Genomic DNA, 57671 nt, shown 5'->3' with positions numbered 1-57671 from the left:
AAGCTTATGTAGGCTTTTTGCAAGGAATAGGCGGTGAATAGTAGACCCATGACGAATGTAAACGAGCATTATCCGGCCAAGGGCCGCGTTATTATACATTTAGATATGAATGCTTTTTATTGCTCGGTGCATGAGGCCGAGGAGCCGGAGAAATACGCGAACAGGCCGACGGCGGTGTCTGGAAGCGTTGAGCAGCGCAAGGGAATTCTGGTCACATGCTCATATACGGCGCGAAGCAAAGGAATTAAGACGGGAATGACAGTAAGACAGGCACTACAACTTTGTCCGGAGCTTATACTAATAAAACCGGACTTTTCTTTATATCGGAAATACTCGCATGGCTTTATGGCCATCGCTAGACAATTCACCCCGCTCGTGGAAGCCGTATCTATTGATGAATGCTACATGGATATTACGGGCTCCAAAATGTTCGGCTCGCCGCTTGAAATTGCGGAAACGCTTCAGAAGAGAATCCTGTCGGAATGGTCGCTGCCATGCTCCATAGGGCTTGCGCCGAATAAATTGCTTGCGAAGATGGCGTCCGATATGAAGAAGCCGAATGGACTTACCGTGCTGCGGATCCGCGACGTGAAAAATGTCCTTTGGGATAAATCCTGCGACACGCTGTTCGGCATCGGCAAGAAAACAGCCGACAAGCTTACGAAGCTGAACATTCGGACGATCGGCCAACTTGCTGCAAGCGACGAAATGATGCTGAACAAGCATTTTGGCGTCGTTGGATCTTCGATGAAATCCGCTGCGCATGGGCTTGACCACTCTGAAGTAAATCCCAACCGGGAACGGAACAAATCAATTGGACATACTACAACGCTGCCGAGCGACCTTACTGCCCGCGAGGACGTGTATCGTGTGCTGCTCAACCTGGCAGACCAAACGGGGCGGAGGCTGCGCAGGCAAAAGATGGTCGCGACAACCGTACAGCTTACGATTCGCAAACCGGATATGACAACGATAGCCCGATCCCATACGATGGCTGCCCCAACGCAAACATCCGAAGATTTCTACAAAGAGGCATGCAGGCTATTTGACAAGCATTGGATGCTTGGAGATCCGATTCGGCTGCTTGGCATTACGCTCCAAAACCTGTCGCTGCTTGATGATTCGGCGCTGCAGCTTGATCTGTTCAGCTACGAACAGCAGCCCCGCAAAGAGGCGCTCACGAAGGCGATGGATACGCTTCGCGATAAATATGGAGAGGACGCCGTATTAACCGCGGGGATGCTTGGAGATGACCCTTCAACCTTAATTAGGAATAAACGAATTCGCGGTACATCCTTGCAAAAGGATGATAGTTTGTTATATATTGATGAATGAAGCTTGACTGATCAGAGACGAGATTATTCCGTATATATTTATTTTGGGAGGGAATTTCCATGGGTAAGTTTACTTGGGTTGAGAAGGATACGTGCATCGCTTGTGGAGCTTGCGGAGCTACTGCACCTGACATTTATGATTATGATGACGAAGGTCTTGCAGAGGTTATTTATAAAGCAGATGGTAATACAGGAAACACTGAGATTCCAGAGGATATGTTTGACGATTTGCAGGATGCGGCTGACGGCTGTCCTACGGATTCAATTAAAATCGCAGATGTGCCTTTCAACTACTAGGCATGATCCAATAAAAAAGCTCTTTTTCGCTTTAAAAGCGAAGGAGAGCTTTTTTTATTTTTGCAGCATCCATCATCCCGCGGGGATACAATCAAGCAGTCATTCTGCCGATATAGTGGATATGCCACATGTTGGGAGGATGGGGGATGGACTCTCCAGAAGACATATTCTATTTGAAGCAATTTGTAAAGCAGCACCCCGATAACCAAATGGGGTGGTATTTGCTTGGCAAGCAGTATCTGGCATCTGGCAAAGAAGGGAAGGCGAATTATTGTTTCCTGCAAGCTGGGGAAGTATATGATGCTTTCGAGCATGAAAGTCATCCGTTATCGGAAAGCCAGCTGCTGCTCGTCAAGGAATGGGGCCAACGCCAGCGAAAGAAAAGACGCCTTCGTAAAACGGGCACATTAACAGCATTGCTTCTGCTGCTCGCAGTGCTGGCTCCGGCAAACGGTGCACAGTTTATTCCTAATCCTTCTGAGCCTGTCGTAGCTGTAGATGGCAGCAGGCAGCCTGTAGGCGTAGTATTCATTCCCCGAAAAGAACGGAATCCGATAGGCAGCGCTTGGAACAGCTTGGTTGCCGCTGGCAAGGAGGCGCCGCAGCTTACGTATGCCGCAAGATTGGAGGAAGATACAGGCTGGCGGCATTGGAAAGGCAATACAAGGCTGCTGATGGCCGTGGAGAAGGAAGAGATAAACGGCAAGCTGGATGTCGATATGCTGGACAGTCTTACCTGCTCCTGCGAACCTACTGATGCTTCGGCCGCCGAAGCGGAATATTCGGAATGGCAGGAGAGGCAGGAGACGCACTGGACGCTTGCAAGCGCGGTCTTCCATTATGAGCGTAAGTATAAGAAATGGCCGCAGCGGCTTGATGACCTTATTCAGCCGTATCCAAACAACGTAATCTCTGGAGAACGAGAAGGAATGAGAGCTATGTTCCCTGAAATTCTTAAGAAGCTCAAAGCCGCGAAGTCAAGCGGCGGAAGCGGGAATTTGCCAGCGTCCACCGAAACGGGCAGCGAGCCAGCTCAAACAGAGAAGCCTAACGCGCAGTCAATTGTCGGGAGCAATGGCATTCTCGATAAGCAATGGAGTGCGCCGCTTTCAATCGTAGTGGATAAATCTACTCACCGGCTTGCAGTCGTACAGGGTGATATAATCGTTCGCAGCTATAAGGTAGGACTTGGCGGCGAGGAAACACCGGAAGGCAGCTTCTATATTAGCGAGAAGGTGCGGAATCCGAACGGGCGTGATGATGGGGATTTCGGGAGTCGAGGCATGACATTATCAGGAACGCTGTATGCGATCCACGGGACAGATGAACCTGACAGCATCGGAAAAGACGAATCGCTTGGCTGTGTCCGTATGGGCAAGGAGGACGTTGAGGAGCTGTTCGATATGGTACCGCTCGGAACGATCGTGCAAATAAAAAACGGGACGCTTCCAAACAAGCTGCAGCAGCCGAAGGAACGCTTCGAGCTGGTGCCAAGTCAGAATGAAACCAATCCCGCGAAAGTTTATAAATGGTTGACGTAAGAGGCTTACGAAGTGAAAACGAGAAGCAGAGCTACGGCAATGATAACAACGCCAACGATTGAGCCAATCCAAACAAGCGCTTTTTTGTTTACCTCATCCTTTGGCTTTGCTTTCATTGTTGCAGGTTTTCTTTTGGGTGAACTCATCGACAATCAACCTCTCTATTTCGGAATAATAATGAATATGTTCTCATTGTAATCGTTTTCTAGACAAGCCGCAATATAACAGACGCTTGCACCTTGTGTGCAGGCTCTTTTCTTTTTGCTGCAAAAAAGATAAACTGTCATGTAGAACATACAACTGAGATCGGAGTGGGTAAGTTGCTTTATTCTTCAATTTTAAAACCGATTTTTTTTCAAATGGACCCGGAGAAGGCCCATCATCTCGTCATCGATGGTTTGGCAGCCGGTGGAACAGTGCCTGGCTTGAATGGCATTATGCATGCGATGTATGGCGTAGCAGAGTCGCCTGAGCTTGCAACTGAGCTATTCGGACTTCGTTTCCCACATCCCGTGGGGCTAGCTGCCGGGTTAGATAAAAACGGCAAAGCCGTTGACGGCTTCTCCAGCGTTGGCTTCGGCTTTGCAGAGGTAGGAACGGTAACACCGAAGGGACAAGCTGGCAACGAGCAGCCCCGTTTATTTCGCCTTCCTTCTGATGAAGCGCTTATCAACCGAATGGGATTCAATAATGAAGGTACGGCCGCAATGGCGGCAAAGCTGTCCAAACGCAAAATAAACCGTATTCCAATCGCGGTCAACATCGGTAAAAACAAAATGACCCCGAATGAACTCGCTCATGAGGATTACCAAACCTGCATTCGGGACTTGTATACATATGGAGACTTCTTTGTCGTGAATATCAGCTCGCCTAATACGCCTGATTTGCGGGATTTGCAGCATGGAGAAGAGCTGAGAAATTTACTCAACGCCGTAAAAAAGGAAATAAACACACAAGCGGCGAAAATAGGAGCAAAAGCCAAGCCGGTGCTTGTCAAAATTGCACCTGATATGACGAACGAGCAGCTGGAGCTCACTGTAGCTACCATAATGGAAAGCGGCGTATCGGGTATTATAGCGACGAATACGACCTTATCCCGGACAGGGCTGCAGCATCCTTCCGCGAAGGAAGCGGGCGGCCTTAGCGGGAAGCCGCTTCGCGAGCGCTCAACAGAAGTGATTCGCGCCGTGTACCGCCAGACTGGCGGTCAGCTGCCGATCATCGGCTCAGGCGGCATTTTTACAGCGCAAGACGCATACGATAAAATCCGCGCCGGAGCTTCGCTGGTTGAGATCTATACGGCTTTGATCTACAAAGGGCCTGGCGTTCTCCGTGAATTGACGAACGGATTGAAGGAATGTTTACGCAAGGATGGCTACCGCAATATTGCCGAAGCAGTTGGAGCAGATCACGTTTAAGAACAGGAGGCGGCCGGATGGACGGTAGAGACTGGAATCTTTTTTTACAGCCTTATGAACAAGCGGTTGAAGAACTTAAAGTAAAGTTTAAGACGATGCGGGTTGAATTGAAGATAAGGGAAGCATATGCGCCTATAGAATTTGTCACCGGCCGGGTAAAGCGAATTTCGAGCATATTGGAGAAAGCGAAGCGGTTGAATGTTCCTTCTGACCAGCTGGACACAGGCATTGAGGATATAGCCGGCATTCGCATCATGTGCCAATTCGTAGATGATATCCATCGGGTTGCAGGCTTGATCCGCACGCGAAAGGATCTTACGCTTGTATACGAGAAGGACTACATTACTAACTTCAAAGACAGCGGCTACCGGAGCTATCATATGATCGTAGAATATCCGGTACAGACCGCGCTTGGCTATAAGATTGTCTTAGCGGAGATTCAAATTCGCACACTTGCGATGAACTTCTGGGCAACCATAGAGCACTCCTTAAATTATAAGTTTAAAGAGAGCCTGCCGGAGGATGTTAGGGATCGGCTTAAAAAAGCAGCGGAGGCCGCAGCGCAGCTGGACACTGAAATGACCAGCATACGCAAAGAAATACTCGATGCGCAGACAGAGTTCGAAGAGCAGTCCAATGTCGTCTCCAAAGTGCTCAACGGCATTCAGGACTTGTATTTCTATCACCGCGTCCGTGAAGCTGCGCAGTTCCAGATGAAATTCAACGAGAAGTTCGAGAAAGAAGATTACCACGAGCTGAACCAGCTGTCCCTTGATATTCAAGCAGCGATTGGCAAAGCAAAGAAGGGCAATCAGAGCTAATTGAATGTCAAAGGGGCTGTCCGGCAGGGTTAACGTAACCTGCTGGACAGCCCCTTCGTGCATCTTAGGCCGCAATCGGCAAAACTACTCGACAGATTTCTTAGGCTTGTACATGCCATCTATCGTTTCGCGAATTTCTTCGGCAGTTTTGCCTTGCTTGCTTAAAGCGATAACTTCTTCCATTTCTTTCTTGCATATGCCGCAGCTCGTGCTATGGTTGGTCCACGTGACGCTGCCTTCATCAGCGGGATGCTCTGCCACATAGCAGCGCAGGAGCGAATCATGCGGATTATCCACCTCAACGCCTTCCGCGCATCCGCAGTAGCAGGAAATACCGCTCATAATGTGAGCATGGTCATGAACGGCCTTGTACAGCTCGCTCGTATGGGGCGTATAATCGGATAGAAAAGCCGGCAGCTCGTCATAGGATGACGTCGTCTGCCAGGTTTCCGATCCATGCTGATGCTCAGCGCCTGCCTTGTCGTCATCCGCGAGGCCGCATGCAGTGAGCAGGGTTATAAATGCGAAAGCGAGCAATAAAGCATACAAGATGCCTCGAACGCGGGAGTGTTGGTGCTCCTGCGCGATCTGTTCATCCGTTAAGCGCTGACGCTTCATCAATTGGCTTCAGCTCCTGAATGTTTATTGAAGAAGGCTCTGAAATCATCTATGCTGTAACCGGTTGTGCCTTCCTCGGCGAGTCCGCCCTCGAGCTTGTCAACTTGAACGCCGTCTTTAAAATAGGCCAGCGTTGGCGTATATTCAACCTGGTACTTGTTAAAGTATGAAGGGAATTCTCTTAGATTGAATTGCGGTAAATCAATGCCAAGCTCATTGACAAGCGGCATGAGCTGCGGTGTTGTTTTTTGGCAATGAGGGCAATCGGAGGCGAATAGGTACACAAAGAAATCTTCCTTGTCGGCAACCTTCTTATCCAACACAGCCGGCAATATGATATTCTGGTAGTTAGGATCGTCAAGCTGCTTGCGTGTTGCAGGGTTGAGCTCAGACACCTTTTTGTCGTATAATGCGTTAACCTTGCCGCTGTTATTGAGGATGAAGATAAAGCCGAATAATAGGACGATGATTCCGATATACACATAGATCATTTTGACTTTTTGCTTCTTTTTCATGGGTGCGACTACCTCCGAAACGGATTTATATTGGACGAGCCTACGAATAGGGCATGTCCTTACTTTAATATATTATATAACAAAGCCACTATAGTATGTAAGAGGATGGGCAACGAAGAAAATTGGCAGGGGGAATACAGCATGATCGGCAATCTGCCGCGTAATTTCACGGAAAAGATGGAAAAGATACTTGGAGAAGAATATGACAAATTTATGTCATCCTACGACGCTCCAAGAGTATATGGGCTGAGAATCAATCGGCTAAAGCTCGATGTGAAGCAATGGAGGGAAATTTCTCCGATGAGTGAGGGTACCCGCCAGATCCCTTGGGCTGAGGATGGCCTCTATTATGCTGAAGGCGAACGCCCCGGCAAGCATCCTCACTATCATGCAGGGCTCTATTATATTCAGGAACCAAGCGCAATGGCGCCGGTTGAGCTGCTTGATGTGCAGCGGGGGCATCGCGTGCTCGATTTATGCGCGGCGCCTGGAGGCAAGTCGACTCAAATCGCAGGCAAGCTGCAAGGTTCCGGGGTACTGGTGACGAATGACAACGCCCGAGAAAGAACGAAGGCTTTGGCGAAAAATATCGAGCTCGCAGGGGTTCGGAATGCCGTTGTGCTGAATGAGGAGCCAGAAGCGATTGCAGCTGTTTTTACGGAATGGTTTGACCGAATTCTCGTAGATGCCCCTTGCTCAGGCGAAGGCATGTTTCGAAAAGACGAGTCCATGATTGGGGAATGGGAGAAGCATTCGATTCAGCGATGTACAATTATGCAGCATGATATTCTGGAGCATGCCGCAGCGATGCTCGCGCCTGGAGGCAGAATGGTCTATTCGACCTGTACCTTCTCTCCGGAGGAAAACGAGCAGCAGATAGCCCGTTTTCTGCTGGAGCATCCCGATTTTACAATTATTGCTGTTCCCCATATCGATGGATGGGAAGCAGGCAGAGCCGACTTAGCTGGAGATGTCGGAGCTCTAGGCGAAGAGCGATTGCTAAGCATTAAAGGAACGGTTAGGCTATGGCCGCATCGCCTTGAAGGAGAAGGACATTACGTGGCTGTGCTTGGCCGAAGTGGAATAAGGGAAGAAGCATCAGGCGCAGCAATCGCAGCTGCAGCAAGACCGCTCGCAAACGGCGCGGCTAAGGCTGCAAACGCTAAACGTGATGCGCTAAGCGCTGGAGTAAAGCACCGCGAGAAGAAGCTGGATGCCAGAGAAGAGCGGCGCGCAGCTAAGCGTCAGACGAGGAATGATTGGTTAAACGTGGGGACCGAGCGGAACAAGCCGAAACGAACAGTCGCACAGGGGCGCGAAGGTGAAGCTGCACAAATACAAGAAGCTAGCCCAGTTGAGCTATGGTACCAATTTGCAGAGCAATTCGCAGTTAACGCCTTAAGCTGGCCAGGAGTGCCTGTTGCATTCGGATCGCGTGTTTATCTGCAGCCTGCCGAGCTGCCTGCCTTGGACGGTTTGCGTGTCGTTAGGGCAGGTTGGTATGTCGGAGAAGCAGCCAGAGGCCGGTTCGAGCCGTCGCATCCGCTTGCCATGGGGTTAACGCAGGAGGAAGCTGTACGTTCAGTGAACTGGAGCGCTAGCGACGAACAGACGCTTCGTTTTCTTAAAGGAGAAACCTTGTTTGTGGGTGAGGCGGACATGAAGGTGCAAGCAGGTGCCGGTACCAAAGGCTATGTACTGATTTGTGCAGATGGGTTCCCGATCGGATGGGGCAAATATGCCGGAGGCATGATCAAAAACGAGCTGCCGGCTGGATGGAGATGGATGTAGAATGGGCAATCGAATACGGGTAGACAAGCTTCTAGCGCATATGGGCCTTGGTACGCGCAGTGAAATTAAAAGAGCGGTTAAGCTGGGTATGGTGGCTGTAGACGGCCGAATAGTCAAGGACAGCGGTCTTATAGTAGATCCTGATGCTGCAGAGGTAACGTACGACGGTACGCCTGTGATATACAGGGATGTCGTGTATTTCATGCTTAATAAGCCGCAAGGGGTTATATCTGCTACGGAGGATGGTCGCGAACGAACGGTGATTGACTTGCTGGAGCCTCAGGACCGTCTGCGTGATCCATTTCCTGTCGGCAGGCTGGATAAGGATACCGTTGGCTTACTGCTGCTGACTAATGACGGGCAATTGGCGCATGAGCTGCTGTCTCCGCGCAAGCATGTCGAGAAAACGTATGAGGCACTTGTGCTAGGTGAAGTCGGCGAGGATGACAAGCAAGCATTCAATGCAGGCGTAACGCTTGATGACGGCTATGAAACAATGCCTGCCAAGCTGCGGATTGACCGCTATGAGCAGCGGGAGGATGGCATGTATTCTGAAATTTCACTTACGATAATGGAAGGCAAGTTTCACCAAGTGAAACGAATGTTTGAAGCCGTTGGCAAGCAGGTCGTTTATTTGAAAAGAGTATCCATGGGACCGCTTCTATTGGATGATTCTCTTCCAGAAGGCTCTTATCGTGAGCTGACCGAAGAGGAAGTGGATTTGCTGCGATCTCATAAGCGATCAGTGCAGTGATTATTTTTTAAATAAGGTTACAATTGTACAATATAGAGAGCTAATTGAAGGATAGATTGGAATGGGAGTGGGAGAATGAGCTTGCAATATGATTTAATCGCTTTGGATGTAGATGGAACACTGCTAAGAGATGACCATGTGTTAACGGAGGTTATAAAGGAATCGGTTCAGGAGGCTGCAGGGAAGGGTGCTCAGATCGTACTGTGTACGGGCAGGGGACCATCTGGTGCGATTCCGATACTTAAGGAGCTTGGCCTAAACGGGACGGTTATTACCCATAATGGAGCTGCAACGATCAACGCTGACGACCAAACCATTGTACACCAGTTCGACATGGTGCCGGAGCACTTGCTCTGCTATGTCGCTTATTGCAGAGATAACGGCATCCATTTTGATTTGAACACAGCGTTTGAAATGATGGTTGAAAGCATGACTCCCGATGCAGAGGTCATGTACGGACATTATCAAGCAAGACCGACCGTGCAGGACTTCCGGCTTGGCTTACCGATAGGGCTCGTGAAATTTACGATATTCGGCTCGAAGGAGAAGATGGATGCCGTACAGGCGGAATGGGCCGAGTGGCCGAAGGTGCTGCACTTTATCCGAAGCGGGGATTTCTTTATTGACGTCCATCATTCGGAAGCGAGTAAAGGACGAGCATTGCAGCAGCTTGCTGAAATTAGAGGGATCGATCGCAGTCGCATTCTGGCCATAGGCAATTATTATAATGATATTACGATGCTTGAATTTGCAGGCATGGGCATTGCGATGGGAAACTCTCCTGATGAGGTAAAACGCGCTGCGGACGCAGTTACCTATTCCAATAGTGAAGACGGAGTAGCCAAGGCGCTTCGTGAATATGCGTGGTGCTGACTGGAAAAAACCGCCCGAGGCTGCAGCCTCGGGCGGTTTTTGATTAATATATAAGCATTTATATGATTTCACATATAAATGTGCTTATATATATCCGCGAAACGACTGCTTTTGCCACAGAGGACGGAGACAGCCGTTTACGCTTGTAGTCGGGTGATAACGCTTAGTAGAGGACAGATTTAGATATGATTACCAGAAGAATGAACAATACCAAAATTACGCCTAAAGACGTAAACCCTCCATGTACACCGGACATGCCAATTCCTCCTATTTAATGAATTTCCGACTCCGAGCAGTTATTTCTAGGTTAGTTTTCTCGTCATTCGGTATACCGTATCATATGTAAATTACCCCAGAACGATTGGACATTTGTCTCGGGTGCCCGACATTTGGGCATTTGCCCCACGGGTTCGCCAAGCCATTCAATACGGGTATCTCGGGGATAAATATAGGGGAAAGCAGCTGCCTATGCATGAGAGAAAAGTCCGTCAAAGAAAAAGACCGATTCCAAAAACGGAATCGATCTACTTTGTTCATCCGACTAGCGATTGCGCCCGCCGCGCGGCTTATTCGTGGAGCTGCCGCCACGCGAGCTGCTGCGTCCTCCAGAAGGAGCACTGCTGCGTCCGCCAGCTGAAGCATTGCCGCGGCTTCCGCCACGCCCGCCCGTTTGTGCTTTGCCGCGAGGCGCATTGCGCTCATTGGTAGCTTTCATATCTTTGCGTGTTGCTTCCCACGGACTATCTACTGAGGCCGCTGGGCGGCCTGCTGCATGCTCAGCGCCGCGCGGTGCGCCAAAACCGCCGCTGCGTGCGCCTCCTCGGGAGGAGCTTCCACGGTTCTCTGAGCGCTGGCTGCTGCCGCGGTTAGATGAACGTTCGCCGGATTGTGCAGAGGCGCTGCGTCCGCCTGCGCGCTCGGAGCTGGCGTTATCGAAACGTTCTCCGCGGCGTGCTGCCCAGCCAGTTGTTTCGTTGGTCTGCTCAGAAGCTTCGCTGCGAACCTCTGCCGTTCTGCCCGTACGTTTGCCAGAAGCCGCTGCAGGACGGAAAGTCTCGCGCCCGCCTCTGCGCCCGCCAGGCTTCGCGCCACGATCCGATGGGCCTGAACGGTCACGTCCGCGACGCCCACCTTCGGCCTTGCTAACGCCGCCTCCGCGTGTGCCGCCTTTGCCAGCAGCGCTGCGGCCTCTTTCCGGCCGATCGCTGCTGCTTTGAGCGCGGACCGAGGTCTCGTTGCCTTCGCCGTCAATGGCGCGGCGAGTAAGCTTGGCGTTGATGCTCTGCTCGATAAGCAGCAGATGGTTCTTATCATATGGCGTTGCTAAAGTAATGGCTGCTCCTTCTTGTCCTGCGCGGCCTGTTCTGCCGATACGATGAATGTAGAGCTCACCATCCTGAGGTACGTCATAGTTGTAAACATGAGTTACGCCTTCAACGTCTAAGCCTCGTGCCGCGACATCCGTCGCAACGAGTACCTGCAAGCGGGCATCTCTGAACCGTTTCATGACCTGCTCGCGCTTCGCCTGAGTGAGATCGCCGTGCAGCTCATCGGATTCAATACCAAGCTCCTGCAGCTCTTTGTTCAACTTCTTGGCGCGAACCTTCGTCCGGCAGAAAATGACGGCAAGATACGGCTGATGGCGCTCAAGCAAATGAACCAGTGCCTGCTGCTTGCTTCTGTCCGTCGTCTCATAGACGATTTGGGTAATGCTGTCCAAGGTGACATTCGTGCTGCGTACGCGAATATCAACAGGAGATTTCATGTAGTCTGCTGCCAGCTTGCGGATCGCATCCGGCATGGTTGCGGAAAAGAGCATCGTTTGACGCGCTTTCGGCGTTTGGGTAATAATACTTTCAACGTCTGGCAGGAAGCCCATGTGGAGCATTTGGTCTGCTTCATCCAATACGAGCATTTGCAGCTTGCCGAGGCTTACGGTCTCGCGTTTCATATGGTCGATAAGTCGACCAGGCGTAGCGACCACGATATGCGGCGAACGTTGAAGCTTGCGAATTTGGGCGTCGACATCCTGTCCGCCGTAAGCAGCGAGGACGCTAACGCCAACGGCAGGCACGAGTTTTTTGAGCTCGCTCGTTATTTGAATGGCAAGCTCCCTTGTCGGTGTTAGAATGAGGGCTTGCACCTGTTCTTTTTCTATATTAATCCGTTGCAAAATAGGCAACGCAAACGCAATTGTTTTGCCAGTGCCCGTTTGTGCTTGTGCGATGACGTCCTGCCCGTTGAGCAGCAGCGGAATCGCTTGCTTTTGAACCGGTGTCGGCTCGGTAATTCCATCTTGTTGAAGCAAATCGCTCAGCTTGGGAATAATACCCAAAGCGTTAAATGCGTTAGACATTAATACATTTCCTCTTTTCGTAAACATCGTTTGATGTTAAGTATAACAGTTGTCTATATAATGTGCATCTTTACTTTGCATATGCTATGCTATAAGCCAACATTAAGAGCAGCAGAGGAATGGTAACGATGAATGGTACAGAACGCGCAGCGATAAAACCGGGCTTGCAGGTCGATATTGTTTTGAAGCAGGATCAGCGAACAGGGAAGCTTACTCGCGGCATCGTGAAAGATATTTTAACGAATGCACCAAAGCACCCGCATGGCATTAAAGTGAGGCTGGCCGACGGCCAAGTAGGCCGGGTAAAAAACATTATGCCTTAAAGGCAGCTATCTGCATTGTAGGCAAGTGAATAGCAGCAGGGAGCGAATGGATATGGCATTCGGCATTAAGCGAAGCGAGATCGAGACATGGAAAGCAGCTGTATCAAGAGGAGAAGTCGCATTTCTAACTCATTATTGGCTGGATCCAAGATTTCCGGGGATGAAGACGGTGACTAAGGTAGGCTGCTCCGATCTGGAGAAGCTTGCAAGCTGGTGTCGTGCCAATGGATTGAATCCTAAATATATTCATGCTCGTGAGCAGTATCCGCATTTTGATTTGATGGGTGCGAAGCAGCTGGAAATATTGCGAAGCGCCAATCAGCGAGAGCAATTAGAGCGATTCGGGATGGTTGACGGTTAGTTGTGAATAGATTGGCCAGCTGCTCAGCGAGCAGCTCTTTTTTTTGTCTGCACTTACATTAGTTTTCTAGCGAACCTACTTGGCTTATATTATGATGAATAAAAAGAATGCTCATTCGCAATATTGGAGGAGAGTAGAAATGTCTGCAGAAAAAGAACAGCTGCTGTCTGCTTTTGGCAGGTGGACTACCTTTATTGCCGATCTGGGAAAATATGACGAGCGCTGTTGGAACCAGAGCGTGGCGAGCGGCAAATGGTCAGTCCGTGAGGTTGTAGCCCATATTTTGAAATGGGATGAGTACTTTTACAATGCTGCTATCTCCAAGATTGAAGAGGGGATTCCGCTTGCCATTCAGCATTTGGATTACGACCAATTCAATGATGCGGCAAAGGAGTATGGATTAAGCACGCCGGTATCCGAGCTCGTATCCGAAGCCATCGCTAACCGTCAAAGGATAATACTTACGATTGCTGCTTTCTCGGAAGAGCAATATGGCGGAGACTATATGGATGTCGATGGGCAGCCGTTTGAAACGGTACAGTACTTGAAAGATTTCATATGGCATGACAACCATCACGTTGAACCGATCAAAAGGCTTTTGCAGCTTCGAATCGAAGAAATGAGCCTGAACGGCTGGCCTGCGCTTCAAACGGTGATGTATGACGGCTGGCTCATGCGTTTCGCAGCTGGATATACGAAGAGGTCCAACTCGGTTCAAGCCTTGTATGGGCAAACGTATATGCTGGACACGAAGATTAGCGAATGCGAGCGGCGATACTCGATGCAGAATCTAAATACGGTATTTAAAGTTACTCCGTTCGTACAGCCTGCCAATCTCGACGAGGTGCTTGCAGCCCGAGGGTATGAGCGAATGGATCAGACGGTTATCAAAACGGTGCATATAGCAGATGTCAAAGAACCATCGCATGTTGATGTATGGCTTGAGAGTGAGCCAACGGAAAGCTGGTTGGATGCCTTAATGGTTTTTAGCGGCTTATCCGACAAGCAGAGGGCTATCACCCATAACATGCTTAAGCAGTCTCCGCTTATAAAATGTTTTGCTTCGCTTCAGGTGAACGGCATACCGGTTGCGGCGGGCTATGCAGCCATTGAGGATGGCTGGGTTGGGTTGTACGATATTGTCACAGATGTCAACGAACGAAGCAAAGGCTACGGCGAGCAGCTTGTGCTGCACCTGCTTCACTGGGGCCGGGAGCAGGGCGCAACGGAGAGCTATCTCATGGTCGTCAAAAATAACGAAGCGGCTAATCGGCTATATGACAAGATTGGCTACATATCGCAGTATGAATACTGGTACAGGGTGAAGCAATCTGCCCCGCTTTGAAATTCATCAATAGTGAATGCAGCGAGGACCACAAATATCCAATCCGATACCGAAACGGACTTGGAGCCGTTCGTCAAGCTTACTCCAAACGTAGACGGCGTAATCCCGGGTCAGGCGATTGAGCTGCAAGTGTCACTTGAGAATGACACGACAGCTGCCGGCGTCGATTTTACGCTTCCATACGATCCGGCACGATTCACTTACATCGGTTACACCAAAAATAATGCCCAGCAGGCGGTCACTGTCTCGAACGACGATACAGCCGGCAAGCTGCGGCTGCTGGCCGCACGTACGGGGTCGGGAACGTTATCTGTAGGTGCACCATTCCTGACAACGATATTTTAGGCTAAGGCAGATGTGTCTTCGGGGGAAACGAACTTCGAAGCATCGGCGGTTACGGCTTCGGATTTTGCATTTTTAACTTGTATATGAGCATCCGAATGATAGAGAGCTTGTAGGAACCACCCCAAATAAATAAGCAAGCAGATATCGTGGTCTGCACGACAGCCGCTTGCTTGGAAAAATTGCATGATTACCGGTAATTCGGCAGCAAATATTGATTGGCATCCAGCATTTCGTCGACCAGCGCTTTGATATTGTCGATAGGCAGCTCTGCTCCTGTGTGCGGGTCCAGCAGTGCCGCATGGTAAATATGCTCGCGTTTGCGTGTAACCGCCGCTTCAATCGTGAGCAGTTGCATATTAATGTTCGTACGGTTAAGCGCCGCGAGCTGCGGCGGAAGCGCGCCGAAGCGGGTAGGCGTGACGCCTTCGCTGTCTACGATGCAGGATACCTCTACGCAAGCCTCCTCCGGCAGATTCGATATAAGACCGCCAGTATTGAGTACATTGCCTGCGATTTTGAATGGAATGTTCGTCTCCATCGCTTCCATGATATAAGAGGCGTATTCATGCGTGCGCCTGTGGGTCACGGAAGCATTGTTGACAAGTCCATTCATCGCCTGTTCCCAATAAAGCTTATTGCTATCTCCCCAGCCTTTGTAATTTTCAGTTGGAATATTGTATTTCTCCAGAAGTTCCGGGTAGGCGTTCTTGATGAAATAAGGGACATATTCGGCTCCGTGCATGCTGGACTCGGTTACATAATAGCCGAAGGTGTTCATGATCTCGTACCGAACCATGTCATCATGCGGCCCTATACGAGCTGCTGCCCGTCGTTTGATCTCCGGATACAGATCTTCGCCGCTGCGCGTAATGTCGAGCAGCCAGGCTTGGTGGTTAATGCCGGCAATGCGCCAGCGTACATCCTCGGCGCTCATGCCCAGACCCTCCAGCAGCTCCTTCGCGCAAACCTGCACGCTGTGGCACAAGCCTACAGCTTTGACGCCGGTTTCTCGCAAAATAGCACCAGTCAGAATAGCCATCGGGTTCGTATAGTTCAGGAACCAAGCATCGGGGCAAAGCTCCTCCATATCCCTTGCAAACTCCAGCATGACGTCGATCGTCCGAAGACCCCGGAATAAGCCGCCCATGCCCAGTGTATCGGCATAGGTTTGTTTGAGCCCATACTTGCGCGGCATTTCGTGATCACTGCGAATGACGGGCTCGAAAGCTCCGACGGAAATCGCATTGATGACGTAGTCTGCGCCTTTAAGCGCTTCCCGGCGGTCAGCATAAGCCTTGATGGTAGCTTTGCCGCCAAGATTCTGATTTAAGTTGACCAGCATCTTCTCCGATTCCTTCAAGCGCTCCAAATCAATATCATGCAATGCGATGTGCGCATCGGCAAGCGCTGGCGTCAGTATGCAATCGCCAAGAACGTTTTTGACGAAAATGGTGCTTCCTGCACCGATAAATGCGATTTTTGCCATAGTTTCTCTTTACTCCTCTGTTGGTAGATGAAATGGATAAAGTTCGCAGTTAACCTTTAACGCTGCCCATTACGATGCCCTCCGCAAAATATTTTTGCAGGAATGGATAGACGAACAGGACGGGGAGTACGGCTACAAACACTTGAGCCGCTTTGGACGTACGATCGGATACCTCTGCCCATTTCAATATGTCCTGGGCCGCCATAAGCGACAAATCCCGATTGACGATTACGGTCTGAAGATAGCTTTGCAGCGGGTAGTTGTCAGGCCTGTTCATTAGAATCAACCCGTCGAACCACGAATTCCAGTGTGTCACAATGCAGAATAATGTCAGCGTAGCGACTGCTGGAGCGGAAAGGGGGACTGCGATCTGCCACAATGCCTGCCACCTGCTGGCCCCGTCGATCTGAGCAGCCTGATCAATTTCATCGGGCAGCGATTTGAAGAAGTTGAGCAACAGAATGACGTTGAAGATGGGTACAGCGCCAGGCAAAATCATGGCCCAGAATGTGTCGATAATGCCGGTCATCTTAATGGTCATATACCAGGGAATCAGGCCTCCGCTGAACAGCATCGTGACGACGAAATACCAGGCGTAAGCGTTGCGGAAGCGGAATTCATGGCTTCGCTTGGACAAAGGGTAGGCAATCAAGATGGTCAGCAGCATGTTAAGCGGAACGCCAACGGCCACCCGGCCCAAGGAAATCAGGAAGGCTCGACCGAACTCGGGCTTGCTGAGCACAAAGGAATAAGATTTAAGATTGAAGTCGACGGGCCAGAGGCTTACTTTCCCCGCGCTTACGGCAGCGCTGGAGCTGAATGAGATAGCCAGCACATTCAGCAAGGGGAAGAGGCAGGCAATGGCTACGGCGGTTAAGAACAAATAGTTGAACGCGAGAAACGTCCGTCTGCTTATCGAAGCGTGTTTTTTCATGGTCAACCCACTTTTCCTAAAAAATCCGATAGTTTGTCAGCCGATAAGCGAGCATATAGGAAACGCCGATCATGACGAAGGAAACGATTGATTTAAACAACCCGACGGCAGTTGCGACGCCATAATTGGCATTTTCAAGCCCGATGCGGAATACCAGCGTATCGATGATGTCTCCAGTCTTGTACACCTGCGGGCTGTACAGGTTAAACACCTGCTCGAAGCCAGCGTTGAGCACGTTGCCTAGGCTTAGCACCGACATCAGAACGATCATGGGAAGCAAGGCGGGGAGGGTGACATTAAGCGTCTGCCTCATTCTGCCTGCCCCGTCCATGGACGCCGCCTCGTATAAAGCGGGATTGATGCTGGTTAAAGCAGCGAGATACACGATCGTTCCGTAGCCGAACTCTTTCCAAGTATCCGTCAATACAAGCGTGAAAGGAAACCAATCAGGATCGCCGAGAAAATAAATAGACGGAATGCCTAGCAAGCTGAGCAAACTGTTCACAAGGCCTGTTGACGGAGAGAGAATATCGATAAGAATGCCGCTTAATATGATCCAGGACAAAAAATGCGGAAAATAAATAATCGTCTGGATGCTGCGCTTGAACAGCCGATTACGCGCTTCATTGAGCAGCAGCGCGAACAGGACTGGAACGACAATGCCGGCGGCCATCTTCATTCCTGCTATAAAGAAGGTGTTGCCGAGGACGCTAAGCGTCCCGGGCAGATGCAGCATATACTCAAAGTTTTTCCATCCAACCCACGGGGACCGAAACATCCCTTTGGACGGAACCAGTCTCTCGAACGCCATGATGATGCCAGCCATCGGCACATAGCTGTAGATGAACACCAGGAGAAAGCCCGGCAGTATCATCAGATGAAAGGGCAGCTCTCGGATGGTCTTACGTTTCATTGGTTATTCGCCTCTTTCTTGCCGGAGGCGCCCCTTACTGGGAAGCCAGCCAATCGTTCACTTCTCCGGTAATCGTATTGCCGCCAAGATCATTCCACTGGGCAACGAATTGGTCGAATTCGTCGATTGAGCCGCCCATGATAATGCGCGTAAACACCTCTAGCTGCAGCTTTTGAAGCGTAGCGTTGTTGTCGGTCATCCCTTGTGTAGGTGCGCCGTAGTAGGCGTCATCGACTAGCTGCACATTTTTGGAATAACTGTCAATGACCGATAAAGAGCCGGCAGGCCCGTACATCTGTTCATTGCCCCACAGCTTAAGGTCCCCCGCACGGAAGGCCAAGATATTGTCATAGTAGCCTTTTTCCTCTGTGTTCAGGCCGGAGGGATCATTCGCTTCCAATGCCTTGACCACGTTGAGATAGGCGTCGAGATTTTTGCGAGGTGCTTCGCCATAAAGGAGTGCGTATTCGAAAATGGCGGTGTTGTTGTTTACGCTGTAAATATCCGGCTGGGCAGTTTCGCCCCAAAGCTTCTCAAAGTCGAAGTTCAGCACCTTAACGGCTGCTTCCGGGTTTTTCGCTCCTTTTTTGACCACATAATACGTGTTGATTGCGAAAGGCACTTGGGCTTTGGCTGGCTGATCGTCGCTTGAGACGATCGAGATCGGTTTCCACTCCATTGTTGGGTCCGTATTTTTTCCGTCCTGCAGCCAGCCCGCGTTCCAAAAGAAACCGTAGAACAAACCCAGCTTGCCTCCGTTCGCAGCTTCGCTTACCTTAGTCGCGTCTTTGGTTCCGAATTCCTTGTCAAGCAAACCTTGCTTATAGAGCTCCTGCAGCTTAAGCAATGCTGCTTTGGTTTCCGGCTGTACGCTGCCGTAGCCCAGTTTTCCTGAGGCATCCTTCACCCATGTGTTCGGATAGGCATGAAAGCCGTTGAAGAAGCCTTGCATACCGGCGTAAAAGCCGAAAATATCCTTGTTGATGCCAAGGCCGTAAGTGTCGGCTTTATGGTTGCCGTCCGGGTCCTGCTTAACGAAAGCTTCGGCGGTTCTAGTCACGTCATCCATCGTTTTGGGCTCAGGCAGCCCGAGCTTTTGGAGCCAGTCCGTACGTACCCATAGGACATGTGTTTGTCCAAGGCCGGAGGTCATATTCGGCAGACCGTACAGCTTGCCGTCGAAGGTCGCGGATTTAATGGCATTGCCGCCGTCTTGCGACATAATGCCTTTGGTCAGCTCAGACCCATACTGCTCGTAGAGAGAGGTGAGATCCTCAAGAGCGCCATCCTCTACCAGCCGTTTCAGCTGGGAAGCGCTGACAGGCGTAATATCAGGCAGATCATCGGAAGCGATGGCGATGTTAAGCTTCTGATCGTATTGGGCGGTCGGCGTTGTCCATAAATACTTCACCTTCACGCCAAGCTCGCTCTCATAAGCCTTCGACCACACGTTGTTGTCGATGGATTCTCCTTCGCTGTACTTAGTTCCCTCGGTTATTCCTCGAACAGCCGTTACTTCAATCGGAGGATCGTATTTCCCCAAGGGCGTTAATGAAGCGGTGTCCTTAGGCGCGTTGCTTCCAGCCGCGCTTTCTTCTGGTGTAGTTCCTCCGTTATTACCGCTGCTGCATGCAGCCAGCGAAATTACGAGAAATGAAGATAGTAAAAGCGCAATTCCTTTTTTTCCATGCATCGTGCAGACATCCCCTTTCTGCTATCTTTATTCCTTTGCAGCGTAAGTATAGCAAACGCTAGCGAAGTGCCGTGAGTGGTTCAATTTTGAAGGTAGTTAGAATATTTTCCGCACCGCGGCGCCATCAGAAAATTTCCGTCACACTATATGAGGAATATTTTCTCCAGACTGATGCATCAGTAGACGGTAAAAAGCCCGAAAGCGCAGCGGATGATGCCGCCAGCCGCTTTCGGGCTTCTTCGATCGGTTTAGGAACGTCCCGTTTGCTGCTGCCTGAATTCGCTTGGTAGCATGCCGGTTTGTTCTTTGAACAGCTTGCTGAAGTAACGCTGGTCCATAAAACCGCATTTTTCAGCGATGAGATAAACCGGATGATTCGTTGATAGGAGTAGCTCCTTCGCTGCGTTAAGGCTTGCTGTCTGAAGGTAGTGGCTGAACGTCAGCCGCATAATATCCCGGAAGCTGGTGCTGAAATAGCTTTTGCTCAGACTAACCAACTGGCAGATTTCACTTTGCTTCATATGCTGGCCGGGGTGCTCTGCAATCAGTTCGACGGCTTTGACGACCGCCCGGATGACATCCTCGGAATAGGCTGAGCTTCTCAGCCATGCGGCCAGCTCCGATCGTAAGCCTTGCAGCCAGCTGGCGGCACCGCCGCTAGTAGGCAGGGAGGGACGCCGATCCCAATCAAACATCGGAAAACTGCGTTTCCAGCGCTCCGCGGCAGCGGCCAGAATGGAATAGGACTCACGGCTGCCTGCTTGCTCCAGCTCATTAATCGCGTGGGATATTACGCTGAATCTGTCGTCTTCCATAATCCACTGCAGATCAGCGCTTGCATTAGCAGCCGCTGTGCGGGCGAGGACGAGCTTCTCCTTGGTCGAATGATTGCTCGATGTATCCTGACGGACAGCCTTCAGTATCCGCTCCATGGTCACATCGAGATCTATTTCCTCCAGCTGCGTTTTGACGATATAATCAATCGCACCGAGGCGAAGCGCCTCCTGAATGAATTCAAAATCCTGGTGGCAGGTGAGGATCACGACTTTCAGCGCGGGATCATGCGCCTGTGCCTGTTTCATCAGCTCCAAGCCAGTCATCCCGGGCATCGTAATATCGGTCATCATTAGCTGAACAGGGTGCGATCGCAAAAACGCCATGGCGCGCTCGCCAGTTGCGGCTTCGCCAGCAATTTCTACGCCGAACTTGCTCCAGGGGAACATCAGCCGCATCCCTTTGCGTACCAAGCTTTCGTCATCCACGATAAGAGCCTGAATCAAGGGTTTCCACTCCTTTTATGGTATCCGGGAGGCGAATGGCAATCGTTGTTCCGATTCCTGTCCCGCTTTCCATCGTTAATTGTGCTTCTGTTCCATAATAGACGTCCAACATTTTTTTGACGTAGCGCAGCCCAATTCCAAGGCCCGACTTGCGGAGCTGATCGTTCTCCTCCTCCAGCATCGCGAGGAGCTTGTCCTCCGGGATGCCTTTGCCATTGTCCTTCACGCGAAGGAACAAGGAGCTGTTAGCCCGCGTTATCGCAACCTCGATTTCGCCGCGGTCATCGTCATCGAAGCCGTGATACAGCGCGTTTTCGACTAACGGTTGTAGAATAAAGCGCGGAATCGGAACGTCCAGGCATGCCGGCTCGATGCTCAGCCTCACATTGAAAGAGTGATCGTATCTGATATTTTGCAAATCGATGTAGTCCCGAACGGCATCAACCTCTTCGCGCACCGTTACGATAATGTTTTTCTTGCCCAGGTTATAATGTAAAACCCTTGTGAAGATCGAGACCAGCCGCGCGATATTGGTTTGGCCTTCGATGCGGGCGAGCCACTGGATCGTATTCAAGGTGTTATGCAGGAAATGCGGATTGATTTGGACAAGCAGCTTCTCCACCTCCAGCTGACCTCGCCGTTTTTCCTTGTCCTCCACGTCTATAATCAGCTCAGAGATGCGGCGGCTCATCTGATGGAAGTTATCGAGCATGTGGTTGAACTCTGATAATCCGGTTGCGGATATGCGGGTTAGGGACGGATTGTCGCTAAATCTCGTAATTTCGCGGTTAATAATCCGAATAGGACGGTACACCATGCGCCAGATCAACCATGCCAGGATGATGCCGAGCACGAGAGATAATGATGCAAACAGCATAAATTGCGAAAGCCATTTGTTCATTTCGCGATTGTACGCTTCCTTCGGAATAAGCTGGTAGAGGGTCCAGCCTTGTCTTCCGCTCGCTTGAAAAATTTTGTATGCGTTTTCAGGCGGGGCGAAGCTTCTGCCGATTTCTTCTGCTCCGTTATCCATGTTGCTATAGGCAATATACTCGCCAGGCGCCGTCAGTACATGGTACAAGGGGGAATTCGAGGAACTGCCCGGTTTGGCTGCGGCATCGAACATTGCATCCAGCCCGATAACCTTCGTCTCGATGTAGGCATACAAGAAGCGACCATGTCCATATTCTAGCTTGCGGAGCAATGAGAATACAGGCTCGGCTCGATTAGCCTCGTCCAATGATTCATGCGGGCCGTAATAAGTGAACAGCTTCTGCTTGAAAAAGGCTCTTAAATGTTCGGGTTTGAACTGGAGCTTCACATTGGCATTCGGAAACAGCAGGGGCTCTGCCTGCTCCGGTGCGTAATAAAACATAACGCCGAGATTAGGATTTGAAAAATTGACGTTGGCTACTGATTGGTTAATTTTGCGATATAGAATGGCACGGTCAAAAGAGCTGCTGCTTGTGATGAAGTTGACCACATCTTGCCCGATGCCGCCTTCGATATCCATGAGCTGCGACACGCGCCCAAGCTCATCGAGCTTCCGGTCGAGCTCGTCCCGTTCGCGCTGAACCTTATCGAGCCAGTCTCCCTCAATCTTCTCAGTTTGTACGATATAGATCCATCTGTACGAGATATAGCCGGTGAGCAAAATAGGAATAATAGTTGCAACCGTCAATATAATTGCCAGCCTGCCTTTAAGCGACCGAATCAAAGAAAAGCGATGGATAGATTCCATACGCTAGATGCCTCCCATATGACAATAATCGTTCGCCTGCGAGCAGCGAGTGTGAGATCAGCACTATCTTAACACAAGCTTTATCGTTTCGGTACATGCGGTATATTGAAAGGAAGAGCAGAAGCAGCAGGGATGACCTTACAGTAAAACAGCATAGAGCCATGGCATGTAGAAAATGACCATTGCCGAAAGCAATGGTTTTACTTTGTGCAGACCTGATTTTATGGCTTGATGTGAAACGAAAAGGTTTACGAATAAGATCAAGATGCCTTGTTACACAAAATATTGGATAACAAAAATGGCCAACCAATAGAAATGGGCTGGCCTCAAAATACGACTGGTTACGATAACATAACAATCACGAGGACGAGGCTGGCGGCATGAAAGGGCAGCCTCGTTGTGTTGAAGGGCAGGTTGGTTTAGTGAAGGGACACAATTGCAACAAGCATCCGGCAACTCGATCAACTGTTCATTCAACTAATGGGCAGAGATTAATTCAGTAAATTTTGTGGCTGTTAAGAAGGGGTGTAATTTAGACTGGCGTTAAATGAGAGCTGCGTGATATCAGCTGCGGAGGCATCCGTCGATGCAAGCGTCCGTACGCGAATACCAATACGGTCACCCGCCGCAACTACTAAGGATCCCCCAACATTAATATTCGATGCGGTTCGGAAAGTACCAGCTGTAATGATATTATTCGGAAATCCGAATCTAACAGAACTAGTTAAAGGAGTTGTCACGTAAGATGAAGAGCTATGATCAATTCCATTATTCGGAACAGAAGGTGCGCGGAACACCGTAAACTCGTATTGAAGTCCGAGCGTATTTATTGAAACAACAGATGCAACCAATAGGTCTGCGCTTATTTGTAAATTATGAACGGTACCCGCAAAAGGAATGGGGAAAGCAAAACCACCTGCTTCGGGTGGCATAGTTGATTCTCCAGACCCGCCGATAACTTCGACCGTGTTATTGCCAAAACCCATTAAAATTGGAGCAGCCGATACGACTGCAGCACCGCTAAGAATGATCCCCGTTGAAAAGGGAATTAATCCTCCAGTACCTGCTGGCCCTGTTGGACCTGTCGTTCCAGCAAGTCCGGTTGCACCAGTTGCTCCAACAAGTCCGGCTGCACCAAGTGCGCCAGCAAGTCCAGCTAATCCAGCTGGCCCTGCCGCTCCAAGTGCTCCGGCGAGTCCAGCTAATCCAGCTGGTCCAAGCGCTCCTGCTAGTCCTGCCGGTCCAGCATCTGCAATGGCTCCCGCAAGTCCTCGAAGTATTTGGCGCCCAGTAGGAGGGGGACAGTTTTTACAAGCGGTCTTCTTATTAACTCGATGATGACGTTTCATTTTTCTCCCTTTTGGATGACACACAAAAATGGCTTTCTTTTTACACCGTTTTTTTATATCGGGACAACTCAACAACGACACCTCCCTATAAGATGATTCAGTGTACGCGAGACGATTTTTTAGGCATGGACTATTAGCTAGACTGCTAACTATTTTTAGAAAAATGGGTTTTAATAGGGGAGTGTTATGCCCGCAAAACCAAACATTCACAATCGAATTGCTCCAGTTTCTCGTCTGAATAATGCGATAATGTGGGAAGCGATTATTAAACGAGAGTAATGGGTCGACTGCGTTGTATGTTTCATACTCCCAAGTATGATAATATTTAGGAAGGATTATGGGTAAAAAATGAGAGAATGCAGGTGAGAAATTGAACTATGTTTTCATGAAACGATTTTTAATAGCAGCAGCAAGTCTTTTCATCTGGTTTATCTTTCACACTGCTTTCTTGATAGTAGATGGGTTGAATGATGAATTGAAGCCAGTTGACATAGCTGCAGTATTGGGAAATAAAGTAGAAGTGGATGGACAGCCTTCCGAGCGGTTAAAAGCAAGATTAGATACGTCCGTAGAACTTTATGATGGAGGCTATTTTAATTTCATCTTAGTTAGTGGTGGTATTGGTAAGGAAGGTTTCGACGAGGCAAAGGCTATGAAAGCTTACCTAATAGATAAAGGGATACCGGAAGATAAAATTATAGAGGACAATAATGGCTACAACTCATATATGACCGCCCAAAATACCAGCAAGATTATGGATGAATTAAAATTGGACTCCGTTATGGTTATTACACAATATTTTCATGTTTCAAGGACCAAATTAGCGTTTAGAAAAATGGATATTAAGGAAGTGTATGCGGCTCACGCCAACATTTTTGAGTTTAGAGATATTTACTCAATAATACGAGAATTCCCAGCCTATTATAAATATCTTTTTAAATAAATAAGAGGGTGTTCATTATACTTGAGAAGATGTATGCAAAAAACGTAATGGATTCCTTATATAATCTTTTTATTTATATTAGATTTGATCCATTGAATCCTACACTTTATCATGTTTTACATACGTATCAATACTGGTTGCATAAGGACATGAAGATTAATTATCGTTCAATTAAGAAATTAATAAATGAATTGAATTTAGTACCCGGCATTCATTTTAGGTAAATATGATTGTGATTCAATTGATTTCTGGAACGAACATATTAACTACTTCAATAGATCTTTTCAAAGCGACTTTATGAATGACTGGAAGTATTTATTTATAAAGAACGAGAAATGATCTTCCTGCGGGTACTGGGTTCAAAACGACCTTTGGAACGAGTGCGATACCGAACTCGCTTTCGACATAGTATTTCAGAGCTGTCATACTGCCAATTTCCATTACGAATTTCAACACCCGAAGATATCGCTCAATTGATTTGTGCAGCTTTGGAACAAGAAGCAATGACGGGTTTTCGCTTCTATGTTGGTGTGGTTTTTATCTATCGGGTTTCACCTCTGTTTTGTCTCATAATGGTCATATAATAATACTTTGGATGGCTATATTTTCCTTATTAATAAGTGTTTTCGGACTTTTTGGCGTTAATAATGGGAAGACGGCTTCAAGCTCGCTTATCTCGATTTTTTTAAGTGGATTATTGCTAGCTGTTGAATTACTGCTTTTTGGATTTTTTAAGCTTTTATTATGAATCTACAGATTCTCTTATGATGTATGTCTTAAGCCCATAAAAGGAAATTGATTGTATTTTGAAAAACAACAAAAATGCTTGGATTGAGAAATGTATTTGGAAGCAGCTAAGTGATTGGAATAAGGGGTGACAAGGTTGAGGGAAATAAAGCATCAAGTAAAGAGTCCATCAAGAATTTGTACGATTATAGGCATGATTGCTATTCTAATGATTCATTCTACTCTTGTATTGCGATCATGGGATCAGGATCAGAGAGGTATATACTACGTATCGGTAACAGCGATAGTTCTATGTATCGTTGTTCTGTTACTCGTATTATACAGAACATTTTTCAAGAAACCGACCGAATTATGCCTATCCAATGGGCAAATCCTATTAAATGGGAATATCATTCATTCGATGGATATCAAAGTGATTATGACCAGAGGGTACTTTCAACCTGTTATCGGGATATTGCCTCACAGAAGGAGAATCGTTCCAATGGATTTGGCGTTTAGGTATTTAAATGATGAAGATAGAGGAATCACGGAATTAAAAAGCTGGGCAAAAATGAATAATGTAAAGATGGTCAATAAATCGTTTAAAACGTGGATATAAGGGTGTTGCCAGCTCGATTCGGCACGGTCCTGGACAGTATTAAGCATGACACTGATGTCTTGACACCGAACCTCACGATCTTTATAATTGAAACTAACCATTTTCATGCATATGGAGCGTTGAAGAGGAACAGTAATTTCGTTGGCTAGGCTTAGAGAGCCGGTGTTGTAGGGTGAAAGCCGGACCTGCTGCGGAATGAAGCTCGCCTTGGAGCTGTGCGTATAATCCACCGGCGAATTGATCGATAGCCGGTAGGGAATAGCACCGTTTGGCCCGCGATAAGGGCGACAAGTGAGCGATAGGCAAAGCATGCCTGCCGCTAACTAGGGTGGTACCACGGGAGAACAACCTCTCGTCCCTAGCGTTAATCGCTAGGGGCGGGAGGTTTTATGTTTTTATTCAGGTATCCGCAACCAGCATGTACATTTAGGAGGAAATCAACGAATGAGTCAAGAACAGCAATTTCACGGCTACAATCCGCTTGTCGTAGAGCCGAAATGGCAGCAATTCTGGGATAAGAACAAAACGTTTCAAACGACCGAGGATGCGGGCAAACCGAAATTTTACGCGTTAGATATGTTTCCATACCCTTCAGGAGCAGGTCTGCATGTAGGTCATCCCGAGGGCTATACCGCTACAGATATCGTATCCCGCTACAAACGGATGAAGGGCTATAACGTGCTTCACCCGATGGGCTGGGACGCTTTCGGATTGCCGGCTGAGCAGCATGCATTGGACACGGGACAGCATCCGCGCGACATTACGTTCAAAAATATTGATAACTTCCGCAGACAAATCAAATCGCTCGGTTTCTCGTACGACTGGGATCGCGAGATCAGTACGACGGATCCTGAATATTACAAATGGACACAATGGATATTTATTCAATTGTATAACCGCGGCCTTGCTTATGTAGCGGAGGTTTCCGTTAACTGGTGTGAAGCGCTTGGTACGGTTCTAGCGAATGAGGAGGTCATTAACGGCCTAAGCGAACGGGGAAATCACCCAGTTGTCCGCAAGCCGATGCGTCAATGGATTCTCAGAATTACGGAATATGCCGATCGTTTATTGGATGACTTGGAAGAGCTGGACTGGTCGGAGAGCATAAAGGATATGCAGCGGAACTGGATTGGGAAATCGAAAGGCGCGGAAGTTACCTTCGAGATCGATGGACATGATGCAGCGCTTGTTGTGTTCACTACACGTCCCGATACTTTATTCGGCGCTACCTATTGCGTATTGGCGCCTGAGCATGAGCTTGTAGCAGCAATCGTAACCGAGGAACAACGGGCTGCTGTTCAAGCCTATCAAGAGGCTGCAGCTCGCAAGAGCGATCTTGAGCGAACAGATTTGGCAAAAGATAAATCAGGCGTGTTCACTGGGGCATACGCGATTAATCCCGTTAATGGCGTGAAAACGCCTATCTGGATCGCTGATTATGTGCTTGCCGGTTATGGAACTGGTGCGATTATGGCTGTTCCTGGACATGATGCTCGCGACTGGGAATTCGCGAAGCAGTTCGATCTTCCGATCGTAGAGGTCGTACAGGGCGGGGATGTTTCGAAGGAAGCATATGCCGGTGACGGGGAGCATGTCAACTCGGAATTTCTCAATGGCTTGAAGAATGAGGAAGCAATTGTGAAGATGATCGAGCATTTGGACGCGTCTGGCAAAGGCAATGGTAAAATTACCTACCGGCTTCGCGATTGGTTGTTCAGCCGTCAGCGTTATTGGGGTGAGCCGATTCCGATCATTCACTTGGAGGACGGCACAATGAAAACCGTTCCCGAGGATCAGCTGCCGCTCTTGCTTCCTGATGTGGATGCGATTACGCCTTCAGGTACGGGCGAATCACCGCTAGCTGTCGTAACGGATTGGGTCAACACGATTGATCCTGAAACGGGAATGAAGGCTCGCCGTGAGACGAATACGATGCCGCAATGGGCGGGAAGCTGCTGGTACTACCTGCGATTTATCGATCCGAAAAACAACGAGCAGCTTTGCTCGCCTGAGAAACAAAAGGAATGGCTGCCCGTAGATCTATATATTGGCGGTGCCGAGCATGCCGTACTGCATCTCTTGTATGCCCGATTCTGGCATAAGGTGCTCTACGATATTGGCGTCGTTGATACAAAAGAGCCGTTCCACAAGCTGGTCAACCAAGGTATGATCCTTGGAAACAACAACGAGAAAATGTCCAAGTCACGCGGCAATGTCATTAACCCGGATGATATCGTCAATGAATTTGGCGCAGACACCTTGCGGATGTATGAAATGTTCATGGGCCCGCTGGAGGCGACAAAGCCTTGGAATACAAACGGCGTTGAAGGCACCTATCGCTTCCTCAGCCGCGTATGGCGTCTATTTGTTAATGAGGATGGCAGCTTGAATGCCAAAATCAGTGACGCTGATACGAGTGATGCCTTCAAACGCACATGGCACCGCTCCATCAAGAAAATCACTGAGGATTATGAGGGACTTCGTTTCAATACCGTAATCAGCCAGCTAATGATTTTTGTCAATGAAGCTTACAAGACAGATTCGCTTCCGAAAGCGGCGATGGAGCAATTCGTGCAATTGCTTTCCCCAATCGCTCCGCATATTGCCGAGGAGCTATGGGAAAAGCTGGGACGTACAGATTCTCTTACTTACGCATCGTTTCCGACCTTCGATGAAAGTTGGACCGTTGATCAAGAAGTTGAAATTGTCGTTCAGGTTAACGGTAAAATAGCGGAACGTGTGTCCATTGCTGCTGATATGGATGTTGCAGAAATGGAAAACATGGCGAAAGAGCTCGAAAAGGTACAAGAGCTGATTGCCGGCAAAACAATACGCAAAGTGATCGCGGTTAAAGGGAAGCTTGTAAATATCGTAGCTAATTAATACAAATTGAAGAGGTGAACGGTTATAGCTGAAGAACAGCTATTGTCCGTTCACCTCTTCGCCTATAAAGGCGGATGAAACTTTGGCAAGATCTTCTTGGTACTTCGCATGCGTCGTGCGGATCAGCTGGTTGAATACGCCGTCCGTTTCTCTCCGGAGCATACTTAATGCTTTGGCGGTGATGCCGCCGGGTACAGCTACACGTTCCTGTACTTCTGAGGGAGTCATGCCGCCATCGGTCAGCAGTAACCCGGTGCCGAGCAGCATAGCGCTTGCGACCCGCAGCGCTTCGTCGCGTCCGATGCCGGTTTCCTCGACTGCGGCATCAACAAACTGCTCCAGCAAGAAGGAGATAAAGGCTGGTCCGCAGCTCGAGAGATCGGAGACAACTCTCGTATAGCTCTCATCTATGCGAAGCGGCTGGCTGATATGGGAAAGCAGATTTTCCAACTGCTCTTTGTCCGTTTCGTCCATCGTCTGACCGTATATGCAGAGCGAAGCGCCGCTCCAAACATGGTTCGTGATGCTTGGTATGACTTTTGCGATTTTGCAGTCGAGCTCTCCCTCCAAATGCGAGATTAGCACGGGGCTTGTGATCGAAACGACAATTTGATTCGGTCGCAGAACGGATTTGATATCATCCACAGCTTTTTTGAATTCGAGCGGTTTAATGCAAAGAAATATAATATCGCTGCCCCAGGCTGCGTTAGCATTCGTATATTCGGCTCTCATGCCGGTATAACGGTCGGCTAATGCTTTCGCTTTCGCAAAGGTACGGTTGCTGACTGCGATTTGTGCTGGCGATAGTGCGCCTGATGCTATCAGTGCTTCGATAAGCAGGCTGCCCATCGTGCCCGTTCCGATAAATCCGACATTCATGCTAAACCCTCCTATAGGTTAGGTGCGCGTTTGATTAGCCGAAAGCGAGACGATCGACGGCCAAGCGCGTGCAATCCCGAGCCGCCGAAATCATGCAGGTCAATCTTTTCGGCTGCTCTCTTACCTTATTCCAAGGGACTTGTTTAATATGTCACTCATTTCCAAGTAAAAAAATGAGAAGGAAAGGTGTTGCGAATGATGAAATCAGGTGCATCACTGCTGAGCAATAAACGGCTGCTGCTCGCTTCCGTTCTAATCGTGACAGCGGTCATTCTCCTATGTGCCTCCTTGATAGAACCAAAGCGTACGGCTGCAGGAGAATGGCTGCCGCTGAATGAGGAGGTTGCGAATGCGTTGTCGGAACTGGATAACAAGGATGAACGGCATATCGAGATTGCCGCTGATGCGGTATCTGAGCCATACAAGAAAGAGCCTGATCCTAGTGGAAATGCTTCCGGGCAGACAGAACCGACTGGGGTAGAGAAAGCCGTAACGGATTCAACGGATGACGCAGAGCCTAAAGGGAACAACAATAATCTCTCGCTCGGAAAATCGGGTAACGATGAGGATGCAGATAAACTCGATATTAATCGTGCCAGTGCGTCAGAGCTGGATGCGCTCAAAGGGATTGGCCCGGCCAAAGCCGAGGCGATTGTGGAGGATCGCCAAAAAAACGGAAAATTCACTTCTATTGAGGACTTGCTGCGGGTTAAAGGAATTGGCGAAAAACTGTTACATGCAATGGAAGATAGCATTGTAGCTCGTCCATAATTGTGAGAGAATGGAAAGGAGCAGCTGTTTTCGACCAAAGCTTGCCATTATTTCATCATTCATTAATCAATTAAAAGGAGTCGAGAAAATGTCAGAACAACGCAAGCTTTCTCTTGATACGCTATCCGTCCACGGAGGCCAGCAAATCGATCCGACTACGATGTCGCGTGCAGTACCGATCTACCAAACGACATCGTACGGATTCAAAGATACGGATCATGCGGCGAATCTGTTCGCATTGCAGGAGTTCGGCAATATTTATTCCAGAATCATGAACCCAACTTCGGATGTATTCGAGAAACGGGTAGCGGAGCTTGAGGGTGCTCCCGCAGCACTCGCCGTTGCTTCTGGTCAATCGGCTATTACATATGCGATTCTTAATATCGCTGGGGCAGGAGATGAAATCGTTTCCGCGACGAGCTTGTATGGCGGCACGTACAACTTGTTCTCCATAACGCTCGCAAAACTCGGCATCACTGTTCGTTTCGTTGATCCTTCCGATCCGGAAAACTTCCGCGGCGCGATCAATGAACGTACGAAAGCGGTATACGCTGAAACCATCGGCAATCCAAAAGGTGATATCATTGATATTGAGGCAGTTGCGGCAATCGCCCATGAGAATGGCATTCCGTTTATTGTGGACAATACGTTCCCTAGCCCGTATTTGTGCAGGCCGATTGAGCATGGCGCAGATATCGTTGTCCACTCTGCCACCAAATTTATAGGGGGTCATGGTACTTCGATTGGCGGCATTATCGTAGACGGAGGCAAGTTCGATTGGAAAGCCAGCGGCAAGTTCCCAGGCTTGACTGAGCCTGATCCAAGCTACAACGGCGTGGTGTATACGGAAGCGGTTGGTCCAGTGGCCTACATTATCAAGGCACGCGTACAATTATTGCGCGACATGGGTGCGGCGATCTCGCCTTTCAACTCTTTCCTTCTGCTTCAGGGACTTGAAACGCTTCATCTCCGGATGGAACGCCACAGCTCCAATGCGCAAAAAGTAGCCGAATATTTGGAGAGCCATGAAGCCGTTGAATGGGTGAATTATCCGGGTCTCGAGAGCCACCCGACCTATGCGCTCGCACAAAAATATTTGCCTAAGGGCAAAGGCGCGATTATGACTTTCGGCATTAAAGGCGGCGTTGCAGCCGGCAAGAAAATCATTAATTCGGTGGAGCTTTTCTCTCACTTGGCAAACGTAGGCGACTCCAAGTCGCTTATCATCCACCCTGCAAGCACAACGCATCTGCAATTGTCCGAGGAGCAGCAATCCAGTGCAGGCGTTTCTCCCGGCATGATTCGTCTGTCTATCGGTACGGAGGGCATTGAGGATATATTGGCCGATCTTGGTCAAGCCATAGCGGCAAGCCAGCACATTTAATCACGACTGAGCGATGCAACTAGAGCATCAAATGCACCATGAGAAAGGAAGTAAGAAGAATGAATACCGAAACACAGGATGCCGTCCGCAAAGATTGGGATACTTATTTTATGGATATCGCCTATATGGTTTCGACCCGCTCGCGTTGTCCGCGCAGACATGTTGGATCCGTGCTTGTGCAGGGGAAGAAATTGCTGGGGACAGCTTATAACGGCGCACCGATGGGCGTTCAGGATTGTCTGGAAGCAGGCTGCATGATTGCGGAAGAGGTGGAGATGAAGCTGGTGGACGGTATTGAGCAGCTGTTCAAGAAGCAGCGCTGCATCCGCACGATTCACGCGGAGCAGAACCTGCTGCTGTTCACCGACAGGGCTGACCGTGAAGGCTCAACCGTTTACGTGACGGATCAGCCATGCTGGACCTGTGCCAACATGCTTGCCAACAGCGGCGTGGTCGAAGTCGTATATCATCGCAGCTATCCGAAGGACAGCGAGAAGGTGATTCGTCTGATGAAGCAGAAGGGCATCCAATTTCGGTGTTTGGACCAATTCGAACCTCCTGCCCAGGCGTATATGGATGTAACCACATAAGGGAGCAGCCTATATGGTTGTAATCGCAACAGGCAAAAGCATATATATATTTATGGATGTTACTTGATAAGGGCATAAGCGTATATATGGATGTAACCTTACAAGGCAATTGCATATTGAAATGGGGGAGGAACCTCTGATTGCATCTTTGGATGCGTCGGAGGTTCCTTTTTTGCGCGAATATAGGAAGGTATATCCTTAGGCGGTACATTCTCTATATTTCTCGAAATGAAGCGCTCCGCGCTGCCAAAGGACGGCAATAGCCATTTCACCTTGGCTGCGTTAGATGGGAAGGAATAGGGGGAGAACGCTGCGATGAACCGTCGGCCTTTGTTATGGTTTGCGATTTGCTATGTAGGAGGAAGCGCTGCGGCTGCGGGCCTCAGCAGCCGCGGCGTCGTGCTCGCGACTGGCGCCGCTGCGCTGCTCGCGCTCGCCGCTGTGCTGTGCAGGGCGGCGAACTGGCAGCTCGCGGCAGCATGCGCGTTTGCGGTAGGCGTTGCCGCGGGGCACCGATTGTGGGCGGATGCCCGCAATGTGACCGAGCTGCCGGCCCTGCTCGCCGCCGCTGAGGCGGAAGGCCCGCGAGCCGCTTTTGCGGCGGAAGCGGCGGGCACGATCATGTCGGCGCCGGAGATAGACGGCGACCGGGTGATGTTCCGCGTGGCGGCGGACAGCATCCGCCTCGCGGGTGATGGCGCCGCGCGTGTCGTGCGCGAGCGGTTGATTGTGCACATCCGGCTCGCAGAGCAGCCGGAGCAATTGACCGCCGCGGCATGGCAGCGCGGCGACCGCGTGCGCTTGGCGGGCGAGCTGACGCGCCCGGCCCGCGCTACCAATAGCGGCGGCTTCGACTACCGCCGCTATCTCAGCAGCCAGAGAATCCACTGGCTGCTTACCGTGCAGGGCACCGATGCCGTCGAAGCGGCACCGGGCCCAAAGTGGACCGCGGCCGCTCTGCTCGGCCGCGTTGACAGCGCCCGCGCCTACCTTGGCGGGCGGGTGGATGCCCTGTATCCGTCCGCTCAGTCCGGATACATGAAGGGTCTTGTCCTCGGCATCCGCGAGGACCTCGACCCCGAGCAGTTTCAGCAATTCTCGCGTCTGGGCTTGACGCATATATTGGCCATATCAGGCTTGCATGTCGCCGTATTTATGTATGCGCTAAGCGGGCTGCTGCGCTTTGCGCGCATTAGCCGCGAGCGGACGCTGCTGCTGCTCATTTTTGCGGTGCCCTTTTACGTGCTTCTTGCAGGTGCTTCGCCGTCTGTTATTCGCGCAGGCTTAATGTCGGTGCTTGGTCTGCTCGCTGCGCGCATGGGCAAGCTCAAGGATGGGCTGCATCTTCTGGCTGCGGCGGCTTTGATGATGCTTGCATATGATCCTTTCATCATTGAGGACGTGAGCTTTCAGCTTTCTTTTGTCGTCACGGTAGGCCTGATCGTCGGTGTTCAGCCTGTGCGCAGTGCGATGCCGAAGTGGCGCAGGGGCAAGCCGCTGCTTGATCTGTTCGCTGTCACGCTCGTCGCGCAGCTCGTATCCTTTCCCGTTTCAATTTATTATTTTAATCAATTTCATCTCCTATCGATGCTGGCAAACTTTGTGCTGGTACCCTTCATCAGCTTTGTTGTCATGCCGCTCGGTGCTGCCGCACTATTGCTTGCGATTCCATGGGAGCAGGGCGGGAAGCTGCTCGCTTATGCTTCGCATTACGCAAACGATTGGACGTTTGCTTTTGTTGACAGGCTGGCAAGCGTTGAATCCCTTCGCACGATTTGGGCAACACCGCCGCTGTGGTGGGTTGCGGGATGGCTTTTGCTGCTTGGCATCCTTTTTCGGGTGATCGGACGAGGTGCGCAGATGGATTATGAAAGGGAAATCGAACGAGCAGAGAACTTGGAGACGACAATGACAATGCCGTTAGGACCAGCAACAGGTTATCCGTTCGGCTATGAATACGGTAAAAGGTCGCGCAAAGGCTTGTACAGCCTGCTGCTTCTTTTGTCCGCTCTGCTTGTTTATGCCTATCAGCCTCAAATCCTTAATCGGCAAGCAGCGGTAAGCTTTATCGACGTTGGCCAAGGCGACGCGATTCATATTCGCACACCGACCGGCAAGCATATTCTAATCGATGGCGGAGGAACGCTTTCATTCACGAAGCCGGGAGAGGAATGGCGCAAACGGCGCGATCCCTTCGAGGTAGGCCGAAAGGTGCTTGTCCCGCTCCTTATGAAACGGGGAGTACAGGAGATTGAGCTGCTCGTCGTCTCGCACTTGGACAGTGACCACATCCGGGGGCTGAAGGCTGTCTTGGAAACCATACCGGTTCGTTGCATTTGGTGGAACGGTACCGTGAAAGAAGCAGATGACGCCAAGGAGCTTTTAGGGTTAGCCGTATCTTTGCAAATTCCCTTATATCGGGCGAATGCAGGGATTAGGCAGCAGCTTGATTTTGCGACAGAGCTGAATGTGTTATGGCCGCCTGCCATCGAAAACTCGCAGCAACATGTGCTGAATCAAAAAGAACAGAATGAAAGCAGTGTCGTCCTGGCCGTTAAACTCTATCAATCGACCTTTTTGTTCTCGGGAGACATCAACGCAGTGACGGAGCGAGCCGTCATTCGAAATGATCAGCACAATCGAATGGATGAAAGCGAGCATTCGCCTGTTTCGATTATGAAGGTTGCACATCATGGCAGCCGCTTCTCAACGAGTGAGGAATGGATGGCCTACTGGAGGCCAATTGGTGCCGTTGCTTCTGTAGGAGCAACGAATACCTATGGGCATCCGAATCCGGAAGTGCTTGCCAAGCTTGCCAAATGGAGAACGAGAATTTGGCGAACGGACAAGGATGGCGAGGTTCGATTTCGTATAGAAACTACAGGTATGTCCTCATATAAGAAGGAATAATCAGTATTGGTATTATTCGTGAGGTTGCGCTGACGATACTTTCAGGTATACATTAAGGAATATTGGATGTGCTAGAGTTGTGAAATTTGTTTGCATCAATAGATTTGCCGTATTGCTTCGTACCAGAGCAATCCATGGCAATCTATATACGGAGTACTAGAAATTTGGTATCCTTTAATGTGGAGTTTATACGGATGCTTCAGAATGGGAAGCGTTTGGGGAATTGCTATCATAAATCCGTTAATTATGCAGGTTAAAAAATCCATTCGATAATATAAATGACATTGGCAATTGTTACTAAAAAAAATATAGTCAATTTTCTTACTAATCTGCAACTTTTACCGCAACCAGTTCGTCAGAATGGTTGCAAGAGAGGGGGATCCTTCGTGGTGGAGCCAGAGCTCATAAGAGCCGCTCAGTCGGGAGATCGCGACGCTTTAATTACTCTTTTGCGAGAGATTGAAACGCATGTTTATCGGACAGCCTATTATATATTAAATAATGAACAGGATGCGCTTGATGCTGCGCAGGAAGCGCTCATCCGCATTTACACAAAAATAGGCTCGTACGAGGAAAAAGCCCAATTCAAGACATGGATTCAACGTATTGTAACAAACATTTGCATTGATAAGTTTCGGAGAAATAAACCGACCGTCTCCATAGATGAGCACGACATGGTGTTCCACGAAAAACAGAACGTGGAGGACGAGGTAATGTCTGCTTATGCTGTCAAAGACATTCAAGCCGCGATCGATAAGCTTCCTGAGCATCATCGCGCGGTCGTCGTCCTTCGATATTTGCAGGATTTCTCTTACAATGAAATTGCAGATTCGCTTGATTTGCCGCTCAATACGGTGAAATCTTATTTATTCAGAGCTAGGCAACAGCTGCAGACGTTACTCCATGATTATCAGAAAGGTGGTGTCCGGGGATGAATTGTCAAGAGGTGATGGAATTAATGCAAAGACAGCTAGACGACGATCTCAGTGATTCTGAGCTTGACGTCTTGATGAGCCATACGAGACAGTGTCCGGACTGTGCAGCCATGTTCGAGCGGTTACAGTTATTATCCGCCGAGCTTACCAGTTTGCCCAAAGTCATACCGAGCTATAGCCTAGTTGATGCTATCATGCCGCAGCTTGAACAAATGGAACGGTTTGACCAGTTAGAGGAAACGGTTCCAGTAGTTTCAAAGGTGACAGAATTGACACCGCGCCGCGCTAAACGTATACGCAAATGGCCTTCCATCCGTGTAATGAGCGGTGTAATCGCGGCAGGGATCGTGGCCGGACTGTTTCTAGTTACGTACAAAACAGATATGGCACCGGATCTCAAAGCCAAAATGTTTACGGCAAGCTCCTCGGATGATTCGGCAGCCAATACGGCTCAAGAAGCGCCGTTGAGAATGGCCTTGAAATCGGACCAGTCAGCAGAAGAGGGCGCCGGAGAGGTCAGTACAGAAACAGTGGATGTTCAAAAAAACTCCGATGTTATGGAAACCGATTCGCTAAATAACGAAGAGACTATGAAGGATGATCTGCCTTCTTCTATCGATGCAGATAGCCCAAGCGGTGAAGGAACATTGGGAGGTACCGGATCTGTCGAAGAAGGCATTACAGCAGGAGGCACTTCGAATTCGTCCGACGGATCTGCGGGAGAGAAGGAGCAGGGCGACTTCGAAAACACGGCCGTGCCTGCCATCATCTCACCCGACGGGAAATATGGCGTGCAAGCAGCCAACTTCAAAATCGACGTCATCGCACAGGCTGACCAAAGCATTGTTTTTACAACGCCTCGAAAAAACGGTGAGCTGCTGAATTTGGTATGGTCCGCTGACAGTGCGCTACTCGCGTATGAGGTTCATGTCGAAAACGGGGCAATTGAGAAATATGAGATTGATATCGCCACGCTTACCGAGAAGAAAGCCGCGCATTAGGCTGAAGGCAGGCGTTAGATTTATGAGGAGTATGCACACATTCTTCCGCTAATGCGTATAGTATCAGCATAGAGAGTGTCTACGACAAAGCCATAACGTCGTATGACCATTCGCAGGGCGGCACCATGGGCCTGCCTGCGAATGTTTATATAGATGTTCGGCAAAGGGATGAGGCCTATAAACGGCTCATCCCTTTGTTGCCGTTTAAATGTGTAGACTGGTGACGAGGTGAGGGCATGGATGCGAAGGAAGCATTGAAGGAAATAAAAGGTGGTCGTTTTCGGCCTGTTTATGTGCTTTATGGGAAAGACCGATATCGGTTGCAGCAATTTATCAACGCACTTACCGAAGCTATGTTTTCTGCAGACGAGCGGGAGCTTGGCATGGTGAAATTTGATACGGCAGAAACATCAATCGAGGAAGCCGTTCTTGAAGCTGAAACCTCTCCGTTTTTCGTGCAGCGCAAGCTTATCTTGATTCGAGATGCAACGCTGCTGTGTGCCGGAGGCAAAGAAGGCGGCAAGCTCGAGCACCGTCCCGAAAAACTGATTCAATATATGGAGTATCCATCTGAGACTTCGATTATCGTTTTTTCGGTGAATGCAGAGAAGCTGGATGAGCGCCGCAAGCTTGTCAAGACGTTAAAGGACCGCAATGCTTTGGTGCCATTCCCAGAGCTCGATGCCGCACAGCTTAAGCAATGGATGATCAAGCGGGCAGCAGATCAAAAAAGAACGCTCTCCCCTGACGCAGCCGAACTGCTTCTCTCGCGAGCCGGCGCCAATATGCAGCAGTTATCGCAAGAAGTGGACAAGCTCTGTCTGCACGTAGGCTCAGGCGGTACAATCGATGTGGAGACTGCCGCGCTAATGACTGCAGCAACCGTTGAAGAGGATGTGTTTGCGCTTATCGACGCGATAGCTGAGCTTCGAATCGATAAAGCGATTCGGCTGTATAGAGAATTGCTTGTACGGCGCGAGGAGCCGATTAAAATTGCCGCTTTAATTGCCAGGCAGCTGCGGATTATGCTGCAAATTAAGGAGCTGGAGCAGCATCAATATTCGCCCCAGCAAATGGCTGGCCAATTAGGACTGCATCCATATGCCGTGAAACTTGCAGCGGAGAAAAGCCGCAAGTTTCAGATTCCACGGTTGGGCAGGCTGCTAGCTTCGCTTGCCGACCTTGACTATCAAATGAAAACGGGTGCGATTGACAAAACGCTCGGCCTAGAGCTATATTTGCTTTCACTCAGCATGGAAAAAGGCGCTTAGCGCCTTTTTTAAAATATAGGAAAGTATATCATTTCGCCAACTTTCTCTATATTTCTACGCGAAACGTAAGCTTAGCCGCCAGAGGACGGCAACAGCCGTTTACACTTGTGTTTTTCCGACATGCAAAAAAAGCTTCACCGCCTATTGAAAGGCAGTGAAGCTTTTTGGCGCCGAGCGAGGCAAGTTTATCCAAAGAATAAATTAGCCTCGCAGGCAGATATCTTGCTTAGGCTTGAGCCGAAAGGGCATTAAGTCTTTTAGCAAGACGAGATTTTTTGCGGGAAGCCGCATTTTTATGAATCAGGCCTTTAGTTGCTGCTTTGTCCAATTTAATCGTTGCAGCGATAAGTGCTGCTTTAGCAGCTTCTACATCAGTGCCAGCGATAGCTTGGTCAGCAGATTTAACGGCCGAACGAAGTGCGGATTTTTGGGATGCATTCAAAGCACGACGCTTTTCACTTGTTTTAACGCGTTTAATCGCGGATTTAATATTTGGCATGGAATTCACCTCCTAAACTGTTTACAACGGTTTACATACATAATAAACCTAGACAACACAACTTAAAATATATTATCATGCCAATGCCCAAAAAGCAATAGCTTCGGAAGCTTCCATGCAACAAGCACACTAAGATACTTGGCAGGTTGCCAAGTATGAAATTAATACATCTGCAAACAATAGCTTTAGAACTTGCGCTTGAAGGGAGAATGAGCAGTGGAGAAAGAGCTTGATTTGCAGAAATACAGTGTCAGAACGGATTTGGCGTTAGAGGCGAAAGAGATGGCGGAAGCGCCAAGTGGAGGGCCAATACCGGGCATTCAGTCCGAAACGACAGAGGATGACGGCATTACGATTACACAGCTGCATGTTCAGAATGAGCAAGGCTCAGCAGCAATCGGAAAGATGCAAGGCCATTATGTGACGCTTGAGGTGCCGGGCTTGCGAAATGGGGATACTGGATTACAGGATCGGGTTGCCACCCAGTTCGCTAAGCATTTTGAAGCATTCCTTGAGAGGCTCTCGATTAGTAAAACCGCGCGCGTGCTGATTGTAGGATTGGGCAATTGGAACGTGACGCCTGATGCGCTTGGACCGATTGTTGTCGAGAATGTGATGGTAACTCGTCATTATTTCGAGCTAATGCCGGATCAGGTTGCCCCTGGGTATCGTCCCGTCAGTGCAGTCGCACCGGGCGTACTCGGCATTACTGGGATCGAATCCAGCGAAATCGTGCATGGCATCGTTGAGAAAACGAAACCGGATCTCATTATTGCGATTGATGCCTTAGCCTCCAAGGCGGTTGAACGCGTCAATACAACCATCCAAATTGCGGACACGGGCATTCATCCTGGATCGGGCATCGGCAATAAGCGAAAAGGACTGACGAAGGAGATTCTAGGCGTGCCAGTCATTGCGATCGGTGTTCCGACGGTCGTGTATGCGTCGACGATCGTCAATAACACGCTGGAGATGATGAGCAGCCACTTCAACAAGCAAAATGCGAACTCGGATCATATTATGGGTCTCGTTAACCAGATGGAGGAGAATGAGCGTCTCCAATTAGTCAGGGAAGTTTTGAGTCCGCTAGGCCATGACCTTCTGGTCACACCTAAAGAAATTGATGAATTTATCGAGGATATAGCCAATATTATCGCCAGTGGTCTCAATGCCTCGCTGCATGAAGCCGTTGATTCGAGCAACGTGGCTGCTTATACGCATTAATCAACAAGATATGAAGCTGCTCCTATAGGCATTAGCCTGAGGGGCGGCTTTTTTTGTGTGTATCTTTAAATATGTATCTTAAAATGTGTATCTTAAAATGTGTATCTCAAAATGCAATTCTATCAATTCCAAATCGTTCATATGAAATGAGGTTCTATGAAGTCAATGACTCTCATAGATTAGTAGTAACCTAAGAAGTGGAGGTTATACAGCCTATGAAACGGAAGATCATGCTGCTTGATATTGGGAGAGAGAGCAGACGAATGAGGCAATTGCTGGTGACGGGTCGCACATTTGCATTGCTCTCTTTTTGCTCGATGGTATTTTTTGTTCTGCTCGGCGTTGCGGGAATGGCGCATCAGCAAACAACGGCTTCGCCGGTTAATTCAATGAAAGGATTCGCTGCGGCAGTATCCAGCGGGTTTTTTGGGGATATGCTAGAGATGGAAATGCCTGCTTTCCAAAGCGGCTTGGAAACAGAGTCGTTCACAACCAAACAGATCAGCGTGCTGCTCATGCGCGCTTTGACGGATATTAATCCATCCGATCCGATGAGCTTGCTTGCCGGCGAGCTGCCGGGACTTAGCGCGAACGATGCGATTCTCATACGTAAGGGTATTGGAACGGATACGGCGGTTGGGCCGGAGGACAATACACCAATTACCTATGATCCAATAGATGGTCTTCATGCGGACAACGGCACGGATGTATCTGATGCGGATGGAGATGAGAACAATGAACCGGATAAGCTTCCGGTACCGACAGACAAGCCGGCGGAACCTTCCGATAACGGGGTTGAGCAACCGACGACTGGGGGTGCCAAGGTAGCGTTCATCTATCATTCCCATAACCGTGAATCATGGTATCCGGAGCTGACCGACAAGTCGAAGGATCCGAATTCCAGCACGAAAAATATTACGCTGGTCGGCAAGCGCCTAGCGAAAATGCTGGAGGCGAATGGGGTTGGTGCGCAGCATTCCGACACGGATTACCCAACTGCCATTAAAGATTACAGATGGGAATTATCCTACAAATATTCGATGAAAACGGTTAAGGAAGCGATTGCGAGCAGCAAGGATTTGAAGTTTTTCTTTGACCTTCACCGCGATTCGCAAAAAAGAAAATATACGACGATTGATATTGGCGGTAAAAGCTATGCGCAGGTGTATTTCATTATCGGACATAAAAATCCGAATTGGCAAAAGAATGAAGCTTTTGCAACTAAAATCCACGAGGCTCTAGACAAAAAATACCCTGGCATCTCCCGCGGGATTTGGGGCAAAACTGCTGCATCCGGCAATGCGGAATACAATCAATCGCTTGCGGAGGATAATGTTCTGATAGAAGTAGGCGGCGTTGACAACACGCTTCAAGAATCTTACCGTACCGCGGATGCGCTTGCGGAGGTTATTGCAGATATTTACTGGAAAGAAGAGAAGGCATCTGCGGCAGCCAAAGGCAAAGCCAGCTAAGCCGTGCTTGCTGCGAAAACAGCGTGAGAGAAGGGAGAAGAACGTGCATGAGAAGAAATGGAATGAAATGGACGTTGATAGGCGGCGCCTTGGCGATTATTATTCTGTACGGGATCGACGTGTCCTCTCGCGGCATTGAACGGATATACGGACCGATTGAAGGCGGAGGGGAATACACGGAGCTGCAAGAACCTCAGCAGGCGGAGACGCCGGATGATGGTTTTGAAACGGAGCAGCAGCGGAAAATTGCCAAGCTCGAGAAGGAGCTGGAAGAGCTGAAGAAAATGGCGGAAGGCGGTAGTGCGGATGACGCTTCTGCTTATGAAGATGAAGGCATGATTGGCGTGAACGAGAGATTGCCCGGTCTGCCTGCAGAGAACGATCAGCCTGCGGTGAACCGCATCGCCGACTCGACCTCCAGTTTGCTGCAAAATATGTCAAGTGAAGGCATCCGGATGGTCGTTTCGATTTTTGACGGATTGACGAAATGATAATGAACATTGCTGGTATTCCCCTTAACTGATATAATAGGAGGAATGATTAGCATTATTGGAAATTGTGGGGGTTAGGCATGACTGACGTACGTGACCGACAAAAGAGGATCAGGAATTTTTCCATTATCGCGCATATAGACCACGGAAAATCAACGCTTGCTGACCGTATTTTAGAATTTACCGGCGCATTGACATCACGCGAGATGCAAGAGCAAGTGCTTGACCAAATGGATCTAGAGCGGGAACGCGGAATTACGATCAAGCTGCAAGCCGTGCGACTAGCCTATACGGCTGATGACGGCATCGAGTATATACTCAATTTGATAGATACGCCTGGACACGTCGATTTTACATACGAGGTTTCTCGAAGCTTAGCGGCTTGCGAAGGGGCGCTGCTCGTTGTCGATGCTGCCCAGGGTATTGAAGCCCAGACGTTAGCGAATGTTTATTTGGCGTTAGACAACAACTTGGAGATCGTTCCGGTCATCAACAAAATCGATTTGCCGAGCGCGGAGCCTGAACGGGTTAAGCAGGAAATCGAGGATGTCATCGGTCTTGATGCAAGCGATGCCGTACTTGCATCCGCGAAAGCCGGCATCGGCATTAAGGAAATTTTGGAGCAGGTGGTTTCGAAGATGCCTTCCCCGACCGGAGATCCGGATAAGCCGCTCCAAGCGCTTATTTTCGACTCCCATTATGATCCCTACAAAGGCGTTATCGTCTACGTTAGGGTAATGGATGGAAGCATCCGTGCGGGCTCAAAGATTCGTTTCATGGCAACTGGAGCTGAATTTGAGGTCATCGAAGTGGGCGCCTTCATGCCTCGCATGTCCATTGTGAAAGAGCTTGCTGTTGGCGATGTAGGGTTTGTCGTAGCAGGGATCAAGAACGTGAAGGATACGCGGGTCGGTGATACCGTCACGGAAGCGAAGCGCCCTGCGCCTGAGCGGTTGCCTGGCTATCGCCAGATCAACCCGATGGTATTCTGCGGATTGTACCCCATTGAAACGCAGGACTACAATGACTTGCGCGATGCGCTGGAGAAGCTGGAGCTTAACGACGCTTCGCTAAGGTATGAGCCGGAATCCTCGACAGCGCTTGGCTTTGGCTACCGCTGCGGATTTCTAGGGCTGCTTCACATGGAAATCATTCAAGAGCGGATTGAACGGGAGTTCAATATTCCACTTATTACGACTGCGCCAAGCGTAATCTACAAGATTACGCTGACCAATGGGGAAACGATGGAGATCGATAACCCTTCGAATTATCCGGAAGCAGGCAAGCTTGATTACGTAGAAGAGCCGTTTGTCAAAGCAGCCATTATCGTGCCTAACGATTATGTTGGAGCGATTATGGACCTTTGCCAGAACAAACGCGGTGAATTCGTGAACATGGAATATTTGGATACGAATCGCGTAACGCTTACCTACAACGTTCCATTGTCTGAAATCGTGTATGATTTCTTCGATCAGCTGAAATCAAGCACGAAAGGGTATGCTTCGTTCGACTATGAGATCAGCGGCTACCGCAGATCCAACTTGGTCAAAATGGATATCATGCTAAACAATGAACAGGTTGATGCGCTTTCGGTCATCGTTCACCGTGACCGTGCTTACCAGCGCGGGAAGGTTATTTGCGAGAAGCTGAAAGAGCTCATACCGCGCCAAATGTTCGAGGTTCCTATTCAAGCCTCTATCGGCAATAAAGTTATTTCGCGTGAAACGGTTAAAGCCATGCGCAAAAACGTTCTAGCCAAATGCTACGGCGGTGACATCAGCCGTAAGCGGAAGCTGCTTGAAAAGCAGAAGGAAGGCAAGAAGCGGATGAAACAAGTAGGCAGCGTAGAGGTACCGCAGGAAGCGTTCATGGCGGTGCTCAAAATCGGCGAGGATTAAGACGTACGAGGATGAGGGAGGGCGCAGCTCTCCCTCTTTTCTATTTCAGTTGATAGCGATAGATGATTTCAATGCGAAGCGTGGGCTGTGCCGAGTGAAAACAGATGGACGGCAGACGTTGACGCTTGAAGGAGAAAATGACGATGACAATTATGCAGGCACCGCGCGCTTTATATATACACATTCCTTTTTGTACAAATAAGTGCCATTACTGTGACTTTACATCCTATGTATTGAAGGGACAGCCAGTTGATCAGTACCTCGATGCGCTGGAAATGGAAATGGAACGTACTGTTGCGGAGTGGCCGCCTATCGAAATTGATACTGTGTTTGTTGGTGGCGGAACGCCTACCGTGCTTACACCGCCTCAAATGGAACGATTTTTGAAGTCCGTGCACAAGTATTTCCCGCTGGCACCACATGTTGAATTTACGATGGAAGCTAATCCGGGGACGACGGATATCGATAAATTGACGGCGATGAAGGAAGGGGGAGTGAACCGAATCAGCTTCGGCGTGCAATCTTTTGATAATGGCTTGCTTGAGCGTATTGGACGTATTCATAATGTGGATGATGTTTACCGCAGCATTGAGAATGCACGCAAAGTAGGCTTCAGCAACCTGTCGATTGATTTGATGTTCGGTTTGCCCGGCCAAACGGTTGAGCTGCTCAGAGACAGCGTGAACAGAGCGATGGAGCTCGGACTGCCCCATTATTCGATCTACAGTCTAAAGGTGGAAGAGAATACGCTGTTCCACAAGCTCTATGAGCGCAACGAGCTGCCTCTTCCTCCGGAAGAAGAAGAATTTAATATGTTCATCCTGCTCATGGATATGCTGAAAACGAACGGCTATGCACATTACGAGATTAGCAATTTCGCGAAGCCTGGCTACGAAAGCCGCCACAACTCAACCTATTGGCGCAATGAGCCGTATTACGGCCTGGGAGCTGGCGCGCACGGTTACGTCAACCGAATGCGTCATGTAAACCTTAAAGGCATTACGCCGTATATCGAGGCCGCAGCAGCGAAGCTGCCGCGCCTTGAGCAGTTCGAGGTGCCGGAAGCGGAAGCGATGGAGGATCTGATGATGGTTGGACTGCGTCTGCTGGAAGGCGTTCCCGCATCCCGTTTCTCGAAGCAATTCGCAGGCCATACGCTTGAAGAGAAGTTTGGTTCTGTCATTCAAAAGCTGCTGGAAGATGGTCTGCTGGAAGCGGAGAAAACGGACGATGACACCGTCTACCGTTTGACCGACAAAGGCGTACTGCTTGGCAATGAAGTTTTTGGAGCGTTTATCGGATACACCGAATAAAATAATCTTGAGATAAAATACGTTTTGTTGTATATTTATTCATATTGATTTTGAACTTGCACCGGGTGGAGGCGAAAGCACAATGCAGGCAGTACAGGTTGTATGCAGAAAAGCGACTACGGACGATATTGAAACCTTGTTTCAGCTCATTAAAGGTTATGCCGAGAAAGGCATTATGCTGCCTCGCACTCGGGAAGCGCTCGAATATATGATAGATACATTCGTTGTAGCGGAGATTGGGGAAGAAGTCGTCGGCTGCGGCTCCTTAACAAGACTAGGCAAAGATTTGGTAGAGATACGTTCGCTAGGAATGTCAGAGGGCTATAAAGGCGTAGGCATAGGCAGCAAGCTGGTTGATGCACTAATTGAGCAAGCTAGGGAACAGCATATTCCGAAAATAATGGCTTTGACATACGCTGTAGCTTTCTTTGAAAAAAATGGCTTTACGGTCGTTGAGAAGGAGATCTTCCCGGAGAAAGTATGGAAGGATTGCGTGAATTGCCCAAAACAGCTCGCTTGCGATGAGATTGCAGTACTAAAAATGCTGAACTAGAAGCGCTCAGCGCTGCAACGGTTTGCACATAAGCGTAACCATTAAGCCGTTGCTCACTGGCTAGAGCAACGGCTTAGTCGTTTTTAACGTCCTGCCAACTACATGTTCCGTGAAGTTAAAGTTGGCGGGCCTAACGAGATTAATAGTAAAATGCTGCGTTTTGGTATATAGTCTTTATAGGTGTTTATCGTAATATAGAGGAGAAATAACGATGAGTGAAAAGAAAGATCAAGTGACAACGGTGGAAGACAAGCTTCAGCACGTGACAACGGTATTGCTTAAGAAATGGGCGGGCTTCAGCGGTTTTTACGGCTTTAAGGCGATGTCGCTGGATGAGTTATTTGCGCTGCTAAACACAAACGGATGGAAAGTGATTATAGATGACACGGCTGCTCCAAATCGGACCGTAGAGCTGTATCAAGGCGAGACTCGGGTTCGGAAAGAGAAGTTTGCCGTAGACGAAGCAGGCAGAGTTCATAAAGTATAACGAAAATGGGCACACAAAAATGCCGAACCGACTTGACAATCGACAAGCTGGTTTGGTATTTTTGTAGTATTGATTAGCACTCGATTGTATTGAGTGCTAACGATGGGAAACCGTAATAACGGAATTGACATTTATACAGGGGGTATTCGAATGCTGACGGAACGACAACGGATGATTTTGCATGCGATCGTGGATGATTATATACGCTCGGCAGAACCAGTCGGCTCACGCAGTATTTCGAAGCGCGGAGACGTTGGATTCAGTCCAGCAACCATTCGCAATGAAATGGCGGATCTAGAGGAGCTGGGCTTTCTGGAGCAGCCGCACACGTCAGCCGGACGTGTCCCATCAACAAAAGGCTACCGTTATTATGTGGACCATTTAGTAAAGCTAAGCGAAGTGGATGAAAACGACATTGGTATGGTTCGTTCGTTCGTAACGGATAAAATGAACCAAATGGAACAGGTCATACAGCAAACGGCGATGATTTTGTCGAATTTAACCAATTACACATCTATTTTGCTAGGACCGGAAATGTTCAGTACGTCGCTTAAGCATTTCGGATTGATACCGCTGGATAAAACCTCGGCTGTGGCGATCATCGTGACGAATACGGGGCATGTTGAGAATCGAACGATCTCTATTCCAGAAGGCCTTAAGATGGATGATATGGAGAAGGTCGTGAACATTTTGAACACAAGGCTGGTTGGCGTTCCGCTCATCCGTCTTAGGTCGAAACTTTACACTGAAGTTGGGCAAGAGCTTGAGAGGCATGTTGAGCATTATGAGCAGCTGCTTCAGGTGCTGGACCATGCGCTCCAAAACGAAGATGAGCACCGGATCTTCCTTGGCGGGACGACGAACATGCTAACCCAGCCGGAATTCAAGGACGTAGACAAAGTAAAAACGATTTTGGATTTGCTTGATGAGACGCCAGCCATAATGAAAATGTTTACCGGCCTGCCATCAGGTATACAAGTGCGTATCGGGACAGAAAATGACCATAAGGCAATTAGCGACTGCAGTTTAATTACGGCAACCTATGCCATTGATGGTCAATCGCTGGGAACGATCGGCATTCTAGGACCCACACGAATGGAATACGGCAAAGTCATCAGTCTGCTGGATATCATTTCCAAGGATATGGCGGTGCTGCTTGGCCGTTGGTATAAATAGATTTTATGCCGAAGCTTTTGATGCCGCGTTTACTTCGTAACTTTTAAGGAGGTGATTGCATGAGTACGAAAGAGCAACATAATGAAGCGGCCGAGGCTGCGGAAGAAACCGTATCAGCTGAGCAATCGGAGCAGGTTGTCGAGGAATCAGAGGTTGAGGTTCTCGAAGCAGACTCGCGCTATGCTGAGCTAGTGAAGCAAGCGGAAGAAAATCAGCAGCGTTTCTTGCGCGCACAAGCGGACTTTGATAATTTCCGCCGCCGCACATTGAAGGAAAAAGAAGAACTCGGTCAGTATGCGTCGATGAAGCTAATCGGCCAGCTGCTTCCGGTTGTAGATAATTTTGAACGCGCGGTTGCCGCAGCTTCCGTCAATGGCGATTTTGAATCGCTTGCGAAAGGCGTGGATATGATATTCCGCCAGCTGGAGCAAACACTCGAGCAAGAAGGCCTTAAGGCGATGAACGTTGTCGGCGAGCCATTCAATCCTGATTTCCATCAAGCTATTATGCAGGTTGAATCTGATGAGCATGAGGAAGGCATCGTGGTTGAGGAAGTGCAGAAGGGCTACATTTTGAAAGACAAGGTGCTTCGTCCTGCGATGGTTAAAGTAAGCAGCTAAACAGCTATAATGATTAACAAACATAATGAGATCCACCAAAATACAATTCGATGTAGGAGGAACTATAGCTATGAGTAAAGTAATTGGTATTGACCTTGGTACAACAAACTCTTGCGTAGCAGTAATGGAAGGCGGCGAAGCCGTTGTTATTCCTAACCCGGAGGGCAACCGTACGACACCTTCCGTAGTAGGCTTCAAAAAGGATGGCGAGCGCGTTGTCGGTGAAACGGCAAAACGTCAAGCAATCACAAACCCTGACCGTACAATTAGCTCCATCAAACGCCATATCGGTACGAACCACAAAGAAAAAATCGATGATAAAGACTATACGCCGCAAGAGATTTCTGCAATTATTTTGCAAAAATTGAAAGCAGACGCGGAAGCATACTTAGGCCAAACGGTTACACAAGCGGTTATTACCGTACCAGCTTACTTCAATGACAGCCAGCGCCAAGCAACAAAAGACGCGGGTAAAATTGCTGGCCTTGAAGTATTGCGTATCGTCAATGAGCCAACGGCTGCTGCGCTTGCGTACGGCCTTGAGAAAACAGAAGACCAAACGATTCTTGTCTATGACCTTGGGGGCGGTACGTTCGACGTATCCATCCTTGAGCTGGGCGATGGATTCTTCGAAGTAAAAGCGACAAGCGGCGACAACAAACTGGGCGGCGACGATTTCGACCAAGTGATCATCGATCACCTCGTTGCTGAATTCAAGAAAGACCAAGGCATTGACCTCTCCAAAGATAAAGCGGCAGTTCAACGTCTGAAAGATGCAGCGGAAAAAGCGAAAAAAGAGCTTTCCGGTGTTCTGACTTCTGCCATTTCGCTTCCGTTTATTACAATGGTGGACGGCGTTCCTCAGCATTTGGAGCTCAGTCTTACTCGCGCGAAGTTTGAAGAGCTAGCGGCTTCCCTGGTTGAGCGTACGCTTGGACCAACTCGTCAAGCGCTTAGCGATGCTGGCATGTCTTCAAGCGACATCGACAAAGTCGTTCTTGTAGGCGGATCGACTCGTATTCCTGCTGTGCAAGAAGCGGTTAAAAAATTGATCGGCAAAGATCCACATAAAGGCGTTAACCCGGATGAGGTTGTTGCGCTTGGCGCAGCTGTTCAAGCAGGCGTTCTGACAGGCGATGTGAAGGACGTTGTTCTTCTTGACGTAACGCCATTGTCACTAGGTATTGAAACTGCTGGCGGCGTGTTCACGAAGATGATCGACCGCAACACGACGATTCCTACAAGCAAATCCCAAGTGTATTCCACTTATGCGGATAACCAGCCTGGCGTGGAAATCCACGTTCTGCAAGGCGAGCGCTCCATGGTTGCTGGCAACAAAACGCTTGGCCGATTTACACTGAACGATATTCCTCTAGCACCGCGCGGCGTGCCTCAAATCGAAGTTACCTTCGATATCGATGCCAACGGTATCGTTAACGTATCGGCGCTTGATAAAGGAACAGGCAAGAGCCAAAAAATTACGATTACTTCTTCAAGCGGCCTAAGCGAAGATGAAATCAATCAAATGATGAAAGACGCAGAGCTGAACGCGGAAGAAGACCGCAAGCGCCGTGATCTTGTAGAAGCGAAAAACAACGCTGACCAATTGATCTACTCCGTTGACAAAACGATTAAAGATCTTGGCGATAAAGTTGACGCTGGTGAAATCGACAAAGCAAACGCTGCTAAAGAAAAATTGACAGCTGCGCTTGCAACGGATGATCTAGAGCAAATCAACAAAGCGGCTGAAGAGCTTACGGAAATCGTTCAACAGCTTTCTGTTAAGCTGTATGAGCAAGCTGCGCAAGCAGGCGAAGGCGCAGAGCCTGATGCTGGTCCTTCTAAAGGTAAAGATAATGTCGTGGATGCCGATTACGAAGTGGTTGACGACAATAAATAAAGAGTAGCGAGCGAGAGGTCAAAGACAGGCGCTACCTGGCTTTGACCTCCTTTCGCGCGTTTTTGCACTAGGAATCATAGGATATATAGCGGAGGTGAGAACAGGTGGCAAGCAAGCGCGATTATTATGAAATACTCGGCCTCGGGAAAGATGCTTCGGCTGACGAAATCAAAAAGTCTTACCGTAAGCTCGCTCGGGAGTTTCATCCCGACGTAAACAAAGCGGCTGATGCGGAGACGAAGTTCAAAGAAGTGAAGGAAGCGTATGACGTCTTAAGTGACGATGGCAAACGCTCCACTTATGACCGGTTCGGCCATGTAGATCCGAACCAAGGCATGGGCGGCGGAGGCGGCGGTGATTTCGGCGGCGGCTTTGGCGATATTTTCGACATGTTTTTTGGCGGGGGAGGCGGCGGACGTCGTGATCCGAATGCACCGCAGCGCGGCAATGATCTGCAATATACAATGACGGTTGAATTCAAGGAAGCCGTGTTCGGCAAGGAAACGGAAATTACGATTCCGCGTACCGAAACCTGTGATACTTGTCACGGTGACGGCGCTAAGCCCGGCACGAAGCCTGAAACCTGTTCGGTATGTAAAGGCAGCGGTCAGCAGGAAGTTGTACAAAACACGCCGTTTGGACGCATGGTTAACCGCCGTGCATGTACGAACTGCAGCGGCACCGGCCGTGTGATTAAGGACAAATGTTCAACTTGCCACGGCGCCGGTAAAGTGAAACGCCAACGCAAAATCAATATCCGCATTCCTGCGGGCGTTGACGACGGAGCGCAAATCCGGATGACAGGCGAAGGCGAAGGAGGTTTGCGCGGCGGGCCTGCTGGGGATTTATACATTGTCATTCGCGTGAAATCGCATGAATTCTTCGAACGGGAAGGCGACGATATTTATTGCGAGGTGCCGTTGACTTTCGTTCAGGCTGCGCTCGGCGATGAGATCGAAATTCCGACTTTGACGGAGAAGGTTAAGCTCAAGGTGCCGGCTGGAACGCAAACCGGAACTTATTTCAGGCTCAAAGGCAAAGGTGTTCCGAAATTGCGCGGGTACGGCCAAGGCGATCAGCATGTAAAGGTTACAATTGTAACGCCAACAAGCTTGACTGACGATCAGAAGGATTTGCTGCGTCAATTCGGCGGTATGAGCGGCGATTCGGCAGCAACGGACCAAGAGCATCATGAATCCATATTCGATAAGATGAAAAAGGCGTTCCGGGGTGAATAACTGAACTGTAACCCCGATTGTGGACATTTAATAAAAAGTGTTACGCCGAAAGTAGATGGCTCCTGTATTCGTCAGGAGTCATCTTTTTTAACCCCCATTGATAGCGAGATGTGTTGTACTTTAGGATGTATTCGTTAACTCTTTGACGAAGCTCCTCTATGGTTTGGCAGTCTTCATAATCCATCTCATCTTTCATATGACCAAAGAATGACTCCATGGGCGCGTTGTCCCAGCAGTTTCCTTTTCGTGACATGGATTGTTTAAAACCTGCAAGTTTTACTTTCTGTTGAAATAGTGGATGAGTATAATGCATGCCTTGATCTGAATGAAAGATTGCATCCGGATGAACGTTGTAATCTAAGCTACTTAGCAGCTGCTCTAACGTCTTCTCTGCAATACTGAGTTCCAAGGATGTGGATACAACATGTGCAGGTATTTGCTTCGTCGCTCCATCCTTCACACAGGAAAGGTAAGCCCATTGGCCTTTTCCGTAACGCATATAGGTGATATCGGTTAGTAGCACTTTACCAGGTTCTCCTTGATCAAAATTACGATCTAAGTGGTTCGGGCACGTTCTATGCTCTTGTGTAGCTTTAGCCAGTTTACGATATGGATTTGCCTGTCGTACTTTGGCAACTAAGTTATATTTGCGCATAAGTCTTCGAATTTTCTTATGATTCATGACAGCATCATCTTCCCGTTCCAGATGCATTTTAATCGTGAGGGCACCCGCCTTAGCGTTAAGAGCCACGAAGTGTTCCTTAATGAGTTCGTAATCCTGCTCGTCCGCGTACTCACGTTCTTGCCTTGACGGTTCCGCCTTTACCCACCGGTAGTATCCACTTCGGCTTACCCCTGCAAGGTTGCATAAATACCCGGTTAGGCCTTTTATATTGTAATTTCTAATAGTAGCTTCGATGAGCTCAAAGGTCTCAGAAGGTGTTAGCGATCGCGCTTCACCTTCCTTTCTAGAGCTTCGAGCTTTTTTAGGAATTCGTTCTCCACTTCCAATAACTTAATCTTAGCTTCAGCACGTTTAAGCTTCTCTTCTGGGGTCAGCTCCTTAGAAGTGTGCCGGCCTGTACTAGCTCTGCCTCTGCGATCCATTAACAATCCCTCCTCTCCGTAGCTTCTATATGAGCTCCTCCAACGGTTTAGACATTTATGAGGGTTATTTGTACCGATGACAACAACGTCAAATCCAGCATCAAGGAAAATTTGCATAGGTGCGCTGCCACTCTCGTAAGATTGGACTGCGTGAAGTTTAAACTCGGGTGTATATGAAATGGATTTCTCCGATACGTGAATGACATTGGGATTAGACTCAAGTAATCTCATTTGTGATGGTGTGAAACAGCTACGTTTAGTCATGATGTTAGTATCCCTCGTTCGATTTAGTAAATTTAATTTAAACACAAAAACCCGAAAGATGGGCACTTTTTTTAAAGTGTCTATCTTTCGGGTCACAGTTCAAACCCGGTCCGCCTTTTTTTCTTTGTCGGCTTGTATAGTTCAGGGCGGACAAACATATTCTATTCGGGTAGGAGAACCATACATCTACAAGACCGGAGGGAATCAACGATGACGGAACATAACAGCTTGGAGAAAGAAAATTTCGGAAATTTGCCGGTTGGTAAAAACGAAGATGTAGAATTTTCTGAGGAGCTCGCGGACGAAGCTGATCGTAAAGCTGCCCAGCGTGCTGCTGAAGCTGACGCGCGCAATGAGCAGGCATAATGAGTGAAATTGAAATTCAAGCGACCTTCGAAGGCGAAGGACCAGCTCAAGAGGCATGGAGAAAGCTGCAGGCGCTGCGCGTAGTTGAGGTTAGCGGATTGCCTGCCAGCGGAAGGCTGACGGCAACGGTAGATGAGTCAGTCGCTGATCGAGCTCTTCACCTCATAAGTCAAATAGGCGGCAATACCCATACAAGAATGAACTAACGACAAATAGACTGCAGGCAGCCAGCCAGCCCGCAGTCTATTTGTTATTGCTGCTTGTACAACAAGATAGCTAGCTCCTTTAGTAACAATTAACACATGAAGTCGGCTGCGCCAAATTTTGTGTAAAACCACACTCTGGTGTACAATAGTTGTTAGGTTTTTATAGCGAAACGATTGTCTGGCCAATTGCGGCTGCAGGCGGCCGTTTACGATTGTTACTGGAGGATATTACATATGAAATGGCATGAAATTACAATCTCAACAACAGAAGAAGCGCAAGAGATGATATCTAACTTTTTGCATGAGCTCGGAGCTGGCGGCGTATCTATTGAAGAGTCGGGAACGCTCAGCAAGCAGCGTGATACATCGCTTGGACAATGGTACGAGCTTCCGCTTAATGATATTCCAGAAGGTCAAGCGATTATAAAGGGTTATTTTAATCAAGACACGGATATGGAAGAGCTTATCGCATCCATTCGCCCTCGGGTAGAAGAGCTTCGCGAATTCGATATCGATCCTGGTACGGTGGAATATTCTGCGCTCGTCATCGATGAAGAAGATTGGGCTACCGCATGGAAGCAATACTTCAAGCCGCTCCGTATTTCGGAGACGCTTACGATTAAGCCGACATGGGAAGTGTACGAAGCAGGCCCGAACGAGCGGATTATCGAGCTGGATCCGGGAATGGCTTTCGGTACGGGCACGCATCCGACGACGGCACTGTGCTTGCAGACGCTTGAAACGGTTATCCGCGGCGGGGAAGAAATGATCGATGTTGGAACAGGCTCAGGCATTCTTGCGATCGGAGCTTGCCGCTTAGGCGTGAAAAACGTTCTCGCGCTGGATCTTGATCCTGTTGCCGTGTCTAGCGCAACCGAGAATGTGAAGCTTAATGAGCTGTCGGAGCAAGTCGAAGTGAGATTAAGTGATCTGCTAGGCGTAATCAAAGAAGGGCAATCTGGCGAAGCTGGCGGATCTGCGCCGTTGACTACCGCTGTTAAGGTGCCCGTGGATTTGGTCGTTGCCAATATACTGGCAGAGATTATATTGCTTTTTGTAGACGACGTATATGAAGCACTTAAACCAAACGGCATTTATATCGCTTCAGGCATTTACAAGAACAAAGAGGACGATGTGGAAGAAGGCTTGATCCGTTCTGGATTTGAAATCGTCGAGAAACGCCGCGATGAAGACTGGATAGCATTCATAGCGAGAAAGCCACAGGTGACTTAATGGACTTGCAGAGCTTTTTACGGTTCCCGCTTGAAGATTTGCCATTTATCGTTTTGGCTTTAATTATTGCATTTACTGTGCATGAGTTCGCTCATGCTTATAGTGCGTATAAATTTGGCGATGATACAGCCTACAATGCCGGCCGGGTTACGCTGAATCCTCGGGTCCACTTGGATGTGCTCGGTACCTTGCTGATACTTATAGCTGGTTTTGGCTGGGCGAAGCCTGTTCCTGTCAATCCAAGCAAGTTCAGCAGTCCGCGGTTGATGAGCATTATAGTGACGGCAGTTGGTCCGCTGAGCAATCTATTGTTAGGTATTATCGGCGTATTTATTTTTGTAGGACTTGACGCAGTCGGAGTTATGGAATCAAGTTCGCCAGGGGTAAGTCTCGCCATACAACGCTTTTTCGGTTATTTTATTTCCTATAATTTTCTACTGTTTGTTTTTAATTTAATTCCACTGCCGCCGCTTGATGGGTATCGGATTATCTCGGATCTAATGCCACTCAGAATACGTTATAAAATGGATCAAAACGTTCAATGGGGAATGTTCATTTTTCTGCTCGTCGTATTTATTCCGCCGCTTAGGCGTGTAACGCTGGATCCTATTCTAAACATAGGGAACGACCTTGCTAGAAGTACCCTGCAATTAGCATTCAAATTGTTTATGAGTTAATTGTCGTCTAGCTATTCTCAGACTAACTATTGAGTGACTGGCAATGGTTTCTGATAGATTTTAAATGGGCATGCATGGTATTATGAAGGATGGAATTTGTTTAAGGTGGTTGGAAAAGGACGATGCAACGATATTTTATAGCGGCGGATCAGTTTGGCGACTCCGAAATTCGGTTGGTAGGCGAGGATGCGCATCATGCGGTTCGTGTCATGCGGTCGAAGCCTGGCGATCAGTTTATCGTTAGTGACGGACAGTCGCGCACGGCTTTAGTGGCTGTACTTGAAGCTTCTCCAATGCTTATAACGGCAGGAATTGTGGAGCTGCTGAGCGCGGATAGTGAGCCGAATTGGGCGATAACGATCGCGCAAAGCTTGCCTAAAGGCGACAAGATGGAGCTGGTCATTCAAAAAGGTACGGAGATTGGCGCTTTTGCTTTTGTTCCCTTTCAATCAGAGCGCATGATTGTACAGTATGACGCCAAGAAAGAAGCGAAGCGGATTGATCGCTGGGGCAAAATCGCAAAGGAAGCGGCTGAACAAGCTCATCGCAGTCGTATACCCGCAATTGAAGCGCTACATAGCTGGCGTGAGCTGGTCAAGTCGATAGCCGATTATGATCTGGCGTTGTTTTGCTACGAGCGAGAGGGTCATTTGGCTCATGGAAGAGGCGTACGCTCTGCCGTTAGTGAATGGCGTGCCAGCGAAGCTGCCGTACACAGTCCAAGGGTACTGCTGATTGTAGGCTCAGAAGGCGGTTTTACCGATCGTGAAGCGGCAGAGGCCGAAGCAGCAGGAGCTGTCTTAGTTGGGCTGGGCAGAAGAATACTGAGAACGGAAACAGCGGGCATCGTAGGATTAACCTGCTTATTATATGAATCAGGAGAAATGGGAGGAGCGTAACAACTATGCCAACAGTCGCATTCTATACGCTAGGCTGCAAAGTGAACTTCTATGACACAGAAGCGATCTGGCAGTTATTTAAAAACGAAGGTTACGAGCAGGTCGATTTCGAAGCGACTGCAGATGTGTATTTAATTAATACGTGTACGGTAACGAATACGGGAGACAAAAAAAGCCGTCAAATTATTAGACGGGCTGTTCGCCGCAATCCGGATGCTGTCATCGCGGTAACGGGCTGTTACGCTCAGACTTCTCCTGCGGAAATTATGGCAATCGAAGGCGTGGATCTCGTCATTGGCACGCAGGACCGCGAGAAAATCATGAGCTTCGTCGATCAAATACAAGGCGACCGCAAACCGGTGAATGCCGTACGCAACATTATGAAAACGCGTGACTTCGAAGAACTGGACGTACCGGATTTCTCGGAGCGTACTCGTGCATTCCTGAAAATCCAAGAAGGCTGCAACAATTTCTGTACGTTTTGCATCATTCCTTGGTCACGCGGACTATCCCGCAGCCGCGCGCCGCAAAGCGTGCTGGAGCAAGCGAAGCAGCTTGTGGCTTCAGGCTATAAAGAAATCGTATTAACCGGTATTCATACCGGAGGCTACGGCGATGATATGGAAAACTACAATTTGACCAGCTTGCTCTGGGATTTGGACAAGGTGGAGGGGCTGGAGCGCATTCGCATCAGCTCGATTGAAGCAAGCCAAATCGATGATGCCATGATCGACGTGCTGAATCGCTCCAGCAAAATGTGCCGCCATTTGCATATTCCACTTCAAGCAGGCGAAGACTCCGTATTGAAGCGTATGCGCCGCAAGTACACGACGGCAGAATTTGCCGCTAAGATCAAACGGCTGCATGAAGCGATGCCTGGCGTTGCAATTACAACCGATGTAATCGTTGGGTTCCCAGGCGAGACGGAAGAAATGTTCGAAGACGGCTTGCGGTTCATGGAAGAGATGAAATTTGCCGAAATGCACGTCTTTCCTTATTCGAAGCGCACGGGAACACCGGCAGCGAGAATGGATGAGCAGGTCGATGA

The 57671-nt window shown here is 49.0% G+C and carries 52 protein-coding genes, 1 pseudogene and 1 other annotated feature (1 of these 54 only partly in view); of the genes and pseudogenes, 38 read left to right on the top strand and 15 right to left on the bottom strand.

The window, feature by feature from the left end:
- Window positions 1-48 precede the first annotated feature (48 nt).
- The 3 genes from FHS16_RS05985 to FHS16_RS05975 all read left to right on the top strand — a co-directional run bounded on the left by FHS16_RS05985 (window position 49) and on the right by FHS16_RS05975 (window position 3172).
- Window positions 49-1335, top strand: coding sequence for a DNA polymerase IV (locus FHS16_RS05985; protein WP_183559931.1), 1287 nt, complete (start codon window positions 49-51; stop codon window positions 1333-1335).
- A 59-nt stretch (window positions 1336-1394) separates the two neighbouring features.
- The gene (locus FHS16_RS05980) at window positions 1395-1631 is read left to right on the top strand and encodes a ferredoxin (protein ID WP_183559929.1); all 237 of its coding nucleotides are present in this window, start codon (window positions 1395-1397) and stop codon (window positions 1629-1631) included.
- 146 nt (window positions 1632-1777) lie between these two features.
- On the top strand, window positions 1778-3172 hold the full coding sequence (locus tag FHS16_RS05975) for a L,D-transpeptidase (RefSeq protein ID WP_183559927.1): 1395 nt from the start codon (window positions 1778-1780) through the stop codon (window positions 3170-3172).
- A 5-nt stretch (window positions 3173-3177) separates the two neighbouring features.
- On the opposite strand, the gene FHS16_RS05970 is transcribed toward FHS16_RS05975, so the two are convergent.
- Entirely contained in the window at window positions 3178-3318 is a 141-nt protein-coding gene (locus FHS16_RS05970) for a hypothetical protein (RefSeq protein ID WP_183559925.1), read from the bottom strand.
- A 174-nt stretch (window positions 3319-3492) separates the two neighbouring features.
- On the opposite strand from FHS16_RS05970, the gene FHS16_RS05965 reads away from it, so the two are divergent.
- Both FHS16_RS05965 and yjbM read left to right on the top strand, forming a co-directional pair.
- The gene (locus FHS16_RS05965; protein ID WP_183559923.1) at window positions 3493-4590 is read left to right on the top strand and encodes a quinone-dependent dihydroorotate dehydrogenase; all 1098 of its coding nucleotides are present in this window, start codon (window positions 3493-3495) and stop codon (window positions 4588-4590) included.
- A gap of 17 nt (window positions 4591-4607) precedes the next feature.
- A complete protein-coding gene (gene yjbM, locus FHS16_RS05960; RefSeq protein WP_183559921.1) occupies window positions 4608-5411 on the top strand; it encodes a GTP diphosphokinase in 804 nt (267 codons plus the stop codon).
- An 84-nt stretch (window positions 5412-5495) separates the two neighbouring features.
- On the opposite strand, the gene FHS16_RS05955 is transcribed toward yjbM, so the two are convergent.
- Together FHS16_RS05955 and FHS16_RS05950 are read right to left on the bottom strand one after the other, a co-directional pair.
- Entirely contained in the window at window positions 5496-6029 is a 534-nt protein-coding gene (locus FHS16_RS05955; protein ID WP_246431651.1) for a PCYCGC motif-containing (lipo)protein, read from the bottom strand.
- On the bottom strand, window positions 6029-6544 hold the full coding sequence (locus tag FHS16_RS05950; protein WP_183559917.1) for a thioredoxin family protein: 516 nt from the start codon (window positions 6542-6544) through the stop codon (window positions 6029-6031). The genes FHS16_RS05955 and FHS16_RS05950 overlap by 1 nt, the downstream gene beginning before the upstream one ends.
- 141 nt (window positions 6545-6685) lie before the next feature.
- On the opposite strand from FHS16_RS05950, the gene FHS16_RS05945 reads away from it, so the two are divergent.
- From FHS16_RS05945 to FHS16_RS05935, 3 genes are all read left to right on the top strand, one after another.
- Window positions 6686-8335: an RsmB/NOP family class I SAM-dependent RNA methyltransferase gene (locus FHS16_RS05945; protein WP_183559915.1), complete on the top strand. Its 1650-nt coding sequence runs from the start codon at window positions 6686-6688 to the stop codon at window positions 8333-8335.
- 1 nt (window position 8336) lies between these two features.
- The gene (locus FHS16_RS05940; RefSeq protein ID WP_183559913.1) at window positions 8337-9089 is read left to right on the top strand and encodes a pseudouridine synthase; all 753 of its coding nucleotides are present in this window, start codon (window positions 8337-8339) and stop codon (window positions 9087-9089) included.
- 75 nt (window positions 9090-9164) lie between these two features.
- Window positions 9165-9962: a Cof-type HAD-IIB family hydrolase gene (locus FHS16_RS05935; protein ID WP_183559911.1), complete on the top strand. Its 798-nt coding sequence runs from the start codon at window positions 9165-9167 to the stop codon at window positions 9960-9962.
- Between the two features lie 541 nt (window positions 9963-10503).
- Here the strand turns inward: FHS16_RS05935 and FHS16_RS05930 are convergent.
- Window positions 10504-12318 carry a DEAD/DEAH box helicase gene (locus FHS16_RS05930; RefSeq protein WP_183559909.1) on the bottom strand — a complete coding sequence of 605 codons (1815 nt, stop codon included), beginning with the start codon at window positions 12316-12318 and terminating at the stop codon, window positions 10504-10506.
- A gap of 128 nt (window positions 12319-12446) precedes the next feature.
- Here FHS16_RS05930 and FHS16_RS05925 point away from each other — a divergent pair, with 128 nt between their 5' ends.
- The 4 genes from FHS16_RS05925 (at window position 12447) to FHS16_RS05910 (ending at window position 14692) form a co-directional block, all read left to right on the top strand.
- Complete coding sequence (locus tag FHS16_RS05925; RefSeq protein WP_183560496.1) at window positions 12447-12641, top strand: YwbE family protein; 195 nt, start codon at window positions 12447-12449, stop codon at window positions 12639-12641.
- A 52-nt stretch (window positions 12642-12693) separates the two neighbouring features.
- Window positions 12694-13002, top strand: a complete 309-nt coding sequence (locus FHS16_RS05920; protein WP_183559907.1) for a hypothetical protein — start codon at window positions 12694-12696, stop codon at window positions 13000-13002.
- A 139-nt stretch (window positions 13003-13141) separates the two neighbouring features.
- A complete protein-coding gene (locus FHS16_RS05915; RefSeq protein WP_183559905.1) occupies window positions 13142-14347 on the top strand; it encodes a GNAT family N-acetyltransferase in 1206 nt (401 codons plus the stop codon).
- Window positions 14348-14359: 12 nt separating this feature from the next.
- A complete protein-coding gene (locus tag FHS16_RS05910; RefSeq protein ID WP_183559903.1) occupies window positions 14360-14692 on the top strand; it encodes a cohesin domain-containing protein in 333 nt (110 codons plus the stop codon).
- A 187-nt stretch (window positions 14693-14879) separates the two neighbouring features.
- Here FHS16_RS05910 and FHS16_RS05905 read toward each other — a convergent pair whose 3' ends face one another.
- From FHS16_RS05905 to FHS16_RS05875, 7 genes are all read right to left on the bottom strand, one after another.
- Window positions 14880-16178: an alpha-glucosidase/alpha-galactosidase gene (locus FHS16_RS05905; RefSeq protein WP_183559901.1), complete on the bottom strand. Its 1299-nt coding sequence runs from the start codon at window positions 16176-16178 to the stop codon at window positions 14880-14882.
- Between the two features lie 49 nt (window positions 16179-16227).
- A complete protein-coding gene (locus FHS16_RS05900) occupies window positions 16228-17112 on the bottom strand; it encodes a carbohydrate ABC transporter permease (RefSeq protein ID WP_183559899.1) in 885 nt (294 codons plus the stop codon).
- Window positions 17113-17128: 16 nt separating this feature from the next.
- On the bottom strand, window positions 17129-18025 hold the full coding sequence (locus FHS16_RS05895) for an ABC transporter permease (protein WP_183559897.1): 897 nt from the start codon (window positions 18023-18025) through the stop codon (window positions 17129-17131).
- A 34-nt stretch (window positions 18026-18059) separates the two neighbouring features.
- A complete protein-coding gene (locus FHS16_RS05890; RefSeq protein WP_183559896.1) occupies window positions 18060-19718 on the bottom strand; it encodes an extracellular solute-binding protein in 1659 nt (552 codons plus the stop codon).
- Between the two features lie 248 nt (window positions 19719-19966).
- The gene (locus tag FHS16_RS05885) at window positions 19967-20998 is read right to left on the bottom strand and encodes a response regulator (RefSeq protein ID WP_183559894.1); all 1032 of its coding nucleotides are present in this window, start codon (window positions 20996-20998) and stop codon (window positions 19967-19969) included.
- Window positions 20973-22739 carry a sensor histidine kinase gene (locus FHS16_RS05880; RefSeq protein WP_183559892.1) on the bottom strand — a complete coding sequence of 589 codons (1767 nt, stop codon included), beginning with the start codon at window positions 22737-22739 and terminating at the stop codon, window positions 20973-20975. Before FHS16_RS05880 ends, FHS16_RS05885 begins: the two co-directional genes overlap by 26 nt.
- Window positions 22740-23254: 515 nt before the next feature.
- Window positions 23255-24088: a hypothetical protein gene (locus FHS16_RS05875; protein WP_183559890.1), complete on the bottom strand. Its 834-nt coding sequence runs from the start codon at window positions 24086-24088 to the stop codon at window positions 23255-23257.
- A gap of 370 nt (window positions 24089-24458) precedes the next feature.
- Between FHS16_RS05875 and FHS16_RS05870 the strand changes: the two genes are divergently transcribed.
- Window positions 24459-25031: a YdcF family protein gene (locus FHS16_RS05870; RefSeq protein ID WP_246431626.1), complete on the top strand. Its 573-nt coding sequence runs from the start codon at window positions 24459-24461 to the stop codon at window positions 25029-25031.
- A gap of 342 nt (window positions 25032-25373) precedes the next feature.
- Here the strand turns inward: FHS16_RS05870 and FHS16_RS32825 are convergent.
- Window positions 25374-25472 (bottom strand): annotated as a pseudogene (locus tag FHS16_RS32825) (LysR family transcriptional regulator); the annotation flags it as partial.
- Between the two features lie 1014 nt (window positions 25473-26486).
- Window positions 26487-26739 (top strand) — a binding site (T-box leader).
- A gap of 81 nt (window positions 26740-26820) precedes the next feature.
- On the opposite strand from FHS16_RS32825, the gene leuS reads away from it, so the two are divergent.
- Window positions 26821-29259, top strand: a complete 2439-nt coding sequence (leuS, locus tag FHS16_RS05865) for a leucine--tRNA ligase (protein ID WP_183559888.1) — start codon at window positions 26821-26823, stop codon at window positions 29257-29259.
- A gap of 39 nt (window positions 29260-29298) precedes the next feature.
- On the opposite strand, the gene comER is transcribed toward leuS, so the two are convergent.
- Window positions 29299-30138 carry a late competence protein ComER gene (gene comER, locus FHS16_RS05860; RefSeq protein ID WP_183559886.1) on the bottom strand — a complete coding sequence of 280 codons (840 nt, stop codon included), beginning with the start codon at window positions 30136-30138 and terminating at the stop codon, window positions 29299-29301.
- A 195-nt stretch (window positions 30139-30333) separates the two neighbouring features.
- Here comER and FHS16_RS05855 point away from each other — a divergent pair, with 195 nt between their 5' ends.
- The 7 genes from FHS16_RS05855 (at window position 30334) to holA (ending at window position 39000) form a co-directional block, all read left to right on the top strand.
- A complete protein-coding gene (locus FHS16_RS05855; protein ID WP_183559884.1) occupies window positions 30334-30909 on the top strand; it encodes a ComEA family DNA-binding protein in 576 nt (191 codons plus the stop codon).
- 88 nt (window positions 30910-30997) lie between these two features.
- Window positions 30998-32293, top strand: a complete 1296-nt coding sequence (locus FHS16_RS05850; RefSeq protein WP_183559881.1) for a homocysteine synthase — start codon at window positions 30998-31000, stop codon at window positions 32291-32293.
- A gap of 59 nt (window positions 32294-32352) precedes the next feature.
- Complete coding sequence (locus FHS16_RS05845; protein ID WP_183559879.1) at window positions 32353-32883, top strand: deoxycytidylate deaminase; 531 nt, start codon at window positions 32353-32355, stop codon at window positions 32881-32883.
- Window positions 32884-33198: 315 nt separating this feature from the next.
- Window positions 33199-35793, top strand: coding sequence for a DNA internalization-related competence protein ComEC/Rec2 (locus FHS16_RS05840; protein WP_183559877.1), 2595 nt, complete (start codon window positions 33199-33201; stop codon window positions 35791-35793).
- A 386-nt stretch (window positions 35794-36179) separates the two neighbouring features.
- Complete coding sequence (locus tag FHS16_RS05835; protein ID WP_053376850.1) at window positions 36180-36728, top strand: RNA polymerase sigma factor; 549 nt, start codon at window positions 36180-36182, stop codon at window positions 36726-36728.
- Complete coding sequence (locus tag FHS16_RS05830; protein WP_312890784.1) at window positions 36725-37729, top strand: zf-HC2 domain-containing protein; 1005 nt, start codon at window positions 36725-36727, stop codon at window positions 37727-37729. Before FHS16_RS05835 ends, FHS16_RS05830 begins: the two co-directional genes overlap by 4 nt.
- 236 nt (window positions 37730-37965) lie before the next feature.
- Complete coding sequence (gene holA, locus FHS16_RS05825) at window positions 37966-39000, top strand: DNA polymerase III subunit delta (protein ID WP_183559873.1); 1035 nt, start codon at window positions 37966-37968, stop codon at window positions 38998-39000.
- A gap of 226 nt (window positions 39001-39226) precedes the next feature.
- Here holA and rpsT read toward each other — a convergent pair whose 3' ends face one another.
- A complete protein-coding gene (gene rpsT, locus FHS16_RS05820) occupies window positions 39227-39499 on the bottom strand; it encodes a 30S ribosomal protein S20 (RefSeq protein ID WP_054024194.1) in 273 nt (90 codons plus the stop codon).
- Between the two features lie 282 nt (window positions 39500-39781).
- Between rpsT and gpr the strand changes: the two genes are divergently transcribed.
- The 11 genes from gpr (at window position 39782) to dnaJ (ending at window position 51871) form a co-directional block, all read left to right on the top strand.
- Window positions 39782-40723 carry a GPR endopeptidase gene (gene gpr / locus FHS16_RS05815; RefSeq protein ID WP_246431648.1) on the top strand — a complete coding sequence of 314 codons (942 nt, stop codon included), beginning with the start codon at window positions 39782-39784 and terminating at the stop codon, window positions 40721-40723.
- A 215-nt stretch (window positions 40724-40938) separates the two neighbouring features.
- Window positions 40939-42195 (top strand): stage II sporulation protein P, encoded by a 1257-nt coding sequence (spoIIP, locus tag FHS16_RS05810; protein ID WP_183559869.1) that lies wholly within the window; start codon window positions 40939-40941, stop codon window positions 42193-42195.
- 47 nt (window positions 42196-42242) lie between these two features.
- Window positions 42243-42686 (top strand): hypothetical protein, encoded by a 444-nt coding sequence (locus FHS16_RS05805; RefSeq protein WP_183559867.1) that lies wholly within the window; start codon window positions 42243-42245, stop codon window positions 42684-42686.
- A gap of 80 nt (window positions 42687-42766) precedes the next feature.
- Window positions 42767-44584 (top strand): translation elongation factor 4, encoded by a 1818-nt coding sequence (gene lepA, locus FHS16_RS05800; protein ID WP_183559865.1) that lies wholly within the window; start codon window positions 42767-42769, stop codon window positions 44582-44584.
- A gap of 143 nt (window positions 44585-44727) precedes the next feature.
- Window positions 44728-45897, top strand: coding sequence for a radical SAM family heme chaperone HemW (gene hemW / locus FHS16_RS05795; protein ID WP_183559863.1), 1170 nt, complete (start codon window positions 44728-44730; stop codon window positions 45895-45897).
- Window positions 45898-45979: 82 nt separating this feature from the next.
- Window positions 45980-46450 (top strand): N-acetyltransferase, encoded by a 471-nt coding sequence (locus tag FHS16_RS05790; protein WP_183559861.1) that lies wholly within the window; start codon window positions 45980-45982, stop codon window positions 46448-46450.
- Window positions 46451-46661: 211 nt separating this feature from the next.
- On the top strand, window positions 46662-46937 hold the full coding sequence (locus FHS16_RS05785) for a hypothetical protein (RefSeq protein WP_183559859.1): 276 nt from the start codon (window positions 46662-46664) through the stop codon (window positions 46935-46937).
- A gap of 150 nt (window positions 46938-47087) precedes the next feature.
- Window positions 47088-48113 (top strand): heat-inducible transcriptional repressor HrcA, encoded by a 1026-nt coding sequence (hrcA, locus tag FHS16_RS05780; RefSeq protein WP_183559857.1) that lies wholly within the window; start codon window positions 47088-47090, stop codon window positions 48111-48113.
- Window positions 48114-48172: 59 nt separating this feature from the next.
- Window positions 48173-48733: a nucleotide exchange factor GrpE gene (grpE, locus tag FHS16_RS05775; protein WP_183559855.1), complete on the top strand. Its 561-nt coding sequence runs from the start codon at window positions 48173-48175 to the stop codon at window positions 48731-48733.
- A gap of 70 nt (window positions 48734-48803) precedes the next feature.
- Window positions 48804-50633, top strand: coding sequence for a molecular chaperone DnaK (gene dnaK / locus FHS16_RS05770; protein WP_183559853.1), 1830 nt, complete (start codon window positions 48804-48806; stop codon window positions 50631-50633).
- Window positions 50634-50737: 104 nt separating this feature from the next.
- The gene (gene dnaJ, locus FHS16_RS05765; protein ID WP_183559851.1) at window positions 50738-51871 is read left to right on the top strand and encodes a molecular chaperone DnaJ; all 1134 of its coding nucleotides are present in this window, start codon (window positions 50738-50740) and stop codon (window positions 51869-51871) included.
- A 40-nt stretch (window positions 51872-51911) separates the two neighbouring features.
- Here the strand turns inward: dnaJ and FHS16_RS05760 are convergent.
- Window positions 51912-53242, bottom strand: a protein-coding gene (locus tag FHS16_RS05760) for an IS3 family transposase (protein WP_246431625.1) whose coding sequence is annotated in 2 segments (ribosomal slippage) — window positions 51912-52870 and window positions 52870-53242 — 1332 coding nt in all. Because the reading frame shifts where the segments join, the coding sequence is not laid out codon by codon here.
- A 210-nt stretch (window positions 53243-53452) separates the two neighbouring features.
- On the opposite strand from FHS16_RS05760, the gene FHS16_RS05755 reads away from it, so the two are divergent.
- The 6 genes from FHS16_RS05755 to mtaB form a co-directional block, all read left to right on the top strand.
- A complete protein-coding gene (locus FHS16_RS05755; RefSeq protein ID WP_183559849.1) occupies window positions 53453-53608 on the top strand; it encodes a YfhD family protein in 156 nt (51 codons plus the stop codon).
- Complete coding sequence (locus FHS16_RS05750; RefSeq protein WP_183559847.1) at window positions 53608-53814, top strand: hypothetical protein; 207 nt, start codon at window positions 53608-53610, stop codon at window positions 53812-53814. The genes FHS16_RS05755 and FHS16_RS05750 overlap by 1 nt, the downstream gene beginning before the upstream one ends.
- 234 nt (window positions 53815-54048) lie before the next feature.
- On the top strand, window positions 54049-55047 hold the full coding sequence (gene prmA, locus FHS16_RS05745; RefSeq protein WP_183559845.1) for a 50S ribosomal protein L11 methyltransferase: 999 nt from the start codon (window positions 54049-54051) through the stop codon (window positions 55045-55047).
- Complete coding sequence (locus tag FHS16_RS05740) at window positions 55047-55724, top strand: site-2 protease family protein (RefSeq protein ID WP_183559843.1); 678 nt, start codon at window positions 55047-55049, stop codon at window positions 55722-55724. The genes prmA and FHS16_RS05740 overlap by 1 nt, the downstream gene beginning before the upstream one ends.
- 122 nt (window positions 55725-55846) lie before the next feature.
- Window positions 55847-56623, top strand: coding sequence for an RsmE family RNA methyltransferase (locus FHS16_RS05735; protein ID WP_183559841.1), 777 nt, complete (start codon window positions 55847-55849; stop codon window positions 56621-56623).
- A gap of 5 nt (window positions 56624-56628) precedes the next feature.
- Window positions 56629-57671, top strand: the 5' portion of a protein-coding gene (gene mtaB, locus FHS16_RS05730) for a tRNA (N(6)-L-threonylcarbamoyladenosine(37)-C(2))-methylthiotransferase MtaB (protein WP_183559839.1). Its footprint extends 349 nt past the window's final position; 1043 of the gene's 1392 nt are visible here — the first part of the coding sequence; it begins with the start codon at window positions 56629-56631; its stop codon lies off the right edge, out of view.

This window comes from Paenibacillus endophyticus (assembly GCF_014192395.1).
Taxonomy (GTDB): Bacteria; Bacillota; Bacilli; order Paenibacillales; family Paenibacillaceae; genus Pristimantibacillus; species Pristimantibacillus endophyticus.
The sequence above is the reverse complement of the archived record's forward strand: the minus strand, read 5'-3'. Positions and strand labels throughout refer to the sequence as shown.

Bases quoted from the DNA above. Each gene is read 5' to 3' on its own strand.
- FHS16_RS05985 (WP_183559931.1), top strand. From the start codon at position 49: ATGACGAATGTAAACGAGCATTATCCGGCCAAGGGCCGCGTTATTATA.
- FHS16_RS05980 (WP_183559929.1), top strand. From the start codon at position 1,395: ATGGGTAAGTTTACTTGGGTTGAGAAGGATACGTGCATCGCTTGTGGA.
- FHS16_RS05975 (WP_183559927.1), top strand. From the start codon at position 1,778: ATGGACTCTCCAGAAGACATATTCTATTTGAAGCAATTTGTAAAGCAG.
- FHS16_RS05970 (WP_183559925.1), bottom strand. From the start codon at position 3,318: ATGAGTTCACCCAAAAGAAAACCTGCAACAATGAAAGCAAAGCCAAAG.
- yjbM (WP_183559921.1), top strand. From the start codon at position 4,608: ATGGACGGTAGAGACTGGAATCTTTTTTTACAGCCTTATGAACAAGCG.
- FHS16_RS05955 (WP_246431651.1), bottom strand. From the start codon at position 6,029: ATGAAGCGTCAGCGCTTAACGGATGAACAGATCGCGCAGGAGCACCAA.
- FHS16_RS05950 (WP_183559917.1), bottom strand. From the start codon at position 6,544: ATGAAAAAGAAGCAAAAAGTCAAAATGATCTATGTGTATATCGGAATC.
- FHS16_RS05945 (WP_183559915.1), top strand. From the start codon at position 6,686: ATGATCGGCAATCTGCCGCGTAATTTCACGGAAAAGATGGAAAAGATA.
- FHS16_RS05940 (WP_183559913.1), top strand. From the start codon at position 8,337: ATGGGCAATCGAATACGGGTAGACAAGCTTCTAGCGCATATGGGCCTT.
- FHS16_RS05935 (WP_183559911.1), top strand. From the start codon at position 9,165: ATGAGCTTGCAATATGATTTAATCGCTTTGGATGTAGATGGAACACTG.
- FHS16_RS05930 (WP_183559909.1), bottom strand. From the start codon at position 12,318: ATGTCTAACGCATTTAACGCTTTGGGTATTATTCCCAAGCTGAGCGAT.
- FHS16_RS05925 (WP_183560496.1), top strand. From the start codon at position 12,447: ATGAATGGTACAGAACGCGCAGCGATAAAACCGGGCTTGCAGGTCGAT.
- FHS16_RS05920 (WP_183559907.1), top strand. From the start codon at position 12,694: ATGGCATTCGGCATTAAGCGAAGCGAGATCGAGACATGGAAAGCAGCT.
- FHS16_RS05915 (WP_183559905.1), top strand. From the start codon at position 13,142: ATGTCTGCAGAAAAAGAACAGCTGCTGTCTGCTTTTGGCAGGTGGACT.
- FHS16_RS05905 (WP_183559901.1), bottom strand. From the start codon at position 16,178: ATGGCAAAAATCGCATTTATCGGTGCAGGAAGCACCATTTTCGTCAAA.
- FHS16_RS05900 (WP_183559899.1), bottom strand. From the start codon at position 17,112: ATGAAAAAACACGCTTCGATAAGCAGACGGACGTTTCTCGCGTTCAAC.
- FHS16_RS05895 (WP_183559897.1), bottom strand. From the start codon at position 18,025: ATGAAACGTAAGACCATCCGAGAGCTGCCCTTTCATCTGATGATACTG.
- FHS16_RS05890 (WP_183559896.1), bottom strand. From the start codon at position 19,718: ATGCATGGAAAAAAAGGAATTGCGCTTTTACTATCTTCATTTCTCGTA.
- FHS16_RS05880 (WP_183559892.1), bottom strand. From the start codon at position 22,739: ATGGAATCTATCCATCGCTTTTCTTTGATTCGGTCGCTTAAAGGCAGG.
- FHS16_RS05875 (WP_183559890.1), bottom strand. From the start codon at position 24,088: ATGAAACGTCATCATCGAGTTAATAAGAAGACCGCTTGTAAAAACTGT.
- leuS (WP_183559888.1), top strand. From the start codon at position 26,821: ATGAGTCAAGAACAGCAATTTCACGGCTACAATCCGCTTGTCGTAGAG.
- comER (WP_183559886.1), bottom strand. From the start codon at position 30,138: ATGAATGTCGGATTTATCGGAACGGGCACGATGGGCAGCCTGCTTATC.
- FHS16_RS05855 (WP_183559884.1), top strand. From the start codon at position 30,334: ATGATGAAATCAGGTGCATCACTGCTGAGCAATAAACGGCTGCTGCTC.
- FHS16_RS05850 (WP_183559881.1), top strand. From the start codon at position 30,998: ATGTCAGAACAACGCAAGCTTTCTCTTGATACGCTATCCGTCCACGGA.
- FHS16_RS05845 (WP_183559879.1), top strand. From the start codon at position 32,353: ATGAATACCGAAACACAGGATGCCGTCCGCAAAGATTGGGATACTTAT.
- FHS16_RS05840 (WP_183559877.1), top strand. From the start codon at position 33,199: ATGAACCGTCGGCCTTTGTTATGGTTTGCGATTTGCTATGTAGGAGGA.
- FHS16_RS05830 (WP_312890784.1), top strand. From the start codon at position 36,725: ATGAATTGTCAAGAGGTGATGGAATTAATGCAAAGACAGCTAGACGAC.
- holA (WP_183559873.1), top strand. From the start codon at position 37,966: ATGGATGCGAAGGAAGCATTGAAGGAAATAAAAGGTGGTCGTTTTCGG.
- rpsT (WP_054024194.1), bottom strand. From the start codon at position 39,499: ATGCCAAATATTAAATCCGCGATTAAACGCGTTAAAACAAGTGAAAAG.
- gpr (WP_246431648.1), top strand. From the start codon at position 39,782: ATGGCGGAAGCGCCAAGTGGAGGGCCAATACCGGGCATTCAGTCCGAA.
- spoIIP (WP_183559869.1), top strand. From the start codon at position 40,939: ATGAAACGGAAGATCATGCTGCTTGATATTGGGAGAGAGAGCAGACGA.
- FHS16_RS05805 (WP_183559867.1), top strand. From the start codon at position 42,243: ATGAGAAGAAATGGAATGAAATGGACGTTGATAGGCGGCGCCTTGGCG.
- lepA (WP_183559865.1), top strand. From the start codon at position 42,767: ATGACTGACGTACGTGACCGACAAAAGAGGATCAGGAATTTTTCCATT.
- hemW (WP_183559863.1), top strand. From the start codon at position 44,728: ATGACAATTATGCAGGCACCGCGCGCTTTATATATACACATTCCTTTT.
- FHS16_RS05790 (WP_183559861.1), top strand. From the start codon at position 45,980: ATGCAGGCAGTACAGGTTGTATGCAGAAAAGCGACTACGGACGATATT.
- FHS16_RS05785 (WP_183559859.1), top strand. From the start codon at position 46,662: ATGAGTGAAAAGAAAGATCAAGTGACAACGGTGGAAGACAAGCTTCAG.
- hrcA (WP_183559857.1), top strand. From the start codon at position 47,088: ATGCTGACGGAACGACAACGGATGATTTTGCATGCGATCGTGGATGAT.
- grpE (WP_183559855.1), top strand. From the start codon at position 48,173: ATGAGTACGAAAGAGCAACATAATGAAGCGGCCGAGGCTGCGGAAGAA.
- dnaK (WP_183559853.1), top strand. From the start codon at position 48,804: ATGAGTAAAGTAATTGGTATTGACCTTGGTACAACAAACTCTTGCGTA.
- FHS16_RS05755 (WP_183559849.1), top strand. From the start codon at position 53,453: ATGACGGAACATAACAGCTTGGAGAAAGAAAATTTCGGAAATTTGCCG.
- FHS16_RS05750 (WP_183559847.1), top strand. From the start codon at position 53,608: ATGAGTGAAATTGAAATTCAAGCGACCTTCGAAGGCGAAGGACCAGCT.
- prmA (WP_183559845.1), top strand. From the start codon at position 54,049: ATGAAATGGCATGAAATTACAATCTCAACAACAGAAGAAGCGCAAGAG.
- FHS16_RS05740 (WP_183559843.1), top strand. From the start codon at position 55,047: ATGGACTTGCAGAGCTTTTTACGGTTCCCGCTTGAAGATTTGCCATTT.
- FHS16_RS05735 (WP_183559841.1), top strand. From the start codon at position 55,847: ATGCAACGATATTTTATAGCGGCGGATCAGTTTGGCGACTCCGAAATT.